Origin of the sequence: Sulfuricaulis sp. (genome assembly GCF_040901545.1) — a bacterium.
GTDB lineage: Bacteria > Pseudomonadota > Gammaproteobacteria > Acidiferrobacterales > Sulfurifustaceae > Sulfuricaulis.
In genome coordinates this window covers 10987-68657 of sequence record NZ_JBBDYL010000054.1, presented here as the reverse complement: position 1 = coordinate 68657, position 57671 = coordinate 10987, and the positions used below count along the sequence as shown (strand labels likewise).

The following is a 57671-nucleotide window of genomic DNA, read 5'->3' as shown; positions in this document are numbered from 1 at the left end:
CCTTGGCGATCTGTCCTGGCAGGTCGTGCCCGACAATGTCCGGCAAACGGCGTGCCGCGACCAGCAACTTATCCAATTCCACGCCGGTGTGAAATCCCATCGCTTCAAGCATGTGCACCAGGTCTTCGGTGCAGATATTGCCCGTCGCGCCCGGTGCGAACGGGCAGCCGCCCAGCCCGCCCAGGGAACCGTCGTAACGCACAACCCCGGCTTCCAGGCCGGCGAGCACGTTCGCCAGTCCCATGCCGCGCGTATTGTGGAAATGCAGCGTGATCTCGGCTGTGGGAAACCGCGCTAACACGGCACGCGTGAGTTCCCGCACCTGTTTTGGATGCGCCATGCCGGTGGTGTCGGCCAAGGTGATTCCATCCATGCCGAGCTTCAGGTAACGTTCGACGCAATGGAACACCCGAGTCTCCGGTATGCTGCCCTCAAACGGACAGCCGAAAGTGGTGCTGATACTGCCGTTCATCGCCACCCCGGTGCCGTGGACGATGCTCATTACATCACGGAAACCGGACAGGCTCTGTTCGGTCGTGCGGTTGACGTTGGCGCGGTTGTGCGTCTCGCTGGCGGACACCATCAGGTTGATCTCATCGACTTCGCAGGCGACCGCGCGCTCCGCGCCCTTGGCGTTCGGGACGAGCGCGGAGTAAATCACGCTCGGCACGCGCCGGATGCCGCGCATGACGGCTTCGGCGTCGCGCAGGTTCGGCACGGCCTTGGGCGAGACAAAGGCCGTCGCTTCGATTTTCGCCAGACCGGTAGCGCTTAATTCGTCAATCAGCGCGATCTTGACGTCGGTCGGCACGAATGCCGGCTCGATCTGGAATCCATCACGGACCGCAACGTCGTGGACGTATACTCGCGTCATGGTTAAATCACGCCCCGCTGTTTTAACTCCGCCTGCTGCGCCGCGTCGTACCCGATCTGCGTCAACACCTCCACCGTATGCGCCCCCAATTCCGGCCCGAGCCAGCGGGTGTCGCCCGGAGTTTCCGAAAGCTTGGGCACGATCCCCGGCAGCGCTATTTTTTCGCCGCCCTTGAGCGCGAATTCCTGGATCATGTCACGTGCCCGGTAGTGCACGTCTTCGACGATATCCTGGATGTTGTAAATCTTGCCGCTCGGAACCTGCGCCGCTTCGAGTTTTTCCAGCACTGAGTCGAGGTCGTACCGGGCCGTCCACGCGCCGATCGCCTGATCGAGCGCTTCGGCCCGTTGCGCCCGGCCGGTGTTGTTCGCCAGCCCCGGATCGTCGGCCAAATCCCGCCGTTCCATCGTGATCATCAGGCGCTTGAATATGCTGTCGTTGTTGGCCCCGATGACGACGTACTTGCCGTCACGGCACAGATAGGTATTTGACGGCGCGATCCCCGGCAGCGCGCCGCCGCTGCGCTCGCGGATGAAGCCGGTCATGGCGTATTCCGGCAGCATGCTTTCCATCATGCTGAACACCGCCTCGTACAACGCGACATCCACGTACTGGCCTTTGCCCCCGTTGACCTTGCGGTGGTACACCGCCGTGAGCGCGCCGATTACCCCATACATGGCCGCGAGCGCATCCCCAAGGCTGATGCCGACACGCACCGGCGGCCGGCCGGGATCGCCCGTGACATAACGCAGCCCACCCATCGATTCCCCGATGGCGCCGAAACCGGTGCGGTCGCGATATGGACCGCTCTGACCGTAACCGGATACGCGGACCATGACGAGCCCCGGGTTCAGACCGGAAAGCGCGTCCCAGCCGAGATTCCATTTTTCCATGGTGCCGGGGCGAAAATTCTCGATGACGATGTCGGTGTTTCGAACCAGCCGGCGCACGATTTCCTGTCCTTCCTTGGCTTTAAGATCGACCGTGACCGACTTTTTATTGCGCGCCTGGAGATACCACCACAACGACGTGCCCTGGTGCAGCTTGCGCCAGGAACGCAGCGGGTCGCCGTCGCCCGGCGTCTCGATTTTGATTACCTCGGCGCCGAATTCCGCAAACAGCTTTCCGGCGAACGGCCCCGCAATCAGCGTGCCGAGCTCGATAACCTTCAATCCTTTCAGCGGTAGCGGTTTGTCGTTCATGGTCCGATCTCATTTCATGACGTCGGCACCATTGCTAGTCTTTACAATGGCGAAGCCGGTCAGATAATGACGGATATGTGAAAATACTGCACTTGCCGAAAAGATTCCACCGGCTTCAATCTGGCTGAGTCAATGACGCTCCCACGGTAGGGTCGGTTGCAACATGGATTGCTCGCTCTGTATCCTTAGACCATGTCTGAACTCGCCAAGGTACTGCATCACCCCGACATGAAACGCCTCGTGCGTGCCTTGAATGCGATGCGCCACACGCCGGATCAAACTGAAATGCGTGAAGCCGCGGTGGTGCTGATATTGCGTGCGGCCGAAGCGGAGTCGCTAGAACTGCTGCTGATTTTGCGCGCGGAATTCGAGGGCGACCCCTGGAGTGGCAACATCGGCCTGCCCGGCGGCCACCGCGATCCGGGCGATACCTCGCTGGAAGACGCCGTTGTGCGCGAGACACACGAGGAAATTGGTGTCGATCTGGTGCGCGATGGCAGGATACTCGGCCGACTGAGCGAAGTTCGACCGATGTCGGCCGATATCCCGGGCATCATGGTGGTTCCGTACGTCGCCGTGGTCAGACCCGACGTGCAGATTGCGCCGGGACCGGAAGTGGCCGCGGCGTTCTGGGTTCCGCTGGCGCGGCTGCGCCAGCCGGACTTGTGGGGCGAAGCCACCGTCACGGTGCGCGGCGGGCCGCGCCAGGTGTTATGCTTCCGCCACGGCAAACATATCGTTTGGGGATTGACGGAGCGCATCTTGCGGGAATTGCTGGAGCTCTTGACCAGGACTAATCCGCATATATAAAAATCATGACACTGATCTCAATGCCGGCGCGGTGTGCATTGCTTTTCTGCACGTTCGGCGCATACTTAATTTGCAACAAAATTGATGATAATTACTTCGCCTTATTCCAATAACACTGCTTAGGAGAAAAATATCATGAATGCTTTTTTTAGGCCGCCTATTGCGGCCCCGGTCCTTCCTCCTGGTTCGCATTACCTAACACCACGCTTTTTATTGGCCGTCGGTTTGACCGTCTTCCTTTTATTTCCCATCGCTTCCCTGGCGCAACAAGAGAAAATCATTAAACAAGACTACCATATCGACGCCGTTGACTCGGGAATCAAGCTATTCGTCCGGTCAAAGATGACCCAAGGCAATAAGAAATTCACCGACGAGAATATCGTCGTGTTTGTTCATGGAGCGACCTACCCTTCGACGCCCGATTTTGATCTTGGGTACCAGGATTATTCCTGGGCGGATTGGATGGTAAAGCGCGGATATGTCGTTTACATGTTCGACAAGCGCAATTACGGATTTTCCACTCGTGAAAAAGCCATGGACGAACCGGCGAAGAGCAATAAACCGGTGTCGCGCTCTTACCTCGTTATCCGCGATATCGGCGCGGTGGTCGATCACATTCGCGCAAAGCATAAAGTCAAAAAAGTTTCGTTGATCGGCTGGTCCTGGGGAGCGATGACGGCCGGTTACTACACCACGCTGCACAGCGAAAAAGTCCATAAGCTCGTCCTGTACGCGCCGGCGTACGCGTTCGCCCTGCATACCAACCTGGGCCCCGGCAGCGGATTGCAGAATAAGCGCAAGCCGTATGAGTTCAATTATGGCGTCGGCGCCTATCGCACGAATTCCGCTGCCCAAAATCAGGGCCGCTGGGATGGTGAAATTCCGCTGGAGGATAAGAGTCAATACCGGGAGCAAGGCGTCGTCGACGCCTTCGCCGCCGAAGCACTGGCCACGGACCCGACGAGCAACACACGAAATCCGCCCGCGTTACGGGCGCCGAACGGCGTGCTGGAAGACACGTTTCAACAATTGACCGGCCGCCGCATGTGGAACGCGTCGTCAATCTTCGTGCCGACTCTCGTCATCGCCGGCGAATACGATACTTGGTCTTTTCCCGATGATCGCGAAGGCCTGATGCGCGATTTAACGAACGCGCCGGTCAAGAAAAGCGTACTGATCAAGGACGCGACCCATTTCGTGCTGTTCGAGAAGAAGCGTTTTGAATTCTTCAACGAAATCCTTAATTTCCTCAAAGAATAACCGTCGATAGCCATATTCCTTATGGAAAGGCCGTCCCAATGGGAAGGCCTTTTTGTTTGCATGAATCCACGCGTGGCGTCGTGACACAGCAATTTCCGCTGTGTCAGAATCGAGATGGCACTCTCCCGATCAAGGATTCGAGGTAGCGCACGCGGCGGTACCGCCGCTACCGGTAAAGCACGATGGCGTAGTATCCTTGGCGGCGTAAACCATATACCCAAGGAATAATGTCATGGCCTTAAAACCGGGATGGTCCGGCCGCTTTTTCGAGGATTTCGAAGTGGGGGACGTGTACGTGCATCCGCTGGGGCGCACCATCACGCAGACCGATAATATCTGGTTCACGCTCCTGACCCAAAACACCGCGCCGATCCACTTCGATCAGCATTACGCCGCGCAAACGGAATTCGGCAAGCCGCTGGTGGACTCGACCCTGACGCTGGCGCTGGTGACCGGGCAAAGCGTCACCGACGTGTCGCAAAACGTGTTCGCCAACCTCGGCTGGGACGAAGTCAAACTGCCGCATCCGGTATTCGAGGGCGATACCATTTACTCGCAATCGGAAGTATTAAACAAACGCGAATCGAAGTCGCGTCCCAACATCGGCATCGTCACGGTCAAGACCACGGGCTACAACCAGGAAGGAAAATCCGTGATCACCTTTCGCCGCACGCTTATGGTTTACAAGCGCGGGCAGGCGCCGCATATCGCGCGCCTGGCGCCGGATGCCGAGGCATGAATCCATCTCGCGGTTTCCGAAAAGCGCGGGGTAGACCGTAATCATGGCGGCGCGATCTTATCTGTTCGCCCCTGGAGAGCGCCCGGAGCGATTTCAAAAGGCCTACGACGCCGGCGCCGACGCCGTCATTCTCGACCTGGAAGACGGCGTGGCCTTGGACAACAAGGTTAAAGCCCGATCCGAGGTGGTCACGTGGCTCTCAGCGGAACGGCCGGTGTACGTGCGCATCAATGGGCCTGAGACGGAATGGTTTAACGACGATCTTAAAGCCGTGGGCCGTCAACCCGGCGTGCGTGGAATCGTGTTGCCCAAGGCGGAATCGGCCGAACACGTCGCGCGCGTGGCGGCCCAAACATCTGGGCACGTCGCCATAATTCCTTTTATTGAAACCGCTCAAGGACTCTGGCATGCCATTGACATCGCGCGCTCGCCGCGGGTTGAGCGATTGGCTTTCGGCTCGTACGATTTCCAGCTCGATACCGGCATCCAGGGCAGCGGCGAGGAATTGCTTTATGCCTCCTCGCAAATAGTCATTGTCTCGCGCGTGGCGGGAATATTGCCGCCCATCGACACCGTCACCATCGAGATGGACGACGCCGATAAACTGAAGGCCGACATCGACCGCGCGCGCCGCCTCGGGTTTGGCGCCAAACTGTGCATTCACCCGAAGCAGGTCGCCCCCGTCAATGCGGGGTTTTCACCGAGCGCCCAGGAGACCGCCTGGGCCAAGGAAGTGCTGGCCGCCGTCGCCGCCGCCGGCAAAGGCGCGATCCGGTTCCAGGGCCGGATGATCGACCGCCCGATCATCGAGCGCGCCAAACGCATCCTGGAGTAAAAATAATTCATGTCAAAAAATCATCCGGAGCCTGCTTTCGTGACGGATTCCTCTGCCCACACCGATTTGCGCGATGCCGTGCGCGAACTGTGCCGCCGTTATCCGGATAAATACTGGCGTGGCGTCGATCGCGAACAACGCTATCCCGAGGAATTCGTCAAGGCCCTGACCGAGGCGGGTTGGCTTGCGGCGCTGATTCCCGAAGATTACGGCGGCACGGGCCTCGGCATTACCGAGGCCTCGGTTATTCTGGAAGAAATCAACCGCGCCGGCGGCAACGCGGCGGCTGGTCACGCCCAGATGTACCTCATGGGAACCGTGCTGCGGCACGGATCGGAAGCACAAAAACGCCGTTATTTGCCGAAGATTGCGCGCGGGGAACTGCGGTTACAAGCCTTCGCCGTGACCGAGCCCACCTCCGGCTCTGACACCACCAAATTAAAGACAACCGCGGTGCGCCGCGGCGATCGCTACCTCATCAACGGCCAAAAGGTTTTCACTTCGCGCGTGCAGCATTCCGACCTCATGCTGTTGCTGGCGCGCACCACGCCGCTCGACCGGGTCACGAAAAAATCCGAGGGACTGTCGGTGTTTCTGGTCGAGTTGCAACAGGGCCAGGCAAAAGGCATGACGGTCAAGCCGATCGAGACCATGATCAACCACGAGACCAACGAACTTTTCCTCGACAACCTGGAAGTCCCGGCGGAAAACCTGATCGGCGAGGAGGGCAAGGGATTCCGCTACGTGCTCGACGGCATGAACGCGGAACGGATACTGATCGCCGCCGAATGCATCGGCGACGGCGACTGGTTCATCGACCGCGCCACGCGTTACGCCAAGGAACGTTTTGTTTTCGACCGCCCCATCGGCCAGAACCAGGGCGTTCAGTTCCCGCTGGCGCGCGCCTACGTGAACGTGCGCGCCGCCGATCTCATGCGCTATCACGCCGCGGCGCTGTTCGACCGCAGCGCGGCCTGCGGCGCGCAGGCCAACATGGCCAAGCTGCTGGCGGCGGACGCCTCGTGGGAGGCGGCCAACGCGGCCATGCAGACCCACGGCGGATACGGGTTCGCCGCCGAATACGACATTGAACGCAAGTTTCGCGAAACGCGTCTGTACCAGGTCGCGCCGATCTCGACGAATTTAATCCTGTCCTACATCGCCGAGCACGTGCTCGACCTGCCGCGATCATACTAGTATGTTGCCGCTGGCGGGCATCACGGTCGTTGCGCTCGAACAAGCCGTGGCCGCGCCGTTTGCCACGCGCCAACTCGCGGATCTGGGCGCGCGCGTCATCAAGGTCGAGCGCCCCGGCACGGGCGACTTTGCTCGGCGTTATGACAGCACTGTTAAGGGATTATCCAGCCACTTTGTCTGGCTCAATCGTTCCAAAGAGAGCCTGACGCTCGACCTCAAGCATCCAGAAGCGGCGGCCATATTATCGAAGTTAATCGATCAGGCGGACGTGTTTGTGCAAAATTTGGCGCCCGGCGCGGCCGCGCGGTTAAATCTCGAGGCCAAAACCCTCACCGCGCGCCACCCGCGCTTGATCGTGTGCGCTATTTCCGGTTACGGCAGCAGCGGACCATATCGCGACAGGCGCGCGTACGACCTGCTGGTCCAATGCGAAACCGGTCTTGTTTCCACCACCGGCACGGAAGACACCCCGTCCAAGGCCGGAATTTCCGCGGCCGACATCGCCGCCGGCATGTACGCCTACAGCGGCATTCTCACGGCTCTGTACCGCCGCGAGCGGACCGGCCGGGGCGCGGCTCTGGAAGTCTCCTTGTTCGATGCGCTCGGGGAGTGGATGGGCTACCCGGCTTATTTCACCGCCTACGGCGGCACGGCGCCCGCGCGCACCGGTGCCAGCCACGCCACCATCGCGCCCTACGGGCCGTTTGCCACGGGTGACGGCAAAGGGGTGAATCTCGGCATCCAGAACGAGCGCGAATGGACACGCTTCTGCGAATCGGTGCTGCAACAGCCGGCGCTCGTCACTGATTCACGCTTTTGCAATGTCACTAACCGCGTTGCCCACCGCGCCGCCCTGGACGCGGCCATCCGCGAAGTGTTCGGGAAACTCACGCGCGCTGAGATCGTCGCGCGGCTGGATCGCGCCCAAATCGCCAATGCCAGCCAGAACACCATGCAGGAATTCTGGGATCATCCCCAACTCGCCGCGCGCGACCGCTGGCGTAATGTGGGTTCGCCCGTCGGACCCATCAGGGCGCTGCTCCCGCCGGTGCTCATGAACGATGCCGAATCACGCATGGACCCCATCCCCGACGTGGGCGAGCATACCGAAGGTATTCTCAAAGCATTAGGTTATACCGCCGCGCAGATCACTGAATTGCGCGCAGAGGCGGTGATTTAAGTTATATTTATACTTATCAAACGATGAAACTTTCAAGGACTCTGAGGCAGCTCCCTCTCCATGGACAGTTGGTTAAGCAACAACTCCAATTAACCAATAGGGTCAGACTCGAATTAACCAATAGTAACCAATAGTAACCAATAGGGTCTAGTAACCAATAGGGTCAGACTCGATTGAAACAGACTGACCGAGTATAGTTGCCACAAGAATAACGACAACGGAGCTATCCATGGCCCGCCTGCCCCGTTATGTGCTGCCCGGACAGCCGCAACACGTCATCCAGCGCGGGAACAACCGTGGTGTCACCTTCTTCGCCGCGGAAGATTACGCTTCCTACCGGGAGTGTCTCCGGGAAGCCGGTGACAGGCATGGCTGTGCCGTGCATGCGTATGTGTTGATGACCAACCACGTGCACTTGCTGCTCACGCCGGACACTCCTTCCAGCATCGCCAAAGTGATGCAATCCGTCGGCCGCCGCTATGTGCAATACATCAATTACACCTATCGGCGTACCGGCACATTATGGGAAGGACGATACAAGGCCACCCTGATCGACAGCGAGCCGTATCTTCTCATTTGCTCCCGCTACATCGAACTCAATCCGGTGCGCGCCGGTATCGTGGCACATCCGTGCGATTACCCGTGGTCCAGTTATCGCGCGCATGCACACGGGCAAGCGGACACACTGATTCGCGATCACGCTCTATACCAAGCGCTCGGAGAGACAAACAGCGGATGTCAGGAAGCCTACCGGGAATTATTCAAGGTGCAGCTCGATCCGGCAATTGTCAATCTTATCCGGGAATCGACGAACAAGGCCTGGGCTTTGGGCAACGAGCGGTTTCGGGAGGAAATCGAGGCGGCGTTACAACGTCGAACACGCCTACACTTAATTTGGGCGTGATGAAAATTGACGAGAATGAAACGCAAATACCAGAAATTAATTACAAGTTAGGCATATATGCAACTGGATCGCATTTCCAATAAACCGGAAGTGGGTCAGGGGTCAGACTGAGGCGTACCCGTTTAAGGTGAAGGTGTGGCGTATTGGCGCCAGACAATGGGCGTTTGACACAAGCTCCATGTGTAATTACTATGTGGTTACAGGCGAATATGGGCGAATATGAAAGCGAATATTGTCAGAATCGGCAACTCAAAAGGAATACGTCTCCCCAAACCGGTCCTCAAGCAATGTGGATTGGAAGAGAGCGTGGATATTGAGATCGAAGGCAACCGGTTGGTGATTCGCCCAGTTCGCCGCCCACGTAGCGAGTGGGGGAAAGCCTTTATGAAGATGGCCCAGCATAAGGACGATACCTTGCTGGATCGGGACACATTACAAGCCACCACGTGGGATAAGGCCGAATGGCGCCGGTAGCGTCCCGCTTCGAGATTTATCTAGTTAGCCTGGATCCGACTTAGGGTCACGAAATACGCAAAACTCGACCTTGTGTTGTTATTTCACCCGATGAGATGAACCACCATATCGGCACAGTCGTTATTGCGCCCATGACGACCAAAGGACGGGATTACCCCACGAGAGTTCCCGTCAATTTCCAGCGCAAGAAAGGCCAAATCGTACTCGACCAAATCCGGACTGTTGATAGGGTCCGTTTGATAAAACGTCTTGGCAAAATCGATAAAGCTGTTTCCAACCGTGTGCTTGGAGTTCTGCAAGAGATGTTTGCTTGATGCAATAAACCTATAGGTTCAGACTCAATTGAAACCGACTGACCGGCTATAGTAGCCATAAGAAAAACGACAACGGAGCGAATCACGGCCCGACTGCCCCGCTATATCTTGCCCGGACAACCCCAACACATTATCCAGCGCAGTAACAACCTCATTTGAGCTATTTCTCAGCCGTTACTTGACGCTATACGTCATTGACGTATAATCTCAACCACGTACAGCTTTGTCGAGACACGACTCTTCTCCAAACAAGTAGGTGAGTATCTGTCCGACGAGGAGTACACCGCGCTGCAAGGCGCGCTCATGGCCGACCCGCAAGCCGGTGATATTGTCCCCGGGGCTGGCGGGATACGTAAGATTCGTTGGTCCGTGCGCGGACGAGGCAAACGCGGTGGTGTACGAGTAATCTACTTCGCAAAGATTCAGGAAGGTGTCATCTGGATGTTGTCAATTTACGCTAAAAACGTCATTGAAAACATTCCGGCTCACGTCCCGCGGAAAATTAAGGAGGAAATCGATGGCTAAGCGCAAGCGCAATATCGGCATGGAAATTCTGAAAGGCATTCGGGAAATCAAGCGTGGCGAGCATGGCCGCGTCATTAACCTGCCTTCGGTGGCGACAATCCGGGAGGGCACGGGCTTATCGCAGTCACGCTTTGCCAGCTTGTTGGGTGTTTCCGCACGTACCTTACAGGAATGGGAACAAGGCCGGCGCGTCCCGTCTGGGGCAGCGCGCACGTTACTTATGATCGCTGCCAAGAACCCCAAGACGCTGAAAGAAGTCGCATAATTCACGACTAGATGAAGAAAACCAAGAGCTTCAAAATCGATATGGCTATGCATAACCCGGCTCATCCTGGCGAGGTACTCCGCGAGTATCTCCCGGATGACATGACAGTAACTGAGGCGGCGCGCCGGTTGGGTGTTACCCGGCAAGCGCTATCGGCCCTGCTGAACGGCCGTGCCGGAGTGAGCGCGGAAATGGCGCTGCGTCTGGCTCAGGCACTCGGTACTAGCGCGGAAATATGGCTTTCCATGCAGACTGCTTATAATTTGTGGGAGGCAAAGCGCAAGCCGCCAAAGGTTAGCCACATTGCGGCATAAATAATAAAAGGGTAAAAAAGGGAAGGCAGGATTAATCTGTAATCACTCTTCCGAGATCGACCAAAAATATGCCTCAGGGCATCACTCCCTTGCCCTTGCCACGGATGTAGACAAAGTAATAAACCAGGGCCACCAGCACCGAGCCGCCGAAGATATTGCCCACCGTGACGGCGAGCAGGTTATGCAGAAATCCACCGAAGTTGAGGGTAGTTGCCACGCCGATCTCCGGTACCGCCGAGGCGGCCAGCATGCCGATCGGAATGAGGTACATGTTGGCAACACTGTGCTCAAAGCCCAGGGCCACGAACGCGGTGATGGGAAACACGATCGCGATTGCCTTGTCGGTGACGCTGCGCGCGGCCATGCACAGCCACACCGCGAGGCACACGAGTGCATTGCACAAGATCCCGCGCGCCAGCGCTTCGGACAAAGACAAAGACGTCTTCGCCACGGCGATCTTGACGGCGGTTGCGGCCACGGCGTTATCGCCTAAGGCCAGACAGCCGGTAAAGTAAAACAATCCCACCGTGCCCAGGGCGCCGACCAGATTGCCCGCGTAAACCCACAGCCAGTTGCGCAGCAAGGCGCGCGTAGTGACCTTGCGATCGGCCCACGCCATCGCGATCAGATTGTTGCCGGTGAAGAGTTCGCCGCCGCCCACCAGCACGAGAATGAGCCCAAGGCTGAACGTCACGCCGCCAAGCACGCGCGCCGGACCGAGTCCGGCGCCGCTGCCGGTAATCGTGAGCGTATAGAACATCGCCCCGAAGGCGATAAACGCCCCGGCCAATATCCCCAGGACTAAGGTTTGTGGCACCGGCATCTGGCATTTCATGACCCCGACGGTGGTGACTTTGGTGGCGACCTAGGCGGGGGAAAAGGCATCCGTGGAAAAACGTTCGACAGCCATGGCAAGCTCCTGGCCCCGTCGAGACGGGGGGCGGTATTGTTGATTATCAGGAAAGGGAGCGTAACCGTGTGCGTCATTTCATGCAAAATGGGAAATGCGGCGGTGGATGCATAACCACGGACTGTCCTCTATCATTCATGCTCCGCTGAATAAGACACCAGGGTAAGGTATTGGAACCCAAGGGAGACGCGATGGACACATGGATGAACGTCGTTTTGGGTTTGCTGTTTGTGGCCACGGGCCTGGCCAATCTGCTGCTCATGTACCGCATCTGGGGCTATCCCTTCGACCAGGCCCAGCTAAAGAGTAACGCGCCGCGGTCTTTGGTCCTGGCCCACCGGATCACGGGTTATGTATTTGTCGTGATCTATCTCTACCTGATGAGCCAGATGTTGCCGCGCATCTGGCATTACCAGATCGAGCTGCCGGCGCGCAGTGTCATGCACCTCACGCTTGGCTTGGCGATCGGTATTATTCTGATCATCAAGATCGCGATCGTCCGTTCCTTCAAGCATCTTGAATCCACACTAGTCCCGGCACTGGGTACTGGCCTACTCATCTGTACCGCGCTGCTGGTGGGATTGTCCGTGCCGTTCGTGCTCAAAGAACAATACCTGAGCCAACAGGCCTTCGGCACGGTGTTGTCGCAGAGCAATCTTGAGCGGCTCAAAGCGCAGTTGCCGCGCGCGGGTTTCCCGCCCGAGGCCGATCTCAACGAGTTGGCCTCGGTCAGTGGGTTGCAGAAAGGTAGACAGGTGTTGCTCAGCAAGTGCGTGCAGTGCCATGACCTGCGCACGGTGCTGGTGCGCCCCAAGACGCCGGAAGCTTGGCTGCAAACCGTGAACCGCATGGCCGACCGCGCCGTCATCGGCAAGCCGATTGACACGCGCGAGCGCCGGTACGTCGCCGTTTACCTCGCGGCCATCTCGCCGGATTTGCGCCAAGCCGTGCTGGCCAAGCGCGAGGAAGAACTCCAGAAGCAGGAGGCGATCGAGGCGGTGCGCCGTCTGCCGAAGGGGCAGCGCTTCGACATGAGTGTCGCCAAGCAAACTTTTGAGGCGAAGTGCTCCCAGTGCCACGATTTGCCGGCTCCCGAGCTTACTTCTGTAGCGGAAGTGAAAGCGCTGGTCGCGCGCATGGTGGACAATGGGTTGATGGCGAGTCCCGATGAATTCGGGCAGATTGTGTTCTATCTCAGCGCGAACTTTACAGCTCCCACAACAAAATAATGGAGTCAGGTTTTGAATAAATAGACAGAATGGATTCCCTAAAATCGATGAAAGATAGCGTGAATCACCTGCTGAAGGCAGTAATCCTGTTTTTGGGAATCCTTGTCGCCATAAACGTAGTTTACGCCGGACCCGGCGTGGGCCGAAGCGGGAGATGGTTTACCTACGATGACAAGCCCATATATCTTGTTGGATTTGATGCTCAGCAACTCGCGGCGGATCCTGCAATCGACATTACCGCTGTCTTGGACAAATTCTCCGAGTTTCGGATCAATAAAATACGAGTTTGGACCTATTGTTGGTTCCTGGGTGATGCAGGATATACGCCATGGCAGAAAATTAACGGCGTTCACAATCTTGATGCGTGGGATGATGCCGTCTATTGGCCACGCATGCGGTTGCTCGCGGCAGAAGCGAGGGCAAGGAAAATAGTCGTCGAGGTAACAATATTTGCTCCCTATCCGAACACGACAAATTACTGGTGGGACTTGCCGAAATTCAAAAATGCCTGGAACAAGGATTTTAACAGCAATTCTGCTTTCACCTCATTAAATGGTAGAGGTCATGTTTATCCCGAGTTCTACAACCTCAATAACGATGAACGCTCAAGCCGGGGAAAATCTCTAAGATCTTATCAGCAAGCGTTGGTTGATAAAGTCGTCGCCGAACTTGAAAAATTCGACAACGTCTATTTTGAAATTGCCAACGAATTTGCCGTGGATGGATACGGGGCGCCCAGTAACGCCATCATTGACAACTTGCAACTTCGTTTATGGCAAGAAAACTGGGTGCAAAGAATCAGCACCCTGACCTCTCGTTTAATCTCAGTTCACAGCGATACGGATGGACTTGGCCAGGGGACACCCATTTGGAACGATAATCGTCAAATTGACATCCTAAACTTTCGATTTTTAAATGCCACACCCAAAGATATTTCCGATATCCTGCGTAATTCGGGCGCTCAATCGGGAAACAAAATTCTCACTATCAATGAAACCGATGGTGGCCGAGGTAAAAGCTATTATCACGATCTCGATTTACATACTCGTTACGCGTGGGGAATGTTTCTATCCGGTGGGCACATCGCATTTTATCAGGATGATTCGAGGCGAGTCTTAACCGACCCCGATTGGGAAATGGGCGCCAATCGACTTAGAGTCTTACGGGATATCGCCGAGTCTGTTCGTTTTTGGGAGATGTCACCGGTCAATCCAAAAGATGGGAGTGAGTACGACAGCCTGATTACGCAAGGTCCGGCGGAAGATTGGCAAGTTCTCGCCACTCCCGGTTCTCAATATGTGGTGTATTTTTGGGGCAAGAAATTATCTACGAACGCTGAAATTAATTTACCAACCGGTAGTTATCGCTATGATTGGTACGACGTGCGCAATAAGAAACTTCTCGGGAAGGGTACGGTGACAGGCGGCGGTAACACAGTGATCGCTTCTCCTTCAATTGATTCGTGGCAAGGTAATTCAGGGCTGGCGCTGGTTATTAAAGACAATAACAAGAAACTTACAGAGCTAACCGATTATCACGAACACCTAGTTTTAATTCCATAATCCTGATTTCAGGCCAAAGTGATGTTTTCGAGGGTTTTTCGCGCCCGCGCCAGTCCTACAGGTATGGGGACTCCGACGCGTGCGTCGCGGTCAATCTTTACAATACTATTGATCCCGCGGATTCGTTGTGACTATCATAATCGTGTTAACATTCAGGGAGCGCAGCAGCCATGCCGGAAATCTCGATTAGATTGCCTCCTACCTGGCTCAAGCCGGATGGAACGCCTGTCTCGTGTGTCGAAAAAATCAAGGTGCTGAATGAAAATTTCATGGATTTGCGCCAGGCGGCCGCGGATGTTCTGGAAGACGCCATTCTCATGGGTTGCAGCGAGCCACAGATTCGGGCGGTGCTGCACGAATTGGTGGATGATTTGGTCAGCCGCTACGATGAAGCTTCTTCGGGAATACCGGACTGAGGCATTTTGTTAAAGTGTTCAATAATGTCAATCCAATCCATATTTTTTCCAGGTGTAAAACATGACCAAAGCCGTAATGAAGATTAGCGACGATGTCGATGTCAGTTACATGCCGGAAGCCCGCGCCTATACCAAGCGCGGGGCGACGGTGGCGGTTAAAATGGACCGGCCTTTCTCGGTGACCACGCAATACGGTGTCGTCATTCAAGGAGACGCCGGCGACTATCTCTGTCAGGGTCCGGTGGGGCCGAAAGATAAATACCCATGCAAGGCATCGGTGTTTGAAAACACCTACCTCGACTCGTCGATTCTGTATGACGGAAATGTAGGCTAGACCGTCTTTCGACAGTAAAGACAACCGGAGTGTAGATTTCCAAATCGTGACCCGAGCGGGAGACTCGGTGCGGCAGTTCTCTTTTTCGTTAACCAGCGGTTAGCAACGCGTTCGATTATCCGGCTGGGCCGATCATTTCCAGAGCCACCGCCCGCTTGATTAGACGGCTGCTCTTGAAAAAGTATCGATGTTCACCGTGAAACCGAGATCGCTGAAGGTGAGAGGGGGGTTATGTATGTCTTTGTTCTTTCAAGCCTCTGAGCGGTGCTTTCACAGTTGCGAGAAGAAGCGGTGTCGCGGTGATGACTGGATTTCATGACCCGTAAGAATGTGCTTGATATCGCATGAGGGAAAAACGATCATCGCACGAAACGATTTCTAATTATTTGGAGACATAACCATGGCGAAGATGACTGCCGCCGAAGCCGCTGTGCGTGTGCTGGAAAGCGAGGGAGTAAACCTGGCATTTGGAATACCGGGCGCTGCCATCTTGCCGTTTTACGACGGGTTGCGAAAAAGCCGGATCCGGCACGTGCTGGTACGGCATGAAGAGGGCGGGACGCACTCGGCGGAGGGATACGCGCGCGCCAGCGGCAAGGTCGGCGTGAATATCGGAACCTCGGGCCCGGCCGGTACCAATATGATCACGGGACTTTATTCGGCGAGTGCCGACAGCATCCCGATACTCTGTATCACCGGTCAGGCGCCGACGGCCAAGTTCTTCAAGGAAGATTTTCAGGCGGTCGATATCGCCGCCATCGCGAAGCCGGTCACCAAGTGGGCGTTCACGGTCATGGAAGGTAACCAGGTTCCGTGGGCGTTTCGCTATGCCTTTCATATCATGCGGTCCGGGCGTCCGGGGCCGGTATTGATCGATTTGCCGCTGGATGTGCAGAAACAGATTATTGAATACGACGCGGATACGGATGTCCCGATGGATATCTTCAAGCCGCGCGCCCAAGAGTCGCAAATCAAAAAGGCCCTGGATATGCTGTGTGCGGCCAAGCGCCCGCTGATCGTCGCCGGGGGCGGCATCATCAATGCCAATGCCTCCGAGCTGCTGGTCGAATTCGCGGAGATTACCCATACCCCCGTGGTGCCGACCCTGATGGGTTGGGGCACGATTCCCGATAATCATCCGTTGCAGGCCGGGCAGGTGGGTTTGCAAACCCAGCATCGCTACGGCAACGCCTCGTTTCTGAAAAGCGATTTCGTGCTCGGCATCGGCAACCGGTGGGCCAACCGCCATACCGGCAGCATTGAACGCTACACCAAAGACCGCATATTTGTGCACGTGGACATCGAGCCCACGCAGATCGGCCGCGTATTCGGTCCCGAACTTGGCATCGTGTCGGATGCGAAGTATGCGCTGGAGGCGTTCGTGAAATTGGCGCGCGCGTACAAGAAAACGGGGAATTTGCCGGATCGCCATGCCTGGGTGGCGGAATGCCAGGAGCGGCGCCGGACCATGTTGCGCCGCACGGATTTCGACAACGTGCCGGTCAAACCCCAGCGCGTGTTTCAGGAGATCAACGCGGTTTTCGACGACAACACGCGCTTTATCACCGCGATCGGTCTGTATCAGATCGCGTCAGGACAGTTTCAAAAAATCAACCGGGCGCGCAATTATATCGTCTGCGGTCAGGCGGGTCCGTTGGGCTGGGAGGTATCTGCCTGCCTGGGCGCGAAATTGGCGGAACCCGGCCGCGAGGTGGTCGGGGTCGTGGGCGATTATTCGTTTCAGTTCCTGGTCGAGGAATTGGCCGTTGCGGCCCAGCACCAAATCCCGTTCGTGCTGGTACTGCTGAATAATTCCTATCTCGGACTGATACGGCAGGCGGAAAAGGCGTTCAAAATGGACTACCAGGTCCAGTTGAGTTTCAAAAACATCAATTGTGAGGAAATCGGCGATTACGGCGTCGATCACGTGAAGTTGGCCGAGGCCCTGGGATGCAAGGCCTTCCGGGTGTTCGATCCCAAAGAAATTGCCCCGGCGCTGCAACAGGCCCGTGAACTGGCTGAGGAGCTTAAAGTGCCGGTTCTGGTTGAGGTCATAACCGAACGGGTCACCGATATCGCCATGGGTCCGGAAATCGATATGGTCAAGGAGTTCGAAGAAATCATCGATTTGCCGACGTCGGATAAAATTGACGCCGCGGCCTAGGCCGTTGGATGCGTGACCTACTTTTCCCAGGAGATTGAAGGAATGCCCAAGTTTGCCGCCAATCTGACCATGATGTTCAACGAAGTGGATTTTATGGAACGCTTCGAGGCCGCCGCCAAATCCGGATTCAAAGGGGTGGAGTATTTGTTTCCCTACGCCTACCCGAAGGAGCAATTGGCGGAGAAATTAAACAAGCACGGCCTGACGCAAGTTTTGCATAATCTTCCCGCCGGGGATTGGGGCGGTGGCGAACGGGGGATTGGCTGCCTGCCGGATCGCGTGAATGAATTTCAGGAAGGGGTCGGCAAGGCGATCGACTATGCCAAGAGCCTGGGCTGCAAGCAAATTAACTGCCTGGCCGGTATTGCACCAAAAGGTGTTGATGCCGGAAAGATACGGTCAACGCTCGTGAGCAACCTCAAATTTGCCGCCGACAAACTCGGCCAGGCCGGAATTCATCTTCTGGCGGAACCGATCAACACGCGTGACATTCCGGGATTTTACCTGTGCCATACCAATCAGGCGCTTGAGATTTTCAAGGATGTCGGCTCGGATAATTTGTATCTGCAATACGATATTTATCATATGCAAATCATGGAAGGCGATTTGGCACGTACGATTGAGACCAATCTCAAACGGATTGCCCACATGCAGTTGGCGGACAACCCGGGTCGTCACGAACCGGGAACCGGCGAAATAAATTATCCCTTTCTGTACAAATTCATCGATGGTCTTGGGTATAAAGGATGGATCGGTTGCGAATACAAACCGAAAACAACCACTAATGAAGGATTAAGCTGGTTCAAGAATCTGTAGGTGAATCGGCACAGCATTTTACTTCGTAAGGTGATGCTGAACTGACATCAATCAGGAATCATGTAACGTAACAGGAATTTGGAGGAAACATGAGCAAGATTGGATTTATCGGACTGGGCATCATGGGCCGCCCGATGGCGGGACATCTGCAAGCGGGCGGTCACAACCTGTTTCTGCACGACATCAATCCTTTGCCCAAGGAGTTGCTCGACGGCGGCGCGGTCGCCTGCAATAGCGGCAAGGAAGTGGCCAAGAACGCCGAAATAATCATCATCATGGTGCCGGATACGCCGCATGTGCAGGCCGTTCTGTTCAATGAAAACGGCGTGGCCGAAGGTTTAAGCAAGGGAAAAATCGTGGTGGACATGAGTTCGATATCGCCGGTCGAAACCAAGCAATTCGCCAGGCGCATCAATGAACTCGGTTGCGAATACCTCGACGCGCCCGTCTCCGGCGGCGAGGTCGGCGCTAAAGCGGCGACGCTGACGATCATGGTTGGCGGTGAACAGAAAACTTTCGATAAAATCAAGCCGCTGTTCGAATTGATGGGCAAGAACATCACGCTGGTGGGCGGTAACGGCGACGGGCAGACCTGCAAGGTGGCCAACCAGATTATCGTCGCGTTGAACATCGAGGCGGTCGCCGAGGCCCTGTTATTCGCCTCGAAAGCGGGCGCGGATCCGGCCAAGGTTCGGCAGGCGCTCATGGGCGGGTTTGCCTCCTCCAAGATTCTCGAAGTTCACGGCGAGCGGATGATCAAGCGCACGTTCAATCCCGGTTTTCGGATCAGCTTGCACCAGAAAGATCTCAGTTTGGCGCTGTCAAACGCCCGGTTGCTGAAAATCAGCCTGCCGAATACCGCCAACGCCCAAGAATTGTTCAATGCCTGCGCGGCGCACGGCGGCAGCGACTGGGATCATTCGGCGATGGTGAAGGCCCTGGAACTGCTGGCCAATCACGACGTCGCCTGATCGATTGAGGTGTTAGGCTTGGCTTGGTTTCGAGTAGAGGATCTACCGGTTTCGCTTGGTTTTTCCCGGGCAAACCCAGCACCCCATTCAGCGCGGCCGCAACCGCATAGCCGGTACTTTGCCGGCGGTATTTACCTTTTCTTATTTTAAGTATGCTTAGAATATCAAGGTAAGCTGACGCTGGCCCAATATCCCCGGTTTCCTTCAGCTGAATCGGCCCTGCCGAATTGTTGCAGCGTGCATCCGGCCATCAGCCGTCGTATCCGGTGGATCGGTTTACGTGTGGCACGGCTAATGTCCCAATTCCCTCTTGGGCATCGCAACGGGGAATTACTGGATAGTCCGGCCCCTAACCCGCTAAATTCACTGATTTCTTGGGCTACACTTCGTAGTATCCAGGTCGTATGCCTGGCTTTACGGCTGCGACGCAAATTCAAGGCAAATCCTTCCCGCCACACACGATAGTGGCGCGGGAAATAATTCTGACAGGAACTGATTATGGATTGGATTTTCAAGCCCGCCGTGGCCATGTACATCAGACTTACCAATATGGCCCGGTTTCCGATTGTCGGTGGATTTTTTATGATCCCTCTGGCGATCGCGATTTATCATGCCTACGCGGATCTCACCAGGGCGGCGCTCATCGGCATCGGCGCCACTTTGCTGCTCGCGCTCTATTTCCTCGGCGGATTGTATTTCTCTTCCAAATATGGCTGGCGCCATGTCAACCGACTGGCAAAGCGCATCGACGAACACGATCTGAGCGAAATCGAAGACCAGGGAACCAATCTTAGGCTGTTGCGCGGCCAGTTCGGCCAGACATGCAAAACTCTCAATCAGGCGCTCGCCAGCCTGCGCGAGATCGTGGGTCAGGTAGCCGTCAGTGCCGAAACCATTCGCGTTGCGGCAAATGAGATCGCCGCCGGGCATGTGAATTTATCGCAGCGCACCGAGGAGCAGGCCGCGGCACTGGAAGAGACCGCCGCGGGAATGGAACAACTGTCAGGGTCGGCAAAACTGAACGCGGAAAATTGCCAGCAGGCCAGCGGCCTATCCAAAAGCGCCAGCGCGATCGCCGAGAAAGGCGCGCATACGGTGCGCAAGGTAGTCGAACGCATGGCTATGATCGAAAAGAGTTCAAAAAACATCGGGGACATTGTCGGCCTCATCGAGGACATCGCTTTCCAGACCAATCTGTTGGCGCTCAATGCGTCGGTGGAGGCGGCACGGGCTGGCGAGCAGGGCCATGGGTTTGCCGTGGTGGCGAGCGAAGTGAGAAACCTCGCTCAGAGAAGCACCCAGGCGGCCAAGCAGGTCAAGGAGTTGATCAAGGAATCCGCCAGCGACGTCAACATAGGCAGCGAGCTCGTGGCGGAAGCCGGCGAAATCATCGACAACATTGTCACGAGCGTGTCCAAAGTGACTGAATTGATCGGTGAGATCGCGGCCGCCTCCCAGGAGCAGAGCACGGGGGTGGATCAGATCAGCAGGACGCTGGCGCAGTTGGATGACGTCACCCAACAAAACGCCTCCCTGGTGGAAGAGACCACGGCTGCCACGCTCGCTTTCGAAGCCGAGACAAACCGTCTGGATTCCCTGGTCAAGCGATTCAAATTTGCGGGTCAGCCGCAGAAAAAAGCCAGCGCCAAGCCGATATTGTCGAAATCACCCCCGGCGATACAACCGGCCGCCGCGTTTCCAGGGCGTCCCCGAGGGGTCAGGGCAAGCTAAGAAGCCTGTGGATGCGTACTGCCACCCCGGTCGACGGGTGGAATCACTGGATCACGCACGATCGCACTGTTTCAAGGACAGCGTGATTTATTCAAGCGCGGAAAATAATCGTACCAATTCAGCCGGTATGCCGTCGCGTGTCAGCCCGATCTTCGCAAGTTGCGCGTCATCCATGGCGTAATATCGATCGGCCCGATTCGCGACAATATTGGCGATTCGGAACGTTGTTACGATCTTGACAACGCCTTGACCGATCGGTGTCAGCATTTCGGAAAGGGCGAACCCACCTGATTTTAGAGCCGGCAGCGCTTCGGCATAGGCAGCGCTTTCAACCTTAGCATCCATCGAACAATCTCCTCGTAAAGTTAGAAATCTATTCTGGCGCGCAGCGCGTCGCCTATTGGCACGTTCCGTGTGCGTGCCGCTTTGCCGCGGCCTGGCACAGGGCGCCGCCATCCGGCGCTTTTAAGTTCCCGGCACGAGGGCGTCTACGGCCGATTAACTGCCGGACGCCAGCGGCGATAGCCTCGCTACGCAGTTGCCGGGCATGCCTGACATGCCACTCGATTTCATCAGGTGTCGGGGCGACATAACTCAATTTCTCGACATCAGTGCTCATCGATACCTCCTTGCGTTTAACGCGGTTGATAATGCACTGCAGAGAGAATAGTGGCTGACCTCCTGGAAAATTAGAGGGATAATGGTCACATCACTTGTGACTGCAGGGCACGGATAGGTTTGCCATGGATATTGCCACTCAGATGCTGATTTTCGCGCGCGCGGTTCAGGAGGGAGGTTTTTCCGCCGCCGCACGAGCGCTCGAGCTGACGCCTTCGGCCGTCAGCAAGCAGATCAGTCGTCTGGAGACCCGGCTCGGGGTGCGGTTGCTGAATCGCACCACCCGTCATATCAGCCTGACGGATGAGGGTCGTTTATTCTATGAGCGCAGCGCGCGCATCGCGACGGAAATCTCAGAAGCCGAGGAGTGGGTTACGGCCCTGCACGGAAACGTGCGCGGAACACTGCGCGTGGCCTCGACCGTCGCGTTCGCGAAAAACCGCGTTCTCCCCCTGATCCCGGAGTTCCTCAGCCGCTACCCGGAGCTGCGGGTGATTCTGGAAGTCACCGACCGCACCGTTGACTTGGTGGACGAAGGCGTCGACGTCGCCATACGTTTCACCGAGCAGATGACCGATCCCTCGCTCGTCGCGCGCCGGCTTGCCATCAACCGGCGCATCGTATGCGCGGCTCCGTCCTATCTCGAGGCGCATGGTGTTCCGCAGACCCCCGATGACCTGATGAAACACAATTGCCTGATGTTGTACACGGTAACCACCTTCAACGATTGGGAATTCGAAGGCCCCGAGGGCAGCCGTGTCCTGCATGTCTCCGGAAATTTCGAAACCAACAGCGCCGATACCGTTTATTACGCGGTGCTGGCCGGACTTGGCATCGCCCGGCTTTCGACCTATCTCGTCGGCGCGGACGTGAAAGCCGGTCGGTTGGTCCATCTTCTGCCGGCCTACGTCCATGAGAAGGCCTCGATTCTGGCGGTCTATCCGCATCGCCGGCACATGTCACCCAAGGTGCGGGCATTCATCGATTTTCTTGTCGAAAAATTCACCCCGGTACCGCCGTGGGAGGCGGACTGACACGAGGCGATCGATACCGTGTTATATATCTTTAAGAGTGCCCGCCGGATTCATGCTTTTTATTCGATAAAGTTAGGGTCTTCCTGGAAGGCTCAGTTGACGGTGTTCGGGGTACCAAGATCGGGCGCGGCCGTTTTGACTTCAGGATAGATATCGGCCAGCGAAAGACTCCGTCCGCTTTCCGTGACGACCCGCGCATGATAGCGCTTCAATCGCCGTGGCTCGGCCACGCCGCAGGAGTGCGCGATCACGCCCACCTCGTATTCCATGTTGCGCGCGTAATTGGCGACGCGTACGGCTTTGTTGGCCGGGTCGAGTCCGCGCTGCAGTTTCGGATTATGGGTGGTGATGCCGGTCGGGCAGGTGTCCTTGTTGCAGCGCAACGCCTGGATGCATCCCAGTGAAAACATGAATCCGCGCGCGGAATTCACGAAATCGGCGCCCAGGCACAGCGCCCAGGCGACCTCCGCGGGATTGATAAGCTTGCCGGAGGCAATCACCCGGATGCGATCGCGCAATCCATGCTCGCGCAGTTTATCCACCACGAGCGGGAGGCTCTCGCGCAGCAACATGCCGACGTTATCCATGAGGCTCATCGGTGCTGCGCCGCTTCCGCCGTCACCGCTGTCGACGGTGATGAAATCCGGCGCGCTTTCATTCCCGCGTCGCCTGATTTCGTCGGCGAGGGAATCGAGCCACCCGTAGGCGCCGATGACGGCTTTGAATCCGGTTGGTTTCCCGGTCACTCGACGAATGCGCTCGATTTGATCCAGCAACTCCCCAACGGTGTTGATGTCGGGGTGACGGTTCGGACTGATGGAATCCTTATAGGCCGGGATTCCCCGTATCCGCGCCACGTCCGGAGTGACTTTTGCTCCCGGGAGAATGCCGCCCTTGCCGGGCTTGGCTCCCTGCGACAGTTTAAGCTCGAACATTTTTACCTGATCGTGCGCCGCCACTTCGCGCAACTTTTCATCGCTCAGTATTCCGATCTCGTCGCGCACGCCATACTTGGCCGTGCCAATCTGAAAAACCAGATCGCAGCCGCCTTCGAGATGGTACGGGGACAATCCGCCTTCACCGGTATTGAGCCAACAACCCGCCATTTTGGCGCCACGCGAGAGCGCCTGAACGGCAGGTTTGGATATCGAACCGTAGCTCATGGCCGAAATATTGAAAAAGGAGGAGGCGATGTAGGGATGCCGGCAGTAAGGCCCGAAGGTCAACGGCTGTGGCGTAGAGGCGTCCACTTCAAGGGTGGGAAAAGGGCAATTGACGAAGATAATCGAACCGGGCGCACGCATATCGCGGGTGGAACCGAATGCCACGGTATTGCCCTTATCTTGCGCGGTGGCGGCACGGTAAACCCAGTTGCGTTCGGCGCGGTTGAACGGCATCTCCTCACGGTCGAGGGCGAAGAAATACTGCCGAAAGAATTCCCCGAGTTTTTCGAACAGCGGACGGAAGCGACCGATGACCGGAAAGTTGCGGCGTATGGCATTCTCGGTTTGGGTGATGTCCCGGATGAACAGGAAGATGACAATCAACACACCCGTGCCGACGACAAAGACAAACGCATAAGTCAGAATCTGCAGAATCGTGAACAGATTATCGTACATAACGTGTTCCTTCCGGCACGATTAATGGGGCGAATGATAACTAGACCGGCGATTCAAATCATATTCGTTTCAACAATACATAGACCGCCCCCGTGCCCCCGTCGTTCGGACGGGCGGAGCAGAAGGCGAGGACTTCGTCTTTCTGGCGCAGCCAGGAATTTACCTTCCCCTTCAAGACCGGCATTTTTCCCACCGAGCTGTGGCCTTTCCCGTGAATGATGCGCACACATCGCTTTCCCCGTTCGCGTGCATCACCGAGGAATTCATCAACGGCTTCACGGGCTTGCGTGACGGTGGCGCCATGCAAATCAAGCTCGGCTTCGATGGCATACTGTCCGCGGCGCAGTTTGCGGATAACCGTCTGCTGGAGTCCGGGGCGGACGTGCATAAGTTCCTCGCCGGTTTCGATTTCAGCCGAGTCGTATTCATCCGATAGCAGGCTGTTTATCACTTCCCGTTGATCGCGCCGGGTTTGTTCCGGCACCGGCTTGCGGCGGGGACGGTGGGGCGGGATCTTGTCCTGTTTTACCGGGCGGATCTTGCCGACGGCCTTGCGGAACAGGTCGGATTCATCGTCTTTTTCATCGCTCGCGGACATGAACCGGGCTCCACATGTTTCGCTTCCGAAGACCGGCAATTGAAAGCGGAAGGCATATATTAAGGTATCGTGGAAATAAGCGGCCTCTACTACTTGAGATCTTGCAGATAGCGATCCGCATCCAAAGCCGCCATGCAGCCGCTGCCGGCCGATGTGACCGCCTGGCGGTAAACATGATCCTGAACGTCACCGGCGGCAAACACGCCCGGTATGCTGGTGGCGGTGGAATTTCCCTGGTCGCCACATCTGGTCTTGATGTAACCGCCCTGCATTTCAAGTTGGCCTTCGAACAGGGCGGTGTTGGGCAGATGTCCGATGGCGATGAATACGCCCTGGACGGACAGATCTTTTTTCTTGCCGGTTTTATCCTTGATGCGTAAACCGGTGACGATTTTCCTGTCGCCGAGAATTTCATCCACCTCGTTGTTCCACTCGATGTTGATGTTGCCACCTTTGGTCTTGGCCATGATCCGGTCCACCAGAATGGCCTCGGCCCTGAATTTGTCGCGCCGATGCACCACGGTAACGTCGGACACGATATTGGAAAGATAAAGCGCCTCTTCCACGGCGGTGTTGCCACCGCCGACGACCGCGACTTTCTGCCCCTTGAAAAAGAACCCATCGCAGGTAGCGCAGCCGGAGACACCCTTGCCTTTGTAGGTTTCTTCCGAGGGCAGACCCAGATATTTCGCCGAGGCGCCGGTCGCGATGATCAGCGCATCGCTGGTGTATACGCCGGAATCCCCCGTCAGGCGGAAAGGTTTCTGTTTGAGCTCCGCCTTGTTAATGTGATCGAAAATGATTTCGGTTTTGAATCGCTCCGCATGTTTTTGCATCCGCTCCATCAGTCCCGGCCCTTGCAGGCCTTCGACATCGCCAGGCCAGTTGTCCACGTCCGTGGTCGTCATCAGTTGACCTCCCTGCTCCATGCCGGTGATGAGGACGGGAGCCAAATTGGCGCGCGCGGCGTAGATCGCCGCGGTATATCCGGCGGGTCCGGAGCCCAGAATCAGCAGCCGGCAATGTTTAACCTTGTCCATGATGAGGCGACTCCGTTGAGCGACAGGAACGTTTGATGGGCAACATTCACGGAAGTTCTTCTCGCGGCGCACCCTGCGGCAACCGCAATCGTCGCGCCTATGTTACGCCATGATCATAAAGCCGGTAAAGAAAACCAGCGCCATGGGACGATCGTGACGGGTCCATTTCTCGGATAATCGATCCGCTGATCCAAGCTCGACAAATTCTTGCGTCGTCGACAACAAACGTCCTTGCCTTGCCCGCTCCGACAAGATGGGAAATGATCCGAATGTCGAGGGTTTGTAACCAAGCAGCGGGTTGGTGATCCAGCGCCGGCCACGACCATTAATAATTGGCGCAAAGCCCTGAAAAATGGGAAAATCGCCCGTTCTCGACGACATGCTAAGGAAGGTTGTGACGCAGGCAATCCGAAAAAAGACCAGCCCTTCGCTGACACCGCGCATCATTCGCCTATTGCGAGAAGCGGCTTTGTATGTGCTCGGAGCTGTCGCCCTCTACATCCTGTTTTCGCTCTGGACCTATTCCCCCACGGATCCATCGTGGTCGCATCTCGGCTCCAGCGATTCGGTGGCGAATACCGGGGGTCCCGCGGGTGCCTGGTTCTCGGACATGCTCTTCAATCTGTTCGGCTATGTCGCCTACCTGTTTCCGCTGCTGATCGGATTCTCCGGCTTGCGCATATACTGGCACCGGAAAGATCCGACCTCGCCGGGGCTCAAGCAACGGTTTCTGTTGACGGGAAGTTTTATCGGCGCCCTGATCGGAGCCTGTGGACTTGCCAGCCTGCACTTCGTGCAGGGGAAAACCGGAATGCCGTTTGCCAGCGGCGGTTGGCTGGGTAATGCCGCGGGCTTCTGGCTGGCGTCAAAATTCAGTTTCACCGGCGCCTCGCTGTTTTTGCTCGCGCTGTTCCTCGCCAGCGTTACCGTGTATACCGGTCTGTCCTGGTTGAAGCTCATGGACAATATCGGCCGCGGGTCATTCCTCTTGGCTGACGGGATCTATCGTTCTTCCTCCACGCTGATCGACCGAATCATCGGCATGCGCGCGCGGCGCGAACGGCGCGAGGTCGTCGAGGACGACCTCAGGGTTCTGGAACGACACACCCCGCCGCGCATTGAGCCCGTAATCACCAAGCCTGTGCCCGGCCGTCGCCTGGAGAAGGAAAAGCAGGTGCCGTTGTTCGATCTGCCCGTAACGCCGGGGGAGTTGCCGCCGCTGTCTTTGCTCGATCCGCCGGAAAAGGACAAGGCGCCGCAATTCTCGAAGCAGTCTCTGGAGACGATGGCGCGATTGCTCGAGAAAAAACTGCTCGATTTCGACATTGAAGCGCAGGTCGTCGCGGTCCATCCGGGTCCGGTCATCACGCTGTTCGAGATCGAACCGGCCCCGGGGATCAAGGCCTCGCAAATCACCAATCTGCAGCGCGACCTCGCGCGTTCATTGTCCGTGGTCAGTCTGCGTGTCGTGGAGAATATCCCCGGCAAGACCTCCGTGGGCATCGAGATTCCCAACGAAGTGCGCGAGACCGTACGCCTGTCCGAGGTGCTGGCTTCGCAGGCCTACGAAGAATCCATGTCGCCGCTGTCGCTTGCGCTCGGCAAGGACATCAGCGGCAACCCGGTCGTGGTGGACATCGCCAAGATGCCGCATTTGCTTATCGCCGGCACGACGGGTTCCGGAAAATCGGTGTGCATCAACTCGCTGATTCTGAACCTGCTGTACAAATCCACGCCGGAAGACGTGCGCATGATCATGATCGATCCCAAGATGCTGGAACTGGCGGCGTATCAGGGCATTCCGCAATTGCTGGCCCCGGTGGTGACGGACATGAAGCAGGCGGCGAACGCCTTCAAGTGGTGCATTGCCGAAATGGAACGCCGCTACCGCCTGATGGCCGCACTGGGCGTGCGCAATTTGGCCGGGTATAACCGCAAAATCAAGGATGCGCAGGAAGCGGGTATTCCGATCACCGACCCGCTGGTTCAGCCGGGCGAGGCGGGAATCGAGCTCAATACACTGCCGCTTATCGTCATCCTGGTGGACGAATTGGCCGATTTGATGATGGTGGTCGGGAAAAAGGTCGAAGAACTCATTACCCGTCTCGCGCAAAAGGCGCGCGCCGCCGGGCTGCATCTGGTGTTGGCGACGCAGCGCCCTTCGGTAGATGTCATCACGGGACTTATCAAGGCGAATATCCCCACGCGCATTGCGTTTCAAATGTCCGCGCGCGTGGACTCGCGGACCGTGCTCGACCAGATGGGCGCGGAACAACTGCTTGGGACCGGCGACATGCTGTTCCTGAATCCCGGGCAACCGCTGATGCGTGTGCACGGCGCCTTTGTTGCCGACCAGGAAGTGATCAAGGTCACGAATTTCCTCAAGCAAGGCAGCACGCCGGTGTACGACGAGCAGATTCTGAATGGCGATGCCGGTGTCAACGATCAGGGCTTCCTCCATGATGAAGGCAGCGGTGGAGACGGTGGGGGGAACGGCGAGGCCGACCCCTTGTACGATGAAGCACTGAAGATCGTCACCGAAACCCGCCGCGCCTCCATCTCCGGCGTGCAACGCCGCTTGCGCATCGGATATAACCGCGCCGCCCGCCTGATCGAGGAAATGGAGCGCGCCGGCGTCGTGGGTCCGCTCCAGCCCAACGGCAGCCGAGAAGTTCTGGCCCCTCCGCCACCGCGAACCGGTTAAATGCTGCCGGCAGAATATTCTTCCCCCTGCGGGGGCGATAAGCCAACCGATTCTGAACCGGTTTTTTCATGACCAAGACCCATCTCATGTTAGCGTTCCTGCTGGTGCTCGGAATCGCTCCTGTTTCCGAAGCCGGTAAGGCGAAAACCGGCACCGACAGCCTGCACCGTTTCTTCAAGGAAGTGCACAGCATCAGCGCGCGCTTCACCCAGGTGGTTATGGACGAATCGCGCCAACCGATCCAGGAATCGTCGGGCACTTTGTGGATCCAGCGACCCAACAAATTCCGCTGGGATTACGAATCGCCGTACCAGCAGGAAATCGTCGCGGATGGCAAACGCATCTGGGTGTACGATGCCGGACTACGGCAGGTGACCGTTCGGCCATTGACGAATGGCCTGGCCGATACGCCGGCCATGCTGCTTGCCGGCAAGGGACGGCTGGAAGATAATTTCAGAATCAATCCGCTCGATGAAAAGGATGACCTCGAGTGGATGCTACTGACACCCCGGCGCAAGGACAGCGGCTACCAGAATATCCGCATGGCATTTTTACAGGGCAAGTTACGTGTAATGGAGATGATTGACGGGCTCGGCCACACGACACGCATGACATTCGAAGCGGCAAGGGAAAATACCAGGATCGATCCGGATCGATTTACTTTCACGCCGCCTCCCGGCGTAGACGTAGTGGGTGGACAAGAGGCAAAAGCGCCTTGAGCACTCTTTCCATCCGGTATCATTAGCGTGGCGCTCACGGACATGCAGGATCTTTTCCCGGAAACGCAGATAAAGCCCTGGCAGCCGCTCGCGGACCGGATGCGGCCCCGGCGACTGGACGATTTTTTCGGTCAGGCGCATTTGCTGGCGCCGGACAAGCCACTGCGTCAGGCGATCGAGGCGGGCATCCTCCATTCGATGATCTTTTGGGGTCCTCCCGGGACCGGCAAGACCACGCTCGCGCGCCTGATCGCCCAGCGCACCGAATCGCGGTTCATCGCCATCTCGGCTGTTTTCGCCGGGGTGAAGGAAATCCGCTCCGCCGTCGAAACCGCCAAGCAGGCCCAGGCGGAGGGACATCCGACCGTGTTGTTCGTCGATGAAGTGCATCGGTTCAACAAGGCCCAGCAGGACGGTTTTCTGCCCTATGTGGAAGACGGGACACTCACTTTTATCGGGGCCACGACGGAGAATCCCTCCTTTGAATTGAACAATGCCTTGCTTTCCCGCACGCGTGTTTACGTGCTCAAGGCCCTGACACCGGAGGAGATTCGGCGGGTTATCGACCGCGCGCTGACGGACGAGCAAGCGGGTCTGGGATCGCAGCATCTGGAAATGCCCCAGGAAGCGCGCGAACTGCTGGCGCGGGCTTCCGATGGCGATGCACGCCGGGCGTTGAACCTGCTTGAAATCGCCGCTGACCTGTCGGTGAAACAAAATGACAGGCAGGCGATTCCGGTGTATTTGATCAAGGAGGTGATTGCCGGGGGCGTGCGGCGTTTCGACAAGCAGGGCGAGGCATTCTATGACCAGATCTCGGCATTGCACAAATCCGTGCGCGGTTCCGATCCGGATGCCTCTTTATACTGGTTTGCGCGCATGCTCGACGGTGGATGCGACCCGCTTTACATCGCGCGGCGCGTGGTGCGCATGGCCTCGGAAGATATCGGCAACGCCGATCCGCGCGCGTTGCAATTGGCCTTGAATGCCTGGGATGTCCAGGAGCGCCTGGGCAGCCCGGAAGGCGAACTCGCAGTCGCTCAAGTCATTGTCTATCTTGCCTGTGCCCCCAAGAGCAACGCGGTATACACGGCCATGACGTCGGCGATGAAGGATGCCAGCGAGGGCGGATCGTTGGAAGTGCCGCTGCATTTGCGCAACGCGCCGACCCGGTTGATGAAAGAGCTTGGCTATGCGAAAGATTATCGCTATGCGCACGACGAAGCGGAGGCCTATGCCGCCGGCGAGAACTATTTCCCGGAGGAACTGGGCAAGCGCCAGTATTATTTCCCCACCGCGCAAGGACTGGAAAGTAAAATAGCCGATCGTTTGGCGCATTTGCGCGAGCTTGACCGCAAAGCCCGTGACGTAAACTTAAAACCGGAGAAAGCAAATCCGGAAAAAATCCGAAAATGATTAAATGATTTATTATTATCCATGACAACGACAATAAAATACTCAATCTTTGTTTGCGCCATATGCTTTGCATCGGCGCCCGTCGTGGCCGGAGGGCTCGCCACACCGGCAAAATCTCCGCCGGCAGTGTCATCGTCCTTATCGCCATCGCCAACGACGAAGACACAGAAACCTGCAAACGTCGAGTTCGAAAAGGGTAACACGGCTTATCATGCCAATGAGTATGCCAAGGCACGCCATTTATGGCTGCCGCTGGCGGAACAGGGGCATACTCAGGCGCAATATGCCGTCGGACGTTTATACGAAAAGGGGGAAGGTGTTGCACGGGATTTTGCGACAGCGGCCAAATGGTACCGGCTGGCCGCGGAAAAAGATCATGCCGACAGCCAGTACCGCCTCGCGGTCGGTTATGCGTATGGAATGGGGTTGACGAAAGACGAGTCTTTGGCATTGGCGTGGCTGCGCAAGGCGGCAAACAACGGACAGAAACGCGCACAGAAGACATTGGGACGGGCCTATGAAGAAGGCCGGCTGGGCCTGACCGCGGATCCGGATAAAGCCAAGTACTGGTATGAAAAAGCCAACTCCGGCTCATGATGAAACAAGAACATCCTTAACCCGATTGGTCAGGCGTCATTTTCCGTTCAAGGACGTTTTTCCGCCGGGTTACGTTGTTTCCCGGCCGGCGCGGGTCAGCATGAACTGACGTGCCGGCGCCGGCAGGTAGTTGCATCTGTCCTGCCGGCTGCCTACCATGAAAGTGTCAGGAGATGGCATTCCTCCTTTAACCGCCCGAGCGGCTGATGATGCCTACAAGCATCGTTCCCAACAAACGGCATGTTCGAGGAGGCATTTATGCACGCTGACGTAGCGCCGCTCGTTGTCGGCATTCTTATCTTTATTTCCAGTCTGATTTCCCTCAAGCTCGGTCTGTCGGTCGCCATTATCGAGATCACGCTCGGCGCGGTGGCGGGCAATCTGGGTTTGGAAGCGCAGCCGTGGATGAACTATCTCGCCACGTTCGGCGGCATTCTGCTGACGTTCCTGGCCGGCACGGAGATCGACACGCAGTTGATGCGTGCCAAGTTCAAGGAAAGCTTCCTGATCGGCGCCTTGTCTTTCCTGCTGCCATTCGCCGGCGTGGCGGCTTTTACTTATTACGTCAGCGGATGGGACCTGAATGCATCGCTGATAGCCGGCATCGCGCTGTCGACCACCTCGCTGGCGGTTGTCTACGCCGTGCTGGTCGAAACCGGCTTGAACAAGAGCGAACTGGGCAAGATCATCATGGCCTCCACGTTCATTACCGACATGGGCACGGCGCTGGCGTTGAGCATTATTTTCATCAAACCCACGCTTTACACCGCCGCATTTCTGGCGGTGTCCGTGATCGTCATTGTGGGGGCGGTTGGCTTCTCGCACCGCGTACTGGAACATCCCCGCCTCAGGAACAAGGTGATCGAGCCCGAGATCAAGTACATCTTCGTGCTGCTGTTGATATTCATCTATTTTGCCAACTTGGGCGACGGGCATGCGGTGCTGCCGGCCTTCCTGCTGGGCCTGCTGATGTCCAAGCATTTCACCGAGTCTTCCACGACCAAGGAACTGCGCAATCGGCTGCGCACGGTCGCCTATGCGGTGATTACGCCGCTGTTCTTTCTCGTCGGCGGTATCAAGATATCGTTTACCCTGATTGCGTCGGCGCTCGGGCTGTTTCTCGTGCTCTTTGCGCTCAAAATGCTGACCAAATTCATCGGGGTGTATTTCCTCGCCAAGCGCTATCTGCCGCACGGAAGTATGTACACCACGCTGCTCATGAGCACGGGGCTGACCTTCGGCACTATCGCCAGCGTATTCGGGTTCAACACCGGATACCTGAACCAGATCCAATACTCGGTGCTCGTGGGAGTCGTGATCGCCAGCGCCGTGATCCCGACTTTTGTCGCGCAACGCTGGTTCATGCCCGTCCACTCCGAGGATATCGTTGACGTGAATAACGGCCGCTGATCGCGTGATGTTCTTTCTGTGCATCGTGGTTTTGCGTACAATATTTGTTGGACAAGAATAAATCGCCATGCTCGACCCAAAACTGCTCCGCACCAACCTCGAAGAGGTCGCGCGCCTGCTCATCCGCCGTGGTTACCGGCTGGACACGCAAGCGCTGGCCGCGCTCGAGGAAAAGCGCAAGAAAGCGCAGGTGATCGCCCAGCAGTTTCAGAGCGAACGCAATGCAAAATCCAAAATGATCGGTGCGGCCAAGTCCAGGGGAGAAGATGCCTCCCGCCTGATGCAGGAAGTGGCGAATATCGGCACGGCACTCATGCAGTCGGAAAACGAGCTGGCGCAGATACAGAATGACATCGGTGAAATCGCGCTGGGAATTCCGAATATTCCGCACGACAGCGTGCCGGATGGAAAGGACGAGAACGACAACAAGGAAATCCGGCGCTGGGGCGAACCGCGTCTATTCGATTTCACGCCGAAGGATCATGTCGATCTGGGCGCTGCCTTGGGCATGATGGATTTCGACGCGGCCACCAAGATCGCCGGCGCGCGTTTCGTGGTCATGAGTGGCGCTCTGGCGCGCCTGCACCGCGCGCTCATCCAGTTCATGCTCGACTTGCACACGCGTGAGCATGGCTATACCGAGACCTACGTCCCGTATCTGGTCAATGCCGACAGCCTGCGCGGCACCGGCCAGTTGCCTAAATTCTCACATGACCTTTTCGTACTGCAAGGCGATCAACATTATTACCTCATCCCGACGGCTGAAGTTCCTGTGACCAACATCGTCCGAGATGTCATCGTCGATGATGAATACATGCCACGAAGATATGTCTGCCATACTCCGTGCTTTCGCAGCGAGGCCGGTTCTTACGGCAAGGACACGCGCGGCATGATTCGGCAACACCAGTTCGAGAAAGTCGAGCTGGTTCAGGTTGTCCGTCCCCGGGATTCCTACGCGGCCCTGGAGGAATTGACCCGTCATGCGGAAAAAGTTCTACAGGATCTCGCATTGCCGTATCGCGTGGTCGAGTTGTGCGCGGGCGATCTGGGATTCGCCGCCGCCAAGACATACGACATTGAAGTCTGGCTGCCGGGACAAAACAGGTATCGGGAGATTTCCTCGTGCAGCAACTTCGTGGATTTTCAGGCGCGGCGGATGCTGGCGCGCTGGCGCAATCCCGATACCGGAAAGCCGGAGCTGGTGCACACGCTCAACGGTTCCGGGCTTGCCGTGGGCCGTACGCTGGTCGCTATAATTGAGAATTATCAGGACCAGGATGGGAACGTCCGAATACCGGCGATCCTGAAGCCCTATTTTCCGGAAACAGATGTAATTTCGGCATCCTCCCTACTATTATGATAGTAATTCTTCTCAATTACGGCGGGATGCGGCAGAGCGTTGCGCGACGATGTCATTTAACAAAATAATTCGGTCAAGCCTGGTATTTATCCTATTCACCTTCAGTGCCCATGCCTACGCGCGCCAGCCGGATGAAAATACCCATCATAAGAGCTCGGAATATCTGATCGCGGCGAATCAGCCGGATTCAACAACTGCGATACCGTACTCCCTGCCGGCGGCCTTTGAAGCCGAAACGGGTAATGTCCCGCACCACCGGCCGTGGTACATCAAATTAATGCTTTATACCCTCTACTTTATCGTGGGGCTGATTGTCATCTACACCATCCGTCACTATTGGTTCACTTATAACCGGTTGTTTGGTGCCCAACGGCATCCCTATCTCGACGTCGATGCGGCCGATTGGCCAAGCGTGACGGTTTTAATCCCCGCGCATAATGAAGAAGCCGTTATCGCGCACAATCTCGACGCGCTGCTCGAGGTGGATTATCCGCCGGAGAAACTACGTCTTATACCTATCAACGACCGTTCCACGGACAGGACAAGGGAAATCATTGACGATTTCGTGCGTCGTTACCCGGGCCGGATTTTCCCGCTACACCGTCAAACGGGGAAACCCGGCAAGGCGGCCGCGCTCAAGGATGCCACGGAAAGTGTTACCAGCGAGATCGTGCTGGTATTCGATGCCGATTACCTTCCGGGTAAAGGGCTGATCAAGCAATTGACCGCGCCCTTTTTCGATCCTGAAGTAGGCGCGGTCATGGGAAGGGTTGTTCCGCTCAATGTTGACCATAACCTGTTGACACGATTACTGGATCTTGAACGGTCGGGCGGTTATCAGGTTGATCAGCAGGCGCGCATGAACATGCATCTGGTACCGCAATACGGCGGAACGGTGGGCGGGGTGCGTATGCAGGCCCTGACCGCCGTCGGTGGATGGCGCGACGACACCCTCGCGGAGGACACGGACGTTACTTACCGGTTGCTGCTCGGTGGATGGAAAACAGTTTACCAGAACAGGTCCGAATGTTATGAGGAAGTCCCGGAAGACTGGCGTAGTCGTGTCCGTCAGGTAATGCGCTGGGCAAGCGGACACAATCAGGCGACCGTGCGTTACAGCCTGCCGCTGCTGTTTAACCGGCGTGCCAGCCTGCTTGAAAAGATCGACGGCCTGTTATTGCTGGGCGTTTACGCCATGTCTCCCGTTCTATTGATCGGCTGGATGCTCGCCATCATGCTTTTTTTTCTCGGTGAAAATACCCTGCATGGAATTATCGCGATCCTCTCTTTGACTTCTTATAGCGCTTTGGGCAACTTTGCCGCTTTCTTCGAGATCGGTGCAGCCGTACGTCTGGACGGCCATCGGAAAAGAATCCGTCTTTTGGCCTTTAATATTCTCGGATTCCTGGTGAGCCTCATATCCGTATCCCGCGCCACTTTTTCTCAGCTCCTTACCCGGCGAAATGATAATAAGCTGGTCTGGCACAAAACCGAACGGTTTCGGAGATCTCCGTGAGTGCTTCTTTGGCCATTATTTTATTGCTGGCATCCACGCTTACCTTGCTGCTGCTGCCGTTTCTGCCGGGGCTTATCGTGTTGTGGCGCAAACAGGACGCCACGCCCTTGCGTGTCGTGCGCAGCGACGATGTGGATCCGCGCTATTTTGCCCGGAGGTTTCGCGCCTACATCCGGACAAATCTGGAATCGTCGATGCACGGTTCCCGGAAAGCCGGCGATCGGCAAGAGGGACTGCTCGAGGGGCGGACACCGTATCTCCTCGTTACTGGCGAAAATAAACTCAAGCTTAGTGAACAGGAAGTTCAGGATCGAGAGATAAGCAGAATGCTCGTATCAAATGCAGACCTGATCCTTCCTGACGATCTGATTTTCAGTCTCGAGCTATTCGCGGGACGAACGGTGCGGGGCGGCGAGCGCAATATCTATCGTGCGATACTGGCCGATGGCGATATCGTAATCGGCGCCGAAAGCATGCTGCTCCGCTGGATGCACGCAGCCGGAAATGTCAAGGTTGGACCCAACTCGTTGCTGCATGGGCGAGTGTCTTCCGATTCGACGGTCAGACTTGAATCGGGCTGTCGCTTCGAGCGGTTGCATGCGCCGCGAATCGAATTCGGAAAGCCGGAATCGTTCAGCCGGCCGGTTAAACGGCTCAACCCGCTCGAATCGCACGAGGTTCGGAATCTTGCCGACGTGACAGGCCGTCGCTGGCTTATCGATCATAAATCAGAACTGCCATCCGGCCGTATCGTCAATGCCGACATAGTGTTCACGGGAGAAGCGTGGATTGGCGCGGGTACGCACATTTACGGCAGCGTGAAAGGACATAAAGATATCTTTCTTGGCGAGGGTGTTCGCATCATGGGCAGCGTGGTGAGTGTCCATGACATTTACGTCGGGGCGGGTTGCGAAATCCACGGGCCCGTCTTGTCGGAAAAGAGCGTCAATGTGGGGAGAGGCGCGATAATCGGCGATTCCCGATCGCCTACGACTATCAGCGCCAAGAATATATACGTTTCCCTGGGCGCGGTGGCGCATGGAACGGTATGGACGCGTTTAAATGGCATGGTCAATGGAGCTGCAAGCGCATGAGTTATCTTTGCTGCATAAGCCTGATGATGCTGACCTACGCCGGTATCGACGACAAGGCCGGCGAATTCGTTGCCAAGCGCTACCAGCAACCGGATGGCGCGATTACGGTCTATGTGGACGGCGATAATGTCGATCCCTATTTTTCCATCAAGGCACTGCTTGCCGCGCATGCCCACGGCCTTGATATAAGAAGGTCTGCCGAGGCATGGATTGAGTGGTTGATTCCCAAACAGTTATCGGACGGGCGATTCGAGCGATACTGTCGTCAACCGGGAGAGACATGGCAACGCTGCGCTCCCGCAGACGCCGATGATGCGTTACTCGCCCTGTGGTTGGAGCTCCTGCACGCGCTATCGCCCGACAATGGCCTTCCGGCACGATGGCGGCAGAGCGCGACTCGGGCCGAGAAGCATCTTTCCACGCTGCTTGATCGAGAGCTTGGAGTGTATCGCGTATCGCAAGAGCAACCAATCGCTCTGCTTATGGATAATGTCGAGGTCTATGCGGCACTCGCGGCCGTTGCCCGGCACCAAAAGCGCTTCGGCCTGCATGCAAAATCACGGAAGACGGCAGTCAAGGCCAAAAACCTCCGACGGGCCATCGATCGCGTATTCTGGCAATCAAATCTGCGTATGTATCGCGCCTCATTGCACGAAGAACCGGTAGACAGGTTTTATCCGGATATCGTGGCGCAAATTTATCCCTGGCTCGCCGGCATGAATACGCCCGCAGGGAACAAGCTGAAAGAATACATGCGCTGGCGTGAACAATATGCGCAAGACTGGCTCACGCTTGAACTGGATGAATTCCCATGGGGACTGGTCGCACTGGCGTCATTGAAATTCCACGACAGAGAGACGGCACTCAGATGGTTTGAATCGGTTTCGCCGCTGCGTCACAGCCATCGCTGGAATATTCTGGAAGAGGCGGCCTATCAAGTCATCGCTTTCGATCTTTGCTGCAGGTCTGTCTCCTATTTCGGCGCCCACATGTTGCGCGAAGAATCATAAGACATGAAAACATTCTCAGCTCGTACGCTCGGTCTCTACGCGGTACTTGTTGCCGCTGTCCTGTTATCGCTGTTTGGTTATCTGACCAGGGAATCGGAAACCGGCAGTAAAGTTGAAATCTTGTTATTGGTGTCGGATCCGATACCGAAAGATGATCCGCGTGTCACCATCTGGCAAGACGCCGCTGCCGAAGAGGGGATGCTCCTCGCTGTCATGCATGACAGCGAGTTTCTTCGCCCATGGATCGACCGTTCGGCATACGCCGGGATCATATTGCCGGATCATGTGCATACCGTTGTCAGCGAAATCCTGTATCACGAATTGCATGATTATGTCGAGCATGGCGGGAAACTGATGCTGGTTTACGATGCCGGCACCAAGTCCCAGAACAATACGTATTTTCCCGGGAAATCTATATTCTCCGGCATGGCCGGGATTGACTATGCGTTATATGACCGGTTACGCGATCAAACTATCGTCTTGGGCGCGATCCAGGGTACGAAAGAGAATTTGGACATGCTCCGGATCCCCCCGGGTAAATTCGTTCCATCATCGAAAATTCAGAATCCGCATCCCTTGCTCGCGGACAATAAGCCGGTAGTAGTCGGGGGATGGCAAACCATCACGGGGTATGAATATCAGGAGTTTCGTTATCCCGGGTTTGTCACGGGTAATGTATATAGCGGGGAAGCGCTGCTGTTTTCTCCCGCAACCGGATTGGTCGCGGGCTATCGATCGTACGGGAAGGGCGGCACATTATTCGTTAATCTCCCCCTCGGTTATCTCAAGGGACGAACGGATGGCATATTGCTGCACGGGTTTCTAAAGTATTTTGCCGTTAACGTGCTGAGCTTGCCGGTATTGTCTTCGGTTCCGAATGGAACCGGCGGCTTGATTATGAACTGGCACGTCGATTCCAATGCCGCGCTGAAACCCATCCAGGACATAGAGGCGCTGGGCATTTATTCCCAGGGACCTTATTCCATTCATGTAACCGCCGGACCCGATGCGCGGAAATTCAACGACGGCCTGGGTCTCAATGTTCCCAAAAACCCGGCGTTCCAAAAATGGTTGCGGGAGGAAGTGAAGCGTGGAAATACCATCGGCAGCCACGGTGGATGGATTCATGATTATTTCGGGCTAAACGTAAGCGAGGATAACCGGGAGGAATTTGAAAAATTTCTGGTATTGAACAAACAGGCTCTTGAGGAAGCCTCCGGCACACCGATGCTGGAATACTCCGCGCCACAGGGAAATCAGCCGGAATGGGTCACGTCCTGGCTCGAAAACCAGGGATTTCTGGCCTATTACTTCACCGGTAACACGGGTATGGGCCCGACGCGCAGTTACCGCGATGGGCGGTTGACGCACAGGCGAATTTGGTCATTTCCTATCCTTACATACAAGGACGTTGCCTCGTTTGAGGAGATGACCGAAGACAAGCTATCCCCCGGAGAGGTGACGAAGTGGCTCGTGGCGGTGACTGATTTCAGCGTACGCCATCGGGTTGCCCGGCTTATTTATTTCCATCCTCCCGGCATGATGTCTTATCCCCGCGCCATGCGTAGCTGGTTATTGCATACCGCAGGAATGAAACAACGCCAACTGCCGTTTCAGTGGTACACGATGACCGATTTGGCGCGATTCCTCGATGACAGAGAAAAAGTGACATGGAAGGTGGATCGGGAAAATGAAACGCGGGTTTTTACGGCGGCTCACCCGGTGAATCTGTCGCGGCAGACATGGATTTTGTCCAAGGCGATGTACCGCCGCCCGGCTGTCATAAATGGAAACGCGGAAGTATCGGAAGACCGGCATGCCTGGTTTGTTGTCGCCAAGTCGGGAAAGCAGCTCAAATTTAAATCTGAAAGCAGCGCGCAAAAATGAAACCAGTGAAAATCCTGCTCTGCATGGGCACGCGGCCCGATATTATTAAAATGGCGCCGGTCTATCTTGCCCTCAAACAATCGGTTCACGAACCCATGGTGCTGCACACCGGACAGCACGATGCCATGTCACGCCCGCTCTATAAATTCTTTGGCATCGAGCCGGCATATCTGGTCGATCTGCCTCGCGAGCGCGACTCCTTGGGGCATTTATGCGCCACCATGATCGACTATATAGACGACGTGTTAAATTTTGCGCTACCGGATGTTGTACTGGTGCATGGCGACACGTTATCCGCCCTGGCCGCGGCCATGACGGCCTTTTATCACCGGATTCCCGTTGGGCACGTGGAAGCAGGATTGAGATCGCATATCGATGACGACCCGTTTCCAGAGGAAATGACGCGTGAACTCATCGCCAGATTGGTCAGATGGCACTTCGCGCCCACGGCGCAGGCGGTAGAAAATCTCAAGGCTGAAGGGATTGCGCCAGCGCGCATTCATCTTGTCGGAAATACCATTGTGGATGCCGTGCATTGGGGAATTTCCCACCTGGAGAATTATTTTTCCGAAGCGCGTGAAGTCGATCAATTACCGCGCGACCGGGTTCAACAGGCACTCGATCATCATCGTCTGGTGCTCGTAACGGCGCACCGCCGCGAGAACTGGGGCAATAAAATTATCAGTATCGCGCGCGGAGTGCGCCAAGCGGCGCAAGCATGCCGTGATTTGCTGATACTCTGGCCGGTACATCCTAACCCCATCGTGAGCGCCGCCGTGCACGAGACCATGGATGGGCTGGAGGTTGAGGTACGAAGCCGTATCTGGCTTACACCGCCGCTTAATTATCCTGAACTGCTCTGGGCGCTTCAGCACGCTTGGCTCGTACTTACCGATTCAGGAGGGATCCAGGAGGAGGCGGTTGCCGCCAGCGTACCGGTTTTGGTGCTGCGCGACACAACTGAACGCCCTGAGTTGATAACCGTGGGCGGCGGCGCCTTGATCGGCACGGCATCGGAAAGTATCCAAAGCTGGGTGCTTAAATTGACTGAAGATACCAGGCAATATAAATCCATGCGTAATACAAAGAATCCATTTGGCGACGGGAAATCGGGGGAATCCATCGTTAGGATTCTTTCTGCCGATCTGACATCGGGTGCCGGAAACAAATTGCAGGATAACAAGAAAAATCAATATGGATCGTGATATCAAGCCTTGTAAGTCAAGATTTTCGTTCTTTTTGGTTGGATTCCTGGCTAGCCAGTTAGCGCATGCCGCCGGTACAGCTTTAGAGCAACCTGTTGGCTACGTGGAAGCAGGAGCCAATTATCATCATTTGACCGGTGGCTTTGATAACTGGCGTGGCGTCTACGCCAAAGGCGTTTGGCAGGGTTACAGCGATCAGGTCTGGAACTGGGAAATCCTTCGCCAAAGCGAGTTCAACGATCATGGAACTTATTTTACGGGCGGTTTTTCGCATACGTTCGACGAAGACTGGTTCGTCACGGCTTCGGCGGGGGCCAGTAGCGGAGGATTCTTTTTTCCCAAGCACAGGTTCGATATAGCGATCAATCGAAAATTGCTGCCGGATCGGAATCTGGTGACTACTTTGGGTATCGGGTACATCACCGCGCGAGATATCCATCGGGATCGAATCATATTGTTGAGCGCCGCCTATTATTTTGACACGCCATGGGTAATCGAAGGCGGTGTCCGCATGAACCACAGCACACCGGGTTCGATCGATGCCAACAATTACTTTATTGCCGTCACGCAAGGGCAGGATAAGAAGCGATATCTGACGCTGCGAATCGAATCCGGGCGGGAAGCCTATCAGCTGATCGACGAGTCATCGACTCTCGTCGATTTTCACAGCGACTTGATCAGTTTGACCTGGCGTGAGTGGCTGCAACGGGGCTGGGGTCTGAACGCTACGATCGAGCATTACAGCAACCCCTTTTATAACCGCAATGGGGTAATCGTCGGTGTCTTTCGTGAGTTCTGAGAAAGACGTTGAAGCGAACCATGCAAGTCTGTCCCGACGGCGTCGCATGGAATTGCTGCGGCATCACGGTTTTTCCGGAGGGGTGATAACCAAGCATCGTGCGCTTCTGACTCTGCCGCTTAAACCTGCCGAGGGTTGGATGGCGATGTTTCTGGCAGTACTGTTGCTGGCTGGATGGTTGATGCTGCTTCGATGGGTAAATGCCGCCTGGACCTGGGGCACGTCGTATTGGTCGGATGTGCTTTTCGAAGGGGCCGCCGTGAAGCATAAAGGCTACTCTATTGGACCTTTACTGCGCATTGAAGTCCCGTATCTCGATATCACCGCGGGTGTTCCTGACAGTGGTGCATGGTGGATGGCGCTGTTGTTAACCACCTTAACGGTGCTGATCTCCTTCATCATTCCCAGGCGGCAAATGCCGGTTATTTATTTGCTGCGCGCGCTGGCCTTTATTCAAACCTGTTCCCTGGCTTATTTCGCGATAAATCCGGCGTACTTTCCGTATACCGTATCCGATTATCAATCCGGCATGCTGATGGCTGGATTGTTCGTGATATCTCTCGTTCCGGTGCTGCTTGGAGCCACATATTATATTTTTGACTTCGGATTGCCAAAAAAACTTCTTTTGACGGTGATCACCATGTTTTACCTCGGTATCCTGATACCCATGCAGTATCTGGTGCATGTGTATTTGATACAACAATATTCCATGTTGTTTATGCCGGTACTTTTCTTTTTTTTCGGTTTGCCGCTGGATATCTTTGTGTTCATTGCATTTTACGCTTGGGGCATGAGCTGGAGAAATAAACGTGCTAAGTCGGTATTTCGTTAACGTTGCAACCTGTAGTTTTCCCAATTGATCAGCGTATGATTGGAGTTCAAGCTATTCCGCAACGGATACTGTTCAAATATCCAATGCGGTAATCCGGAGATGACGACGTCACGCCTCATCATGTCACAGATAGTCCACAAGAATTATTTTCAATTCTTTCTGGTGGCTTCGCTGGCCGTACATGTGGCGGCAGTCGGTATTTTGAATAGTACTCTTCAAAATACAAGTTCTACCAGTATGATTTCGAATCTGGAGATCCAGTTGCTACCAGGCATCGTGGAGCCGAAGGAAACGACGCCATCGCGGAAGCAAGATCGAGTTCCGGAACGTCCGGTGCGTGGGACGGAACCGCAGGCTAGCGCGCTGCCCGCGGAGCCACCGGCGATTGCCTATGAAGTTCCTCAGCTCCTCCCGGAGTCGACGACTAATCCCGTTGATACGCCGCCAGTTGCATCTAAGCCAACGGCCGCGTCGGAGCCGGCGGCCAACGATAATCGACGGCTGGATGCTTACATACGGTCCCTGACTGAAATAATTGGACAGCGACTTACCTATCCGCGACTGGCGCGAGTGCGTGGCTGGGAAGGAACGGTGATATTGCGTCTGCAACTCCTCCCGGGAGGTCGCTTACACGAAGTAGTCATGGCGCACTCGAGTGGCCATGATGTGCTCGATCGGCAGGCACTTGTGATGGCGCGACGCCTTTCCTCCTGGCCGCTGCCACCTGATGAATTACGTGAGCGTGAAATTACGGTATTGGTGCCGGTTGAATTCAGGCTGCGAAAGTAATTGGATGATTTATTAAAACTCGAAACGGGCATTGAGCCCTATGATGTAATTGCGCCGCGGAGCCGGCTCGAAGTACGCCCCACCGTTTGCATTGACGATAACCGAACCGGCATAGGTTTTATCGAACAAATTATCGATTCGTAGAAATTCCTGTAATCGCCAGCCACGACCCCCTTGCTCCAGACCGATGCGCCAGTTGGCTACCGTGTAAGCCTCGGCGGTATCGGCGTTCTCATCATTGACGGCTATTGAACTGACGCGGCGCGCCTCCAGCGCCGTCACCAAATCGTTCAGCGGACGCCATTTGAGTTCGCCGTAAATTGTCGTTTGTGGCACTCCCGGGATGCGCTTGCCGGCTAGATTGGTGCCGGAGAAATTGACGTAGTCTACAAAACGCGCGTCGATATAAGAGTAGGCCAGGTAGGCATGGACGCCGTACCCCAGATCGTTGTCGACACTTAGCTCTAAACCATCGCGCGTGGTCAGATTGGCATTCATGAACGTGTTGCGTCCCGGTGCAGGCGAGGGTCCCGTGACGATTTCATCGTAGGCACGAATGCGGAACAAGGCGGCGTTCACGCGCGCTGTCGGTGTGACGAAAGCCTTGATACCGGCCTCGCTGCTGCGACTGACGCTGGGGCGCAAGGAAAAATTGAGTCCCGGGCTGCCATCCGGACGATAGGCCAGTTCCGCAAAAGTGGGGGTCTCAAAGCCCTGGCCGGCATTCGCATAAAGATTGACAGAGTCGCTCCACTGATAAAGCACGCCCAGCATTGGATTGGTTTTCTTGAAAATGGCGCTACCGCTATCATCGGGATTCGAAGCGCCCGTTATGAAGTAATCCTTCGAGTCAAAGGCGACCCGGTTGTGACGCAGGCCGGTGGAGACGCGCCAGCGCGGCGCGAACCGCCATTCAAGCTGCGCGTATTGGTCGAAATCAAAAACACGATCGTCTTCATCGCGCTTTAACTCACCTGCAATCCCGTTATTGTTGACGAAGCCGCGACGTCGCTCATACATGTTGTCGTAGTCAACCCCCATCGTCATGGTGTACGGCATGTCCGCCAATCGGGAACGATGCGTCCAGCGTATGCCGAGACCCGTGAAGCTGCGATCGAGATCAATCACGCCGCCAGATTGGGTAGGTCCACTGCCGGCGAACGCGAGGTATTGTGTTACATCGCGTTGGCCGCTGTAACCGATCAGGGTAAGGCGGTCGTCGGTACCTAAACGCTGCTCCAGCGTAAGCCCGCCTTGCAAGTGGGCAATGCTTTTGCGTGTGTTGAATAGCATCGCACCTGTACCCGCCTGACGCGGATCTTCCTCCATCTTGGCTCGCGTGAGGCCGAGCGGATCCTGCGTGTCACCTTGATGCAGGCCATTGACGAGCAGCGTTACTGTCGTGTCGGTATTGGCCGACCAGCGCAACCGTGCGCTGCCGGTCTCGCGGGTGACGGCACTGTGCTCGCGGTAGCCGTCACTATCGAAACGCGACAATGAACCGATATAATTGAGCGGATTGTCTTGACCGCCGAATTTCACGCTGGCGCGTTCCGTCCCATAGGTACCGGCAAGCAAACCGGTCTCTAAGGTCGGTGTCGCCGGACCTTCTTCGCTGAACACTTGAATCACACCGCCGGAGGCGTTGCCATAGATGGCGGAAAACGGCCCGCGTAATACCTCGATGCGGCGTGCAGATTCAAGATCAAAGGTAGCCGCCTGGCCTTGCCCGTCGGGCATCGTCGCAGGGATGCCATCGGCGAGCAGACGAATTCCGCGGATGCCGAAAGTTGATCGTGCACCGAACCCGCGTGAGGAGATTTGCAAATCTTGCGCGTAGTTTTGGCGATTCTGCGCCACGACGCCGGGTATCCGCACCAAACTCTCGGAAATATTGACGCGTTGCTGCTGGTCGTGGATTTTTTCGATATCAAGACTGTCGATCGACAGTGGCAAATCGAAACTTGACTGTTCGATCCGCGTAGCCGTCACGACAACCGGATCGCTCCGTAATATGGTATTTGTATTCTCGGCAAGCGCGATATGCGTATTGAAAGGTAAAAGCAAGCAGCATAAAAAAATGTAGTTATGGATTAATTGTCGCATTGCGGCTTTATTCAGTCCCCGTTATCCAGGAAATTATTCAGGTGGTATATCGATGGTTTTTATGGAATGGTAGTAAGCAGCCAGGTCGTTTATGTCCGTATCGGTGAGGGACGATGCGACAATCGACATCATCTCATTTTTTCTCGCCCCAGACCGGTAATCCTTGAGGGCTTTAATCAGATGAGTTTCGTTCTGTCCGGCGAGATGGGGCGCTGTAGGTAACTTCGACAATCCATCCAGACCATGACAGGCCTGACAGTGAATTGCCTTTTGGCGACCGGCGGCTAAATCTCCCGCTGTCGCGGTAAACGTGGATACCAGGAGCGCGGTGGCGACAGACACCGCCGCGCTGCTGGAGTAAATATCACTCACCAAACTTGAGCACAAATACTACTCGCTCACATAAGTGATTCGATAGAGGGCGCCGGAAAAATCATCGGAGACCAGCAGGGAGCCGTCGGGCAGATTGGCCACATCGACCGGCCGACCACGATACGTCTTGGTTTCCGGGTCAAGCCAACCCTCTGCAAACACTTCGGTCTTGTTGGCCGTGCCGTCCTCCTTCAGCGAGGTGAACATTACGCGGGCGCCGATCGGGTCGGTGCGATTCCAGGAGCCATGCTGCGCCGAAAAGATACCGCCGCGGTACTTGGCCGGGAATTTTTTACCCGTGTAGAAGGTAAGGCCCAGGTCGGCTGCGTGAGCGTCCATCTCCACTTGCGGATAGACGATGTCCTTCGGCAACGGATCCTTGTCGTAACCATGCTCCGTGATACGGACACGACCGCACGTCCAGGGGTAGCCGAAAAACTGTCCCGGCTTGGTGGCGCGGTTCAGCTCGCCCGGAGGCGTATTGTCGCCCATCCCGTCGGTCTGATTGTCGGTGAACCACAGGGTGCCGTCCTTGGGGTTGAACTCGATGCCCACCGAGTTGCGAATCCCGCGGACGTAGACTTCGCGACCGCCACCGTCGAAGGGATCCATGCGGACGATGCCGCCGATGCCCCACTGGTTGAAAACCGCGAGCTTTTCGCGTGGCGGAACGTTGAATGGTTGACCGAGCGCGATATAGAGCTTGCCGTCCTTGCCGATGCGGCATACACGGGCGTGATGATTGTACGATTCTTCTTCCACCGGGATCAGCTTACCCTGCGGCACCGTCTCGATCACGGCGACATCCTTCCCCTCGTAGAAGAACTCGGCCGCTGGGAAGTTGATCACGCGATTGTGTTCGACAACGATCAGGAAACCATTCTTGGTGAAGCACACGCCGTTGGGCACCTTGAAATTCAACGAAGGCGAGAATGGCTTGACCTCGTCGGCGACGCCGTCACTGTTGCGGTCGGTGACGGCCCAGACAGTAGTCTTGCGGGTTCCCACGAAGACCATGTTGGTGGACGGGCCTACCGCCATGTGCCGCGCGTCCGGGACGATGGCGTAAAGATCAATCTTGAAGCCCGGCGGCAGTTTGACCCGTTTCAGGTTTTCTCGGATCGCGTCGGCGTTTTTCCCGGTTTGCGGAACTGGCTGAAAATTGGCGTCGACTCCTGAAACTTGCATCTGTTTGAGCTTTTCGAGAGCCGGTTCCTGAGCGGTAGCCGTTAACGAAACTGAGAGCGCGGCAACCAGCCCAGTGAAGGCTATTGCTACAATGGTGCGCATGGGTTTTCTCCTTTTGGGTGGCAAGAGTAGATGCGTAATGTCTTAACATACGGATTACAATCTTACTCTTCCTCCTCTAATTTGGAGCGCTTTTGGTAACTCGTTAATAGAAAATATAAATAGGAAGGGCGGCGGGGCGGTTTACGCCAGGCATTCTGTCCGACGTTCTCCAGGCCCCCGGCAATAGGCGGTATTCGGCAATGCTTCCGGCGCTGCTCGTCAGGCCGGGCCTTGACAATAATCGGCCGGGAACGATTTTCCTCGCGCCATTCTTGCCGCGAGTCCTTCAGGTTATCCCGGTGGGATGTCTTAATTCGTATTGGACGATATTTTGGGTGAATGAAGCGAAAGCGAGGAGTGGTTATAAGGATGTATACCGTATATAAAGCCAAGTACGCACGCTGGCACCGAAGGAGCGAGGTTCAGGGTTGGTTTACCGATCAAAACCATTGACCTGCCTGAGCTTATGAATGATCAATGGAGAGGTGGCCGAGCGGTTTACGTCAGGCATCCTGCCCTCCGCCCTTCGGACCGCCGCGCTGTCGCGCGGCGTTCGGCGGCACTCGTAAGGCGGCGCTCTTGACGAAAGTCGCCTGGAGCGATTTCAGACAGCGGAGCGTAGCGACGCTGGCCCCGGAGGGGCGCCGGACAGGGATGTCCGGCGCAAAACCGTTGACCGCGTCAATGGGTCTTGGTAGAGAGTTAGATGTGTAGTAATAGTTGGTTTCAGATTGATCCGGAGGGGTGGCCGAGCGGTTTAAGGCACCAGTCTTGAAAACTGGCAGGGGCTTACGCTCCTCGTGAGTTCGAATCTCACCCTCTCCGCCAATTTCCTTGAAAAGGTGTGTCGCTCCCTTGTAAGGCAATTGATGCGATAATTTAAAGCCGTCGCATCGCGATGGTGGTGCCGGTGGGGCGAGTTGCCAGGAATGTTTCGAGAAATCACCGCAGCACGGCCGTTGGCTATTGTTTTTGAAAAATTTATATCCTGAAAAGTGACCGACGATTTTTTGGATGATCGGTAAAGATCAGATTCATAATCTTTTGTTTTTATTTACCTGCTATAACCATGTACCCGCTCGTGACTGTTGGATAAGTAGTGAGTTTTTCTCCAGAAACTGCCAGTAAGCTTGCATTTCTCTTTTTACTCGGCTGAATAAAATATTAACCGATCAAATACTTGATAGATCGAGTAAAACCAATAATATAATTAAGGCAAAATTAATAATTATTAAAAATATCTTTTCGCACTCTGTCTAACAGTGATATAGCTGCGACGGCAAGCCGATTGCTTTCGATAACGCAACATAAAACAAGCGTGCACGCGTTCTGATGATTGAATCAGGGCCGCATTAAATCATTCATTTCACATCGACTGTTGGCAATGAGTGCATACTAAATTCAGAAGATTGTAAGCGGTAACTTTCCATTAATGGAGAATGTACGCTTGCCGCCACCCTGATTTTCACCCATAAGCTTCAGCAATGGTTCAAGTTCACTAATGCTCTCACGGGGCGTGGCGCTTCCGGAAAACCGGATTGTACCGCTCGCGATCTGCCATTCACCTTGACCGGATAGCTCCAGTGTACCACGCAGGGTCGATAGTTTAAGATCGGCGACATTGCCGGCGCTGGAGATCAGAAGTCGGTAATCACCCAAAGGGCGGACAGGAGAGAGGGCGCTGCCAGCCGCTTGCCACTGAATGTTGCCACCCCCCGACATGCCATTGTTGCGATCCATGGCCAGCCTGTCAGTTTGAAGTCGCACTTGACCAGTGGGAGACAGCAATTTTGCGGCGGGAATAAACGAACTTGAAAGTTGGGCTGGAAACGCTACTTTAGTTTCGAGCAATATTAATTGTCCTGAACTCATCCGAACGGTTGTATTGATATGAGTGTCTGGCTTATGGCTTTGCCAGGTCAGCTGCAACGATCCAACCAGCAACCACAGGGGGTTGATGCGCCACTCGGTATCGCCAAATTCAAACGATGTGGAGGGAGGATGCTGGTATACCAGCCGTCCTTTTCCATGCCACAGGGTTCCCGCGATCGGATCAAGCTGGACACGGCCGCTCGTATAGTGGTTCAGGCCCCAGGCGAACCAGGACGCCGGCATCTGGATGAACAGAAACAGGACGTAAAAAAATACTCCAAAAAAAACATAGAGCAGCCAGGATTTTTTCATGCACCGGCCTTGCGGAGGGTGATTTTGGCGTTTACCGTACCGGGCGCGGCCAAAGGTTCTATCGACGCTCTTTCGACGCGGATGCCACCCTGGGATTGCAGGTTCGCAAGCCACCCGATCATCGCGTTGAAATTGACTCCCTCAAGGGTTAGACGCGCACTATGTGCGCCATCGGGCTCCATCCGCAAAATGCGTTGACGCAAACCGCTCGTGACGGCGGACTGTTCCAGGGTTGCCAGCAGATTACCGCCGGATCCGGGCAGACGACCGCTGGCACGCAATTGATTCAATTCCTTCGCTTGCAACTGCATTAGCGCCAATTCCACTTTCGCCTGGGGAACGGCGATGCGCAAACGCGCCAGATCGCGTTGTAGCGGGAGCCAAAGCGAGAGGTACAGGATCAATAACACGACCGCAACGCCACCGATATAAATGAGTTGCAGGCGTGGCGGCAGGTTGCGCAACCGCGACCAGGACAAATTCAAGGCGTTTATTTTTTCCCGAATCACGTTCCTGCCCGAGCAGGTTGCCCCAGCCGCAGCCGGCCTTCAATACCGGTAGCAGTACTGTTTGCCCCGACCACTTCAACCTGTATACCGCGCGCAATGATGGCATTTTTCACCGATTCCATTGCCTGGAAATCCGGCAAGGTGACATCCAGTGTGAGTCTGGAATCGCTGTACTGCATGCCGCGTAATTTGATTTGTGCCGTCGCCTGAATGACGGGCGCGACGTTTCCGAGCAGAGGCAATAGATCGGTACTTGAAGTCCCGCCACTTTTGTTTTGCATCTCGCCCAAGAGGCGCGACATCTGCAGGGCCGGATTTTGTATCACGGCATCCGGAAACGATTTCCGGAACAGGCCGGTCATTTCCTGCCTGAGATTCTCGTTCGTGCGCTTTAAATGCCAATATTCCCAAAGATCGAAACACAGGCTACCCGCTAACAAAATCGCCAGCATGACGCCGGCCGGACGCAAAGCCGGGGCCAATTCTCTTAACTGACTCGAAGGCGCGAAGCTGCCTTGAAGAAGATTGATGGCCGGCACCACGTCGTGCGCGTCCGTCCAGAAATCCTGCTGTTGCGGCTGCACCGGAAGCTCGAGCGCCGTTGACCATATGTTCTTGACAAAACCGTGCGGCGGCTGCAGAACGGTCAGGGACGACGGCGCATTCTGGTTCGTGCGCGCCTCCTGCAACGCCATGGTCAACTGGGAGGGTGGTATGTTCGCGCGGCGAAGGACGGCAAATCCCGAGGCGATACCCGTCCTTACCCAGATTTCATTTTCACGAAATGCCAGCGTCCACGACGCATTATCATGCGGAAGTGCCAACGTGGCGGGGCAGATGCTCGATGATTTCAATCCATAATCTGCCAATCGCGAAACCCAGGCCCGCAAGCGATCTTTCGCCGTCACGGCGACCGCGATGTTGTTGTTTTCGAGTATCCGGTAGGCGAAGTGCAATTGATCCGGTTCGCCGACCAGTTGTTCTTCAAGAGCATAAGGCAGCGCCTGCTGGATCTTTGCACGCGAGCGCGTGGGCAAAGTCGCGCGCGTCAATAATGTTTCGGACGGCGGTGTCCATACCTGTACGTGCGTCATGGCGCTGAGTCCGGGGATTTCATTTAATTCGTTGACCTGACCGTGCAACGATGACCCGCCGCCGCGAAGTCGCCAGTGAATCACGCCATTTTTTTCCGGCCACTCACGGGGAAGCAGCAGTTCGAGCGTATTTCTTTGACGTGACCAGAACCGCTGCAAGCGCTTCACAACCGCTGCGGAGGGAAGTTTGCCCGCGGTCAATATTTTCCGGGTAGCCATCTTGTCTTCAGTCCTGGTCGTCTTGCGCATCATTATATATTTACATCGACTGTTTCCCGGAACTTTCCGTGGTGTTTGTCGAGGTGGCGACCACTTTCGTCGGCAATCGCTGTCGATGCCAGAGCACCTGTGCCGGGCCGCCTCCGGCCGTGCGCTGGATCAGCGCCTGTGTCGCGCGCGAGTAACGGCCAAACCAGGTTTGAATATTGACCTCAAAGTGACTGCTGCTTATTCCGTAGTAGGCTTGGGGAAAATTTCCCCCTTTGGCCAGCTCTTGAAGTGTCTTCGTCAGTTCTGCCACATCCTTATGCGGCCGTTTTTCAATAATCTGATCAATTACCGCAGCCGGTAACGTATAAAACAGGGCGCTTAAAACCTCTTTCGAGGCCGTGTTGACGTTAATTTCGGTGGGCTGGGGGAGCGCCGTGACCCAGGGTTGCAATTTCTCGAATATCTCCGGAGTAATCCCCCGAATCAGGCGCAATTCCTCGATACTCTGTAACGGCTGGTTGGCGGCACGATAGGGAATTTCCAGTTGAAGATAATCGATGTCTTCGGCGCCGTATGGCCGGGCATCGCCATCGACGTCGATCCAGTCGATCACGGCGTCGGTGATATTGAGGTCTATGGCGCGCGACTTGAGAAGATTTTGAAATGTGCCGATGTCGGGAACGCTCGGTGCGCCGTTCCGGACCAGATTATTGATATTGAACCGGGCCTGGGCATCGGTGATTTGGCCCGTAACCTGTCCACCTTCCACCGGCAGCGGCGGCAGGGTTTTGGCCCAGTCTTCGGTGAGATTATCGGTATTATTTTCTCTGGCATCTTTCGTAAGAATTGTGACGGTCCAGTCCAGGACGCCGGCGCGCACTACTTCCGCTTGCGCGCGATCTGCCAGGTTTTCCACCTGGCGCAGCCATATTTGCTGATCGATGCTGATAAACGACGCCGTGGTAACCGCAATGGCCACCACAAGCATGGCGGTAATGAGCGCCATGCCGCGCTGTCCGGAGCAACTGGAAAAATTTACTGTTTTAGCCATTGATGATGAACAATCGGGTGAACTCACCCCGCCCGGATAGATTTAACTTGACCTCCACGCCGCGGGGCAGGACCTCGGGAATTCCTTCGCCGGGCCATCGGTCGAGCCAGATCCCGGCCGCGGATAAAAAACGCACGCGAAATTCCTCGACGTTCCTGATCAACGGCACTTCCACCGGTGTCGTTTGCGGTCCGCGGTCGAGTACCGGCCAGGCGAGGCGCATGAGCACTCCATCCACGAGTCGGTATGCCGCTCGTTGTAAATCACTGCGCCGCCCATTGTCAAAAGATAAAACCCCGCCGCGGGTAAATTCTATGCTGGGCATTCCGACCGCGCGCGTGTCGGTCGGTTGACCTTGAAACGCCGGTTGAGGAAAGCCGATGACGTCTCTGATGGATCGGGCCCGGGTCTGCGAAAAATCCTCCTCCAGCCGGGCAAATGTAAGCGATAAGGTGCTCCAGAATTCATGCTCGGTTACAAGCCGTTCGCGATCGTTCATAAAGCGGCTGAGACTTCCGTAAGCCATGGCGGAAAACAGCGCGAAGATGCCGATCGCAACCAATAACTCAAGCAAGGTAAAACCGCGAGGGCGTTTCATGTTCCCGAAGGTTTTGAGCCGGCGTTATTACGCAAATAGCCGACCAGCCGGGCCGATGTATGCGTGTCGTCCGGTACGCGCCATACGGTAATTTCTATGCGCCGAATCTCGGCTTCGGGCGTGGTCGAAACCTGCTCACGCCAGAACCATCTTGCGCCTCCCATCTCCGTATCGCCATCAATGGTGTCCACGGCCGGCCAGCTGCGACGCATTTCATGTTCCGCGAGACGGTTTTGGGCCACCCACAGCGCCATGTTGCGTTCGCGCAAGGTTGCCGTGGTGTCGATCGCCTGGCCCAGGCTGCGCATGATTGCCGCCAGGGCAATGGCGAGCACGGTAAGCGCCACCAGCACTTCAACCAAGGTGAACCCGCGGTCGGGCGTTCGCATCACGCGCTTCCCGGCAAAGAGGCGACGGCCACCTTGATCTCGCCCGAAAACACCCCTTGTACCTGCCAGTGAATCTCACCGAAAGAAAAGATAATGGTAAATTCCGGCAGCTCCCCCGTCGGCATCAGGATAAGACGCGGTTTCTCCGTCACCGGCCTGCCCTCGATATTCACGGAAGAAATAGTGATGTCGCGCGGCAAGTCGCGCGGGCGAAGAATTTCATCCCGTGACAGCGATTTGAACTCGCTGTTGTCGTCCAGCATCAGAAAAACGTAGCCTTCAGGGGTAATTTCCATGGCCAGAATCTTGCCCTGCAAAATGGCCTCCTGTTGCGCGGTTCGCAGCAGCAGCGCCATGCGCCGTGCTTCGTCGCGCACAACGGATTCCCGATCCGGTTCAAGGTTGACGCCGACCAACCCCAGCACGATAACGATGATCAGTATCACGACCATCAGCTCAATCAGCGTGAAACCCCGTGAGGGTTGTAAATTACTCACCGGGAAATTTACGAATCAAGATTCCACGAGCCGATATCGGCATTAACGCCCTCACCACCGGGCTGGCCGTCGGCGCCAAAACTGAAGACGTCGATATCGCCGTGAAGTCCGGGGCTTAGGTACTGGTAATCGTTTTTCCAAGGGTCTCTGGGCATCCGATCCAGATAACCGGAACTTTTCCAATTGCGCGGTATGTCGCCGATTTCCGGTTTTTTTACCAACGCCTGCAAGCCTTGCTCCGTGGAGGGATACACGCCGCTGTCGAGTTTGTAGAGTTTGAGGGCGCTGATAATGGCGCGGACGTCGCTCTTGGCGGCGATCACGCGCGCCTCATCCGGACGATCCATGATTCGCGGGACGATCAGCACCGCCAGAACGCTGAGAATCACCACGACGACGAGAATCTCGATGAGCGTGAAGCCATTGGATAAGCGCTTGATTCCTGACGTGGGTCGCATATGCATCCTTGTTTATTTGATGAGCTGATTCATTTCGAAAATCGGCAGCAGAATGGCCAGCACGATGAACAGCACGATGGCACCCATCGCCAGGATGAGCAGCGGTTCAAGCAATGCCGTCAGCGCCCGGACCCAGTTTTCAAGTTCCCGCGTCTGGGCGACCGCCGCCCGTTCCAGCATCTGATCCAGTTTGCCGGTAGCTTCGCCGCTGGCAATCAGATGGATGACCATGGGCGGGAAAAGCCTGGTTTTACCCAGGGCGCGGGAGAGGTTACCGCCTTCGCGTACCTGGCGCAGGGCGTCTTCCACGGCCGCGCGCATGGGCAGGTTCGTCACGGTTTGCACCGCGGATTGCATCGCATTTAGCAGGGGGATGCCGCTGGCGGTAAGGATACCCAGGGTGCTGGAGAGTCGCGCGGCGTTGGTGCCGCGTAACAACCGGCCCACCAGTGGTAATCGCAGCAACAAATAATGCCAACGCAGACGTAAATGCGGTTCGCGCAAGGCCAGCCGCAAAACGATGATGGCCATCAGGCCGATAGACAGCCACCACCAGCCGCCGGTGCGCACGAAATCGCTGATTGAGATCAATACGACTGTTATGAGCGGCAATGCCTGGCCGGTATTTTCAAACACGCGCGTCACTTGCGGCACGACATACACCAGCAATCCGATAACGACGGCGGACGCGACCAGGGTGACCAATGCCGGATAAATAAACGCAAGCAGAACCTTTTGCTGAAGGTTTTGCCGGTTTTCGGTGTAATCGGCCAGTCGGCCGAGCACCTCGTCCAGACGGCCCGATTGCTCGCCCGCATCCACCATGCTGCGATAAATGTCAGGGAAGGACTCGGGAAACATCCCCAGGCCGCGCGCGAGCGACTGGCCTTCGAGGACGCGGGTCCGTACACCGGCCAGCACAGACCGTGCGCGCGCCGATTCGACCTGCTCGATCAGCGCATTGAGGCACTGCTCAATCGTGAGCCCGGCATGAATGAGCGTGGAGAATTGACGTGTGATCAATGCCAGCTCGGAACTGGAGATACCGCGGCGTATGGAAAAGGACCACCGGCTGTGCTTTGCGTCCGCGCGCCGGTCGATGACATCGACGCGCAACGGGGTCAACCCTTTCTCGCGAAGCGTGGCCCTGACCTGGCGCTCGGCATCGCCTTCCAGGACACCCTTGACGGAATGTCCTTTGGGATCGAGCGCCTGATATTCAAAAGCCGCCATGATTATTCGCGCGTGACGCGCAGCACTTCTTCAAGACTCGTAACGCCGTCCCGTACCCAGCGCAGTCCGTCTTCGCGTATCGTGCGCATGCCGAGGGTGCGGGCGTAATCGCGTAATTTCCCTTCCGCGCCGCCGTCATGTATCAGCGTACGCAGGCTGTCGTCGATGGTCAGCAGTTCATAGACGCCGGTGCGTCCCTGGTATCCCGTATTGCTGCACGCTGTGCAACCGACGGGACCGTAGACAACCGGTGAACCGGCCATGTATTGAGAGACATCAAGCATCTTCATTTCAGCCGCGTCCGGGACATGTTTCTGGCGGCAGACGGGACAGAGTTTGCGCACCAGTCGCTGGGCCAGCACGCCGAGAATGCTGGACGCCACCAAAAAAGGTTCCACGCCCATGTCCACCAGGCGCGTCACGGCACCGACGGCGTCGTTGGTGTGCAGCGTGGCCAGCACCAGATGTCCCGTCAGGCTGGCCTGCACCGCGATCTGCGCGGTTTCAAGATCGCGAATTTCGCCGATCATGATGATATCGGGGTCCTGTCGCAGAATCGAACGCAGCGCCCGCGCGAAGGTAAGGTCGATCTTCGGATTGACTTGCATCTGGCCGATACCGTCGAGGTCGTACTCAATCGGATCCTCGACCGTCAGGATATTATGCTGGGCGCCGTCGAGCTTACCGAGCGCCGCATAGAGCGTCGTGGTCTTGCCGGAACCCGTGGGTCCGGTGACGAGAATAATGCCGTGGGGCTGGTTGATAAGTTCCACCAGCGTGTTGAGCATTTCCCCTGACATGCCGAGACCGGTCAGATCGAGACGACCCGCCTGTTTATCGAGCAGGCGCAGAACCACGCGTTCTCCGTGACCGGTGGGGACGGTGGAAACACGCACGTCCACCGGACGGCCCGCGAGACGCAGCGTGATACGGCCGTCCTGCGGCATGCGTTTTTCCGCGATGTCGAGGCTGGCCATGATTTTAATGCGCGAGACGATCACCCCATGCAGCGCACGCTGGGGTTCGATGATGTCGCGTAACACGCCGTCGATGCGGTAGCGCACCACCGACCGTGTTTCGAACGGTTCGATATGTATATCGGAAGCGCCTTCGCGCACGGCCTGGGTAAGCAACGCGTTGATCAGCCGCACGATCGGGGCATCGTCCTCGCTCTCGAGCAGGTCGGTAGCCTGGGGAAGATTGTGCGTCAGTTCAGCCAGGTCGAGATCGCCGTCGAGATCGTCGACAATTTCCATCGCCTGGGTCATGCCGCGTTCGTAGGCGCGGTTGAGCGCGGAATCGAACAACGCGGGAGTTAATTCGCGCACCTGGATCGGCTGACCCAGCGCCCGGTAAAGTTCCGCCAGCGTGGCGCTCGATACGCCCGGTTTCGCCCAGATTTCCAGTTGACCGTCGGTCAGGCGGGCGCTGATAACGCCATGCCGCCGCGCGAAATGGTATGGCAGGCGCTGGGTCCAGGCGGGGTCGAGGACGTGCAAATCGAGCGTGTTATCCATGGCGACGGCGAGCGCGGGAAATCAGGGTCGCTTATTGGTCTTGCCCGGTTTAATTTCCGGAATATTGGGTGGACCGAAGATCTTGTCGGGCGGAATGATTTCATCGGACGATCTGCCGACTTTTTCATCCGGCGAGGGAACTTCCGGTCTGAGCTCTTCCAGTATCGGCGGAACGTCCTTGGTGAGCGTTTTTTGCGCCGAGCGGATCTGTTCATAGCGGCGCGTGGAGAAGCCATAACTGTCGTGCGCCCCGCGAACGATGATGGGACGGAGAAAAATCATCAGGTTGGTTTTGGTTTTCTTCTGTTCGCGATACTTGAACAGCCACCCGAGTAACGGGATACGTCCGAGAAACGGCACCGACTGGGTCGTTTCCGTGTTGTTGTCCTCGATCAATCCGCCGAGCACCACGGTATTACCGTCGTCGACGATGACCGTGGTTTCAAGCGAGCGTTTGTTGGTGATCAGGTCCTGCGCCTGGACACCGGTGGCGCGCGCCACGCTGGAAACTTCCTGCAGGATTTGCAGTTTGACGCCGCCCCCTTCGGAAATCTGCGGCTTGATCTTCAACGTGAGGCCCACGTCTTTGCGCTCGATGGTCTGAAAAGGATTGACGGCGCCGGTGCCGGTCCCGGTTTGAGCGAAGCTGCCGGTCAGGAAGGGTACATTCTGCCCGACGACAATCTTGGCTTCGGTGTTATCGAGGGTCAGCAGGTTCGGCGTGGACAGGACGTTGGTGATGCTTTTTTCCTCCAGCGCCCGCGCCAACGCCCCCAGACTGCGTACCGTGGATCCGTCGGAAAGCGTGATTTTCTCGCCGACAAAGGCGATGGAAAGACCCCCGGCGGACGACAAGGTGCCGGCCGGGTTCACCGCGGTCCCGACGATGC

Annotated in this window: 55 protein-coding genes, 1 tRNA gene, 2 pseudogenes and 1 riboswitch (1 of these 59 running past the window's edge); of the genes and pseudogenes, 35 read left to right on the top strand and 23 right to left on the bottom strand. The window is 56.3% G+C overall.

Annotated features, from left to right (window positions below):
- Positions 1–874, bottom strand: partial view of a hydroxymethylglutaryl-CoA lyase gene (locus WD823_RS11235; protein ID WP_368429586.1) — the 5' portion only. 56 nt of this gene lie to the left of the window's left edge; only the first 874 of its 930 coding nucleotides appear in the window; it begins with the start codon at positions 872–874; its stop codon lies beyond the left edge, outside the window.
- Between the two features lie 2 nt (positions 875–876).
- Entirely contained in the window at positions 877–2076 is a 1200-nt protein-coding gene (locus WD823_RS11230; RefSeq protein ID WP_368429585.1) for a CaiB/BaiF CoA transferase family protein, read from the bottom strand.
- A 192-nt stretch (positions 2077–2268) separates the two neighbouring features.
- On the opposite strand from WD823_RS11230, the gene WD823_RS11225 reads away from it, so the two are divergent.
- The 11 genes from WD823_RS11225 to WD823_RS11175 all read left to right on the top strand — a co-directional run bounded on the left by WD823_RS11225 (position 2269) and on the right by WD823_RS11175 (position 10893).
- Positions 2269–2886, top strand: a complete 618-nt coding sequence (locus tag WD823_RS11225; protein WP_368429584.1) for a CoA pyrophosphatase — start codon at positions 2269–2271, stop codon at positions 2884–2886.
- Between the two features lie 225 nt (positions 2887–3111).
- Complete coding sequence (locus WD823_RS11220; RefSeq protein WP_368429583.1) at positions 3112–4146, top strand: alpha/beta hydrolase; 1035 nt, start codon at positions 3112–3114, stop codon at positions 4144–4146.
- A gap of 232 nt (positions 4147–4378) precedes the next feature.
- Positions 4379–4885 carry a MaoC family dehydratase gene (locus WD823_RS11215; RefSeq protein ID WP_368429582.1) on the top strand — a complete coding sequence of 169 codons (507 nt, stop codon included), beginning with the start codon at positions 4379–4381 and terminating at the stop codon, positions 4883–4885.
- Between the two features lie 43 nt (positions 4886–4928).
- Positions 4929–5720, top strand: a complete 792-nt coding sequence (locus WD823_RS11210; protein ID WP_368429581.1) for a CoA ester lyase — start codon at positions 4929–4931, stop codon at positions 5718–5720.
- A 9-nt stretch (positions 5721–5729) separates the two neighbouring features.
- Positions 5730–6917, top strand: coding sequence for an acyl-CoA dehydrogenase family protein (locus WD823_RS11205; RefSeq protein WP_368429580.1), 1188 nt, complete (start codon positions 5730–5732; stop codon positions 6915–6917).
- Position 6918: 1 nt separating this feature from the next.
- Positions 6919–8097, top strand: coding sequence for a CaiB/BaiF CoA transferase family protein (locus WD823_RS11200; RefSeq protein ID WP_368429579.1), 1179 nt, complete (start codon positions 6919–6921; stop codon positions 8095–8097).
- A 229-nt stretch (positions 8098–8326) separates the two neighbouring features.
- Entirely contained in the window at positions 8327–9001 is a 675-nt protein-coding gene (locus WD823_RS11195; protein WP_368429578.1) for a transposase, read from the top strand.
- Positions 9002–9220: 219 nt separating this feature from the next.
- Positions 9221–9475, top strand: coding sequence for an AbrB/MazE/SpoVT family DNA-binding domain-containing protein (locus tag WD823_RS11190; protein WP_368429577.1), 255 nt, complete (start codon positions 9221–9223; stop codon positions 9473–9475).
- A gap of 53 nt (positions 9476–9528) precedes the next feature.
- Positions 9529–9789 carry a type II toxin-antitoxin system PemK/MazF family toxin gene (locus WD823_RS11185; RefSeq protein WP_368429761.1) on the top strand — a complete coding sequence of 87 codons (261 nt, stop codon included), beginning with the start codon at positions 9529–9531 and terminating at the stop codon, positions 9787–9789.
- A 517-nt stretch (positions 9790–10306) separates the two neighbouring features.
- Positions 10307–10579, top strand: coding sequence for a helix-turn-helix domain-containing protein (locus tag WD823_RS11180; protein ID WP_368429576.1), 273 nt, complete (start codon positions 10307–10309; stop codon positions 10577–10579).
- Between the two features lie 11 nt (positions 10580–10590).
- Positions 10591–10893, top strand: coding sequence for a HigA family addiction module antitoxin (locus tag WD823_RS11175; RefSeq protein ID WP_368429575.1), 303 nt, complete (start codon positions 10591–10593; stop codon positions 10891–10893).
- 73 nt (positions 10894–10966) lie between these two features.
- On the opposite strand, the pseudogene WD823_RS11170 reads toward WD823_RS11175, so the two are convergent.
- Positions 10967–11743, bottom strand: a pseudogene (locus WD823_RS11170) (formate/nitrite transporter family protein); the annotation flags it as partial.
- A gap of 251 nt (positions 11744–11994) precedes the next feature.
- On the opposite strand from WD823_RS11170, the gene WD823_RS11165 reads away from it, so the two are divergent.
- The 8 genes from WD823_RS11165 to WD823_RS11130 all read left to right on the top strand — a co-directional run bounded on the left by WD823_RS11165 (position 11995) and on the right by WD823_RS11130 (position 21026).
- Positions 11995–13032 carry a hypothetical protein gene (locus tag WD823_RS11165; protein WP_368429574.1) on the top strand — a complete coding sequence of 346 codons (1038 nt, stop codon included), beginning with the start codon at positions 11995–11997 and terminating at the stop codon, positions 13030–13032.
- 59 nt (positions 13033–13091) lie between these two features.
- The gene (locus WD823_RS11160; protein WP_368429573.1) at positions 13092–14594 is read left to right on the top strand and encodes a hypothetical protein; all 1503 of its coding nucleotides are present in this window, start codon (positions 13092–13094) and stop codon (positions 14592–14594) included.
- 170 nt (positions 14595–14764) lie between these two features.
- The gene (locus WD823_RS11155; protein ID WP_368429572.1) at positions 14765–15010 is read left to right on the top strand and encodes a hypothetical protein; all 246 of its coding nucleotides are present in this window, start codon (positions 14765–14767) and stop codon (positions 15008–15010) included.
- 61 nt (positions 15011–15071) lie between these two features.
- A complete protein-coding gene (locus tag WD823_RS11150) occupies positions 15072–15344 on the top strand; it encodes a hypothetical protein (protein ID WP_368429571.1) in 273 nt (90 codons plus the stop codon).
- A gap of 400 nt (positions 15345–15744) precedes the next feature.
- Positions 15745–17508 (top strand): glyoxylate carboligase, encoded by a 1764-nt coding sequence (gene gcl / locus WD823_RS11145; protein WP_368429570.1) that lies wholly within the window; start codon positions 15745–15747, stop codon positions 17506–17508.
- A 42-nt stretch (positions 17509–17550) separates the two neighbouring features.
- Positions 17551–18324 carry a hydroxypyruvate isomerase gene (hyi, locus tag WD823_RS11140; RefSeq protein ID WP_368429569.1) on the top strand — a complete coding sequence of 258 codons (774 nt, stop codon included), beginning with the start codon at positions 17551–17553 and terminating at the stop codon, positions 18322–18324.
- Between the two features lie 89 nt (positions 18325–18413).
- Positions 18414–19295, top strand: a complete 882-nt coding sequence (glxR, locus tag WD823_RS11135) for a 2-hydroxy-3-oxopropionate reductase (RefSeq protein ID WP_368429568.1) — start codon at positions 18414–18416, stop codon at positions 19293–19295.
- 498 nt (positions 19296–19793) lie between these two features.
- Positions 19794–21026, top strand: coding sequence for a methyl-accepting chemotaxis protein (locus WD823_RS11130; RefSeq protein WP_368429567.1), 1233 nt, complete (start codon positions 19794–19796; stop codon positions 21024–21026).
- A gap of 87 nt (positions 21027–21113) precedes the next feature.
- On the opposite strand, the gene WD823_RS11125 is transcribed toward WD823_RS11130, so the two are convergent.
- Both WD823_RS11125 and WD823_RS11120 read right to left on the bottom strand, forming a co-directional pair.
- Positions 21114–21371: a hypothetical protein gene (locus WD823_RS11125; protein WP_368429566.1), complete on the bottom strand. Its 258-nt coding sequence runs from the start codon at positions 21369–21371 to the stop codon at positions 21114–21116.
- 52 nt (positions 21372–21423) lie between these two features.
- Positions 21424–21645: a hypothetical protein gene (locus WD823_RS11120; RefSeq protein WP_368429565.1), complete on the bottom strand. Its 222-nt coding sequence runs from the start codon at positions 21643–21645 to the stop codon at positions 21424–21426.
- A gap of 124 nt (positions 21646–21769) precedes the next feature.
- Here WD823_RS11120 and WD823_RS11115 point away from each other — a divergent pair, with 124 nt between their 5' ends.
- Positions 21770–22678 (top strand): LysR family transcriptional regulator, encoded by a 909-nt coding sequence (locus tag WD823_RS11115; protein WP_368429564.1) that lies wholly within the window; start codon positions 21770–21772, stop codon positions 22676–22678.
- Positions 22679–22770: 92 nt separating this feature from the next.
- Here WD823_RS11115 and WD823_RS11110 read toward each other — a convergent pair whose 3' ends face one another.
- The 4 genes from WD823_RS11110 to WD823_RS11095 all read right to left on the bottom strand — a co-directional run bounded on the left by WD823_RS11110 (position 22771) and on the right by WD823_RS11095 (position 26382).
- Complete coding sequence (locus WD823_RS11110) at positions 22771–24297, bottom strand: FMN-binding glutamate synthase family protein (protein WP_368429563.1); 1527 nt, start codon at positions 24295–24297, stop codon at positions 22771–22773.
- 58 nt (positions 24298–24355) lie between these two features.
- Entirely contained in the window at positions 24356–24895 is a 540-nt protein-coding gene (locus WD823_RS11105) for a Smr/MutS family protein (protein ID WP_368429562.1), read from the bottom strand.
- Positions 24896–24984: 89 nt separating this feature from the next.
- Complete coding sequence (gene trxB / locus WD823_RS11100) at positions 24985–25935, bottom strand: thioredoxin-disulfide reductase (RefSeq protein ID WP_368429561.1); 951 nt, start codon at positions 25933–25935, stop codon at positions 24985–24987.
- Between the two features lie 102 nt (positions 25936–26037).
- The gene (locus WD823_RS11095; protein WP_368429560.1) at positions 26038–26382 is read right to left on the bottom strand and encodes a hypothetical protein; all 345 of its coding nucleotides are present in this window, start codon (positions 26380–26382) and stop codon (positions 26038–26040) included.
- A 7-nt stretch (positions 26383–26389) separates the two neighbouring features.
- Between WD823_RS11095 and WD823_RS11090 the strand changes: the two genes are divergently transcribed.
- From WD823_RS11090 to WD823_RS11025, 14 genes are all read left to right on the top strand, one after another.
- Positions 26390–28639 carry a DNA translocase FtsK gene (locus tag WD823_RS11090; protein ID WP_368429559.1) on the top strand — a complete coding sequence of 750 codons (2250 nt, stop codon included), beginning with the start codon at positions 26390–26392 and terminating at the stop codon, positions 28637–28639.
- A 68-nt stretch (positions 28640–28707) separates the two neighbouring features.
- Positions 28708–29358, top strand: a complete 651-nt coding sequence (gene lolA / locus WD823_RS11085) for an outer membrane lipoprotein chaperone LolA (protein WP_368429558.1) — start codon at positions 28708–28710, stop codon at positions 29356–29358.
- A gap of 42 nt (positions 29359–29400) precedes the next feature.
- Entirely contained in the window at positions 29401–30774 is a 1374-nt protein-coding gene (locus WD823_RS11080; RefSeq protein WP_368429760.1) for a replication-associated recombination protein A, read from the top strand.
- 126 nt (positions 30775–30900) lie between these two features.
- Positions 30901–31371: a tetratricopeptide repeat protein gene (locus WD823_RS11075; RefSeq protein WP_368429557.1), complete on the top strand. Its 471-nt coding sequence runs from the start codon at positions 30901–30903 to the stop codon at positions 31369–31371.
- Positions 31372–31531: 160 nt separating this feature from the next.
- Positions 31532–31594: riboswitch (Fluoride riboswitch) on the top strand.
- 35 nt (positions 31595–31629) lie between these two features.
- Entirely contained in the window at positions 31630–32781 is a 1152-nt protein-coding gene (locus WD823_RS11070; protein ID WP_368429556.1) for a cation:proton antiporter, read from the top strand.
- 67 nt (positions 32782–32848) lie between these two features.
- A complete protein-coding gene (gene serS / locus WD823_RS11065; RefSeq protein ID WP_368429555.1) occupies positions 32849–34141 on the top strand; it encodes a serine--tRNA ligase in 1293 nt (430 codons plus the stop codon).
- A 277-nt stretch (positions 34142–34418) separates the two neighbouring features.
- Positions 34419–35657 (top strand): glycosyltransferase family 2 protein, encoded by a 1239-nt coding sequence (locus WD823_RS11060; RefSeq protein WP_368429759.1) that lies wholly within the window; start codon positions 34419–34421, stop codon positions 35655–35657.
- Positions 35654–36751 carry a hypothetical protein gene (locus tag WD823_RS11055; protein ID WP_368429554.1) on the top strand — a complete coding sequence of 366 codons (1098 nt, stop codon included), beginning with the start codon at positions 35654–35656 and terminating at the stop codon, positions 36749–36751. Before WD823_RS11060 ends, WD823_RS11055 begins: the two co-directional genes overlap by 4 nt.
- A 23-nt stretch (positions 36752–36774) precedes the next feature.
- Positions 36775–37761, top strand: coding sequence for a hypothetical protein (locus WD823_RS11050; protein WP_368429553.1), 987 nt, complete (start codon positions 36775–36777; stop codon positions 37759–37761).
- A 3-nt stretch (positions 37762–37764) separates the two neighbouring features.
- Positions 37765–39648 carry a hypothetical protein gene (locus tag WD823_RS11045; RefSeq protein ID WP_368429552.1) on the top strand — a complete coding sequence of 628 codons (1884 nt, stop codon included), beginning with the start codon at positions 37765–37767 and terminating at the stop codon, positions 39646–39648.
- Positions 39645–40853: a non-hydrolyzing UDP-N-acetylglucosamine 2-epimerase gene (wecB, locus tag WD823_RS11040; RefSeq protein WP_368429551.1), complete on the top strand. Its 1209-nt coding sequence runs from the start codon at positions 39645–39647 to the stop codon at positions 40851–40853. Before WD823_RS11045 ends, wecB begins: the two co-directional genes overlap by 4 nt.
- Positions 40843–41652, top strand: coding sequence for a YaiO family outer membrane beta-barrel protein (locus WD823_RS11035; RefSeq protein WP_368429550.1), 810 nt, complete (start codon positions 40843–40845; stop codon positions 41650–41652). The genes wecB and WD823_RS11035 overlap by 11 nt, the downstream gene beginning before the upstream one ends.
- Complete coding sequence (locus tag WD823_RS11030; RefSeq protein WP_368429549.1) at positions 41642–42484, top strand: hypothetical protein; 843 nt, start codon at positions 41642–41644, stop codon at positions 42482–42484. The genes WD823_RS11035 and WD823_RS11030 overlap by 11 nt, the downstream gene beginning before the upstream one ends.
- 237 nt (positions 42485–42721) lie before the next feature.
- Positions 42722–43273, top strand: a complete 552-nt coding sequence (locus tag WD823_RS11025) for an energy transducer TonB (RefSeq protein ID WP_368429548.1) — start codon at positions 42722–42724, stop codon at positions 43271–43273.
- A gap of 12 nt (positions 43274–43285) precedes the next feature.
- Here the strand turns inward: WD823_RS11025 and WD823_RS11020 are convergent, their stop codons facing one another.
- The 3 genes from WD823_RS11020 to WD823_RS11010 form a co-directional block, all read right to left on the bottom strand.
- Positions 43286–45265 carry a TonB-dependent receptor family protein gene (locus tag WD823_RS11020; protein ID WP_368429547.1) on the bottom strand — a complete coding sequence of 660 codons (1980 nt, stop codon included), beginning with the start codon at positions 45263–45265 and terminating at the stop codon, positions 43286–43288.
- A 147-nt stretch (positions 45266–45412) separates the two neighbouring features.
- Positions 45413–45742: a cytochrome c gene (locus tag WD823_RS11015; protein ID WP_368429758.1), complete on the bottom strand. Its 330-nt coding sequence runs from the start codon at positions 45740–45742 to the stop codon at positions 45413–45415.
- Between the two features lie 27 nt (positions 45743–45769).
- Positions 45770–47041: a sorbosone dehydrogenase family protein gene (locus WD823_RS11010; protein WP_368429546.1), complete on the bottom strand. Its 1272-nt coding sequence runs from the start codon at positions 47039–47041 to the stop codon at positions 45770–45772.
- 738 nt (positions 47042–47779) lie between these two features.
- Between WD823_RS11010 and WD823_RS11005 the strand changes: the two genes are divergently transcribed.
- A tRNA-Ser gene (locus WD823_RS11005) sits at positions 47780–47869 on the top strand.
- A 573-nt stretch (positions 47870–48442) separates the two neighbouring features.
- On the opposite strand, the gene WD823_RS11000 is transcribed toward WD823_RS11005, so the two are convergent.
- From WD823_RS11000 to WD823_RS10950, 11 genes and pseudogenes are all read right to left on the bottom strand, one after another.
- Complete coding sequence (locus tag WD823_RS11000) at positions 48443–49225, bottom strand: type II secretion system protein N (RefSeq protein WP_368429545.1); 783 nt, start codon at positions 49223–49225, stop codon at positions 48443–48445.
- A complete protein-coding gene (gene gspM / locus WD823_RS10995) occupies positions 49222–49710 on the bottom strand; it encodes a type II secretion system protein GspM (RefSeq protein ID WP_368429544.1) in 489 nt (162 codons plus the stop codon). Before gspM ends, WD823_RS11000 begins: the two co-directional genes overlap by 4 nt.
- Positions 49711–49730: 20 nt before the next feature.
- On the bottom strand, positions 49731–51077 hold the full coding sequence (gspL, locus tag WD823_RS10990; protein ID WP_368429543.1) for a type II secretion system protein GspL: 1347 nt from the start codon (positions 51075–51077) through the stop codon (positions 49731–49733).
- 10 nt (positions 51078–51087) lie between these two features.
- A complete protein-coding gene (gene gspK / locus WD823_RS10985; protein WP_368429542.1) occupies positions 51088–52089 on the bottom strand; it encodes a type II secretion system minor pseudopilin GspK in 1002 nt (333 codons plus the stop codon).
- A complete protein-coding gene (gspJ, locus tag WD823_RS10980; RefSeq protein ID WP_368429541.1) occupies positions 52082–52687 on the bottom strand; it encodes a type II secretion system minor pseudopilin GspJ in 606 nt (201 codons plus the stop codon). Before gspJ ends, gspK begins: the two co-directional genes overlap by 8 nt.
- The gene (gspI, locus tag WD823_RS10975; protein WP_368429540.1) at positions 52684–53076 is read right to left on the bottom strand and encodes a type II secretion system minor pseudopilin GspI; all 393 of its coding nucleotides are present in this window, start codon (positions 53074–53076) and stop codon (positions 52684–52686) included. The genes gspJ and gspI overlap by 4 nt, the downstream gene beginning before the upstream one ends.
- Complete coding sequence (locus WD823_RS10970) at positions 53076–53573, bottom strand: GspH/FimT family pseudopilin (RefSeq protein WP_368429539.1); 498 nt, start codon at positions 53571–53573, stop codon at positions 53076–53078. Before WD823_RS10970 ends, gspI begins: the two co-directional genes overlap by 1 nt.
- Positions 53574–53581: 8 nt before the next feature.
- Positions 53582–54031: a type II secretion system major pseudopilin GspG gene (gspG, locus tag WD823_RS10965; protein WP_368429538.1), complete on the bottom strand. Its 450-nt coding sequence runs from the start codon at positions 54029–54031 to the stop codon at positions 53582–53584.
- 12 nt (positions 54032–54043) lie between these two features.
- Positions 54044–55264 (bottom strand): type II secretion system inner membrane protein GspF, encoded by a 1221-nt coding sequence (gspF, locus tag WD823_RS10960; protein WP_368429537.1) that lies wholly within the window; start codon positions 55262–55264, stop codon positions 54044–54046.
- Positions 55265–55266: 2 nt separating this feature from the next.
- The gene (gene gspE, locus WD823_RS10955) at positions 55267–56781 is read right to left on the bottom strand and encodes a type II secretion system ATPase GspE (RefSeq protein WP_368429536.1); all 1515 of its coding nucleotides are present in this window, start codon (positions 56779–56781) and stop codon (positions 55267–55269) included.
- Positions 56782–56802: 21 nt separating this feature from the next.
- Positions 56803–57671: pseudogene (locus tag WD823_RS10950) on the bottom strand (type II secretion system protein GspD); the annotation flags it as partial.

Excerpts from the sequence above, each read along its gene's own strand:
- lolA (WP_368429558.1), top strand. The coding sequence starts at position 28,708 with ATGACCAAGACCCATCTCATGTTAGCGTTCCTGCTGGTGCTCGGAATC.
- WD823_RS11000 (WP_368429545.1), bottom strand. The coding sequence starts at position 49,225 with ATGAAAAAATCCTGGCTGCTCTATGTTTTTTTTGGAGTATTTTTTTAC.
- gspK (WP_368429542.1), bottom strand. The coding sequence starts at position 52,089 with ATGGCTAAAACAGTAAATTTTTCCAGTTGCTCCGGACAGCGCGGCATG.
- WD823_RS11190 (WP_368429577.1), top strand. The coding sequence starts at position 9,221 with ATGAAAGCGAATATTGTCAGAATCGGCAACTCAAAAGGAATACGTCTC.
- WD823_RS11215 (WP_368429582.1), top strand. The coding sequence starts at position 4,379 with ATGGCCTTAAAACCGGGATGGTCCGGCCGCTTTTTCGAGGATTTCGAA.
- gspG (WP_368429538.1), bottom strand. The coding sequence starts at position 54,031 with ATGCGACCCACGTCAGGAATCAAGCGCTTATCCAATGGCTTCACGCTC.
- WD823_RS11060 (WP_368429759.1), top strand. The coding sequence starts at position 34,419 with ATGCTTTATACCCTCTACTTTATCGTGGGGCTGATTGTCATCTACACC.
- gspF (WP_368429537.1), bottom strand. The coding sequence starts at position 55,264 with ATGGCGGCTTTTGAATATCAGGCGCTCGATCCCAAAGGACATTCCGTC.
- gcl (WP_368429570.1), top strand. The coding sequence starts at position 15,745 with ATGGCGAAGATGACTGCCGCCGAAGCCGCTGTGCGTGTGCTGGAAAGC.
- WD823_RS11115 (WP_368429564.1), top strand. The coding sequence starts at position 21,770 with ATGGATATTGCCACTCAGATGCTGATTTTCGCGCGCGCGGTTCAGGAG.
- gspJ (WP_368429541.1), bottom strand. The coding sequence starts at position 52,687 with ATGAAACGCCCTCGCGGTTTTACCTTGCTTGAGTTATTGGTTGCGATC.
- WD823_RS11070 (WP_368429556.1), top strand. The coding sequence starts at position 31,630 with ATGCACGCTGACGTAGCGCCGCTCGTTGTCGGCATTCTTATCTTTATT.
- WD823_RS11210 (WP_368429581.1), top strand. The coding sequence starts at position 4,929 with ATGGCGGCGCGATCTTATCTGTTCGCCCCTGGAGAGCGCCCGGAGCGA.
- glxR (WP_368429568.1), top strand. The coding sequence starts at position 18,414 with ATGAGCAAGATTGGATTTATCGGACTGGGCATCATGGGCCGCCCGATG.
- wecB (WP_368429551.1), top strand. The coding sequence starts at position 39,645 with ATGAAACCAGTGAAAATCCTGCTCTGCATGGGCACGCGGCCCGATATT.
- WD823_RS11095 (WP_368429560.1), bottom strand. The coding sequence starts at position 26,382 with ATGATGCGCGGTGTCAGCGAAGGGCTGGTCTTTTTTCGGATTGCCTGC.
- WD823_RS11080 (WP_368429760.1), top strand. The coding sequence starts at position 29,401 with ATGCAGGATCTTTTCCCGGAAACGCAGATAAAGCCCTGGCAGCCGCTC.
- WD823_RS11050 (WP_368429553.1), top strand. The coding sequence starts at position 36,775 with ATGATGCTGACCTACGCCGGTATCGACGACAAGGCCGGCGAATTCGTT.
- WD823_RS11180 (WP_368429576.1), top strand. The coding sequence starts at position 10,307 with ATGGCTAAGCGCAAGCGCAATATCGGCATGGAAATTCTGAAAGGCATT.
- gspI (WP_368429540.1), bottom strand. The coding sequence starts at position 53,076 with ATGCGAACGCCCGACCGCGGGTTCACCTTGGTTGAAGTGCTGGTGGCG.
- WD823_RS11045 (WP_368429552.1), top strand. The coding sequence starts at position 37,765 with ATGAAAACATTCTCAGCTCGTACGCTCGGTCTCTACGCGGTACTTGTT.
- WD823_RS11035 (WP_368429550.1), top strand. The coding sequence starts at position 40,843 with ATGGATCGTGATATCAAGCCTTGTAAGTCAAGATTTTCGTTCTTTTTG.
- WD823_RS11110 (WP_368429563.1), bottom strand. The coding sequence starts at position 24,297 with ATGTACGATAATCTGTTCACGATTCTGCAGATTCTGACTTATGCGTTT.
- WD823_RS11155 (WP_368429572.1), top strand. The coding sequence starts at position 14,765 with ATGCCGGAAATCTCGATTAGATTGCCTCCTACCTGGCTCAAGCCGGAT.
- gspL (WP_368429543.1), bottom strand. The coding sequence starts at position 51,077 with ATGCGCAAGACGACCAGGACTGAAGACAAGATGGCTACCCGGAAAATA.
- WD823_RS11195 (WP_368429578.1), top strand. The coding sequence starts at position 8,327 with ATGGCCCGCCTGCCCCGTTATGTGCTGCCCGGACAGCCGCAACACGTC.
- WD823_RS11130 (WP_368429567.1), top strand. The coding sequence starts at position 19,794 with ATGGATTGGATTTTCAAGCCCGCCGTGGCCATGTACATCAGACTTACC.
- WD823_RS11200 (WP_368429579.1), top strand. The coding sequence starts at position 6,919 with ATGTTGCCGCTGGCGGGCATCACGGTCGTTGCGCTCGAACAAGCCGTG.
- WD823_RS11150 (WP_368429571.1), top strand. The coding sequence starts at position 15,072 with ATGACCAAAGCCGTAATGAAGATTAGCGACGATGTCGATGTCAGTTAC.
- WD823_RS11225 (WP_368429584.1), top strand. The coding sequence starts at position 2,269 with ATGTCTGAACTCGCCAAGGTACTGCATCACCCCGACATGAAACGCCTC.
- WD823_RS11165 (WP_368429574.1), top strand. The coding sequence starts at position 11,995 with ATGGACACATGGATGAACGTCGTTTTGGGTTTGCTGTTTGTGGCCACG.
- WD823_RS11120 (WP_368429565.1), bottom strand. The coding sequence starts at position 21,645 with ATGAGCACTGATGTCGAGAAATTGAGTTATGTCGCCCCGACACCTGAT.
- trxB (WP_368429561.1), bottom strand. The coding sequence starts at position 25,935 with ATGGACAAGGTTAAACATTGCCGGCTGCTGATTCTGGGCTCCGGACCC.
- hyi (WP_368429569.1), top strand. The coding sequence starts at position 17,551 with ATGCCCAAGTTTGCCGCCAATCTGACCATGATGTTCAACGAAGTGGAT.
- WD823_RS11230 (WP_368429585.1), bottom strand. The coding sequence starts at position 2,076 with ATGAACGACAAACCGCTACCGCTGAAAGGATTGAAGGTTATCGAGCTC.
- WD823_RS11025 (WP_368429548.1), top strand. The coding sequence starts at position 42,722 with ATGATTTCGAATCTGGAGATCCAGTTGCTACCAGGCATCGTGGAGCCG.
- WD823_RS11175 (WP_368429575.1), top strand. The coding sequence starts at position 10,591 with ATGAAGAAAACCAAGAGCTTCAAAATCGATATGGCTATGCATAACCCG.
- serS (WP_368429555.1), top strand. The coding sequence starts at position 32,849 with ATGCTCGACCCAAAACTGCTCCGCACCAACCTCGAAGAGGTCGCGCGC.
- WD823_RS11125 (WP_368429566.1), bottom strand. The coding sequence starts at position 21,371 with ATGGATGCTAAGGTTGAAAGCGCTGCCTATGCCGAAGCGCTGCCGGCT.
- gspE (WP_368429536.1), bottom strand. The coding sequence starts at position 56,781 with ATGGATAACACGCTCGATTTGCACGTCCTCGACCCCGCCTGGACCCAG.
- WD823_RS11105 (WP_368429562.1), bottom strand. The coding sequence starts at position 24,895 with ATGTCCGCGAGCGATGAAAAAGACGATGAATCCGACCTGTTCCGCAAG.
- WD823_RS11205 (WP_368429580.1), top strand. The coding sequence starts at position 5,730 with ATGTCAAAAAATCATCCGGAGCCTGCTTTCGTGACGGATTCCTCTGCC.
- WD823_RS11010 (WP_368429546.1), bottom strand. The coding sequence starts at position 47,041 with ATGCGCACCATTGTAGCAATAGCCTTCACTGGGCTGGTTGCCGCGCTC.